Annotated in this window: 43 protein-coding genes and 1 pseudogene (1 of these 44 running past the window's edge); 24 read left to right on the forward strand and 20 right to left on the reverse strand. The window is 70.3% G+C overall.

Going from position 1 to position 57,671, the window contains the following annotated elements; all coding sequences use genetic code 11:
• Together VLK66_RS19065 and VLK66_RS19070 are read left to right on the forward strand one after the other, a co-directional pair.
• The coding region (locus VLK66_RS19065) for a Vms1/Ankzf1 family peptidyl-tRNA hydrolase (protein WP_325311055.1) at positions 1-1,058 on the forward strand (1,058 nt) is incomplete at its 5' end.
• A 138-nt stretch (positions 1,059-1,196) separates the two neighbouring features.
• Positions 1,197-1,838, forward strand: coding sequence for a hypothetical protein (locus VLK66_RS19070; protein WP_325311056.1), 642 nt, complete (start codon positions 1,197-1,199; stop codon positions 1,836-1,838).
• Positions 1,839-2,236: 398 nt separating this feature from the next.
• On the opposite strand, the gene VLK66_RS19075 is transcribed toward VLK66_RS19070, so the two are convergent.
• The 12 genes and pseudogenes from VLK66_RS19075 to VLK66_RS19130 form a co-directional block, all read right to left on the reverse strand.
• On the reverse strand, positions 2,237-2,917 hold the full coding sequence (locus VLK66_RS19075; RefSeq protein ID WP_325311057.1) for a lytic transglycosylase domain-containing protein: 681 nt from the start codon (positions 2,915-2,917) through the stop codon (positions 2,237-2,239).
• A gap of 57 nt (positions 2,918-2,974) precedes the next feature.
• Entirely contained in the window at positions 2,975-3,469 is a 495-nt protein-coding gene (gene moaC / locus VLK66_RS19080; RefSeq protein WP_325311058.1) for a cyclic pyranopterin monophosphate synthase MoaC, read from the reverse strand.
• 635 nt (positions 3,470-4,104) lie between these two features.
• Entirely contained in the window at positions 4,105-5,256 is a 1,152-nt protein-coding gene (locus VLK66_RS19085) for an ATP-binding protein (protein WP_325311059.1), read from the reverse strand.
• Between the two features lie 364 nt (positions 5,257-5,620).
• Positions 5,621-6,904: a murein hydrolase activator EnvC family protein gene (locus VLK66_RS19090; RefSeq protein WP_325311060.1), complete on the reverse strand. Its 1,284-nt coding sequence runs from the start codon at positions 6,902-6,904 to the stop codon at positions 5,621-5,623.
• A gap of 2 nt (positions 6,905-6,906) precedes the next feature.
• Positions 6,907-7,764, reverse strand: a complete 858-nt coding sequence (locus VLK66_RS19095) for a cell division protein FtsX (protein ID WP_325311061.1) — start codon at positions 7,762-7,764, stop codon at positions 6,907-6,909.
• Between the two features lie 153 nt (positions 7,765-7,917).
• Positions 7,918-8,565 (reverse strand): annotated as a pseudogene (gene ftsE / locus VLK66_RS19100) (cell division ATP-binding protein FtsE); the annotation flags it as partial.
• 454 nt (positions 8,566-9,019) lie between these two features.
• Positions 9,020-9,958, reverse strand: coding sequence for a 4-hydroxythreonine-4-phosphate dehydrogenase PdxA (pdxA, locus tag VLK66_RS19105; RefSeq protein WP_349260520.1), 939 nt, complete (start codon positions 9,956-9,958; stop codon positions 9,020-9,022).
• Positions 9,949-10,239, reverse strand: coding sequence for a S4 domain-containing protein (locus VLK66_RS19110; RefSeq protein WP_325311064.1), 291 nt, complete (start codon positions 10,237-10,239; stop codon positions 9,949-9,951). The genes pdxA and VLK66_RS19110 overlap by 10 nt, the downstream gene beginning before the upstream one ends.
• The gene (locus VLK66_RS19115; RefSeq protein WP_325311065.1) at positions 10,236-11,540 is read right to left on the reverse strand and encodes a peptidylprolyl isomerase; all 1,305 of its coding nucleotides are present in this window, start codon (positions 11,538-11,540) and stop codon (positions 10,236-10,238) included. Before VLK66_RS19115 ends, VLK66_RS19110 begins: the two co-directional genes overlap by 4 nt.
• A 157-nt stretch (positions 11,541-11,697) precedes the next feature.
• Complete coding sequence (locus VLK66_RS19120; RefSeq protein WP_325311066.1) at positions 11,698-13,221, reverse strand: peptidylprolyl isomerase; 1,524 nt, start codon at positions 13,219-13,221, stop codon at positions 11,698-11,700.
• Positions 13,222-13,486: 265 nt separating this feature from the next.
• Positions 13,487-16,870, reverse strand: a complete 3,384-nt coding sequence (mfd, locus tag VLK66_RS19125) for a transcription-repair coupling factor (protein WP_325311067.1) — start codon at positions 16,868-16,870, stop codon at positions 13,487-13,489.
• A gap of 282 nt (positions 16,871-17,152) precedes the next feature.
• Positions 17,153-17,455: a hypothetical protein gene (locus VLK66_RS19130; protein ID WP_325311068.1), complete on the reverse strand. Its 303-nt coding sequence runs from the start codon at positions 17,453-17,455 to the stop codon at positions 17,153-17,155.
• Positions 17,456-17,516: 61 nt separating this feature from the next.
• Between VLK66_RS19130 and VLK66_RS19135 the strand changes: the two genes are divergently transcribed.
• The 21 genes from VLK66_RS19135 (at position 17,517) to VLK66_RS19235 (ending at position 50,028) form a co-directional block, all read left to right on the forward strand.
• Positions 17,517-18,020 (forward strand): hypothetical protein, encoded by a 504-nt coding sequence (locus tag VLK66_RS19135; RefSeq protein ID WP_325311069.1) that lies wholly within the window; start codon positions 17,517-17,519, stop codon positions 18,018-18,020.
• A gap of 82 nt (positions 18,021-18,102) precedes the next feature.
• On the forward strand, positions 18,103-18,561 hold the full coding sequence (locus VLK66_RS19140; protein WP_325311070.1) for a hypothetical protein: 459 nt from the start codon (positions 18,103-18,105) through the stop codon (positions 18,559-18,561).
• A gap of 182 nt (positions 18,562-18,743) precedes the next feature.
• Positions 18,744-20,066, forward strand: a complete 1,323-nt coding sequence (locus VLK66_RS19145; RefSeq protein WP_325311071.1) for a DUF4384 domain-containing protein — start codon at positions 18,744-18,746, stop codon at positions 20,064-20,066.
• Positions 20,067-20,109: 43 nt separating this feature from the next.
• On the forward strand, positions 20,110-21,663 hold the full coding sequence (locus VLK66_RS19150; protein WP_325311072.1) for a M20/M25/M40 family metallo-hydrolase: 1,554 nt from the start codon (positions 20,110-20,112) through the stop codon (positions 21,661-21,663).
• 516 nt (positions 21,664-22,179) lie between these two features.
• A complete protein-coding gene (locus VLK66_RS19155; protein ID WP_325311073.1) occupies positions 22,180-24,600 on the forward strand; it encodes a RecQ family ATP-dependent DNA helicase in 2,421 nt (806 codons plus the stop codon).
• 522 nt (positions 24,601-25,122) lie between these two features.
• Complete coding sequence (locus VLK66_RS19160) at positions 25,123-27,393, forward strand: vanadium-dependent haloperoxidase (protein WP_325311074.1); 2,271 nt, start codon at positions 25,123-25,125, stop codon at positions 27,391-27,393.
• Between the two features lie 417 nt (positions 27,394-27,810).
• Positions 27,811-30,108 carry a vanadium-dependent haloperoxidase gene (locus VLK66_RS19165; protein ID WP_325311075.1) on the forward strand — a complete coding sequence of 766 codons (2,298 nt, stop codon included), beginning with the start codon at positions 27,811-27,813 and terminating at the stop codon, positions 30,106-30,108.
• Between the two features lie 357 nt (positions 30,109-30,465).
• A complete protein-coding gene (locus VLK66_RS19170) occupies positions 30,466-31,080 on the forward strand; it encodes a hypothetical protein (RefSeq protein WP_325311076.1) in 615 nt (204 codons plus the stop codon).
• Positions 31,081-31,268: 188 nt separating this feature from the next.
• Complete coding sequence (locus tag VLK66_RS19175) at positions 31,269-31,625, forward strand: hypothetical protein (protein WP_325311077.1); 357 nt, start codon at positions 31,269-31,271, stop codon at positions 31,623-31,625.
• A 282-nt stretch (positions 31,626-31,907) separates the two neighbouring features.
• Positions 31,908-33,125: an acyl-CoA dehydrogenase gene (locus VLK66_RS19180; protein ID WP_325311078.1), complete on the forward strand. Its 1,218-nt coding sequence runs from the start codon at positions 31,908-31,910 to the stop codon at positions 33,123-33,125.
• A gap of 154 nt (positions 33,126-33,279) precedes the next feature.
• Positions 33,280-34,848: an Rne/Rng family ribonuclease gene (locus VLK66_RS19185; protein ID WP_325311079.1), complete on the forward strand. Its 1,569-nt coding sequence runs from the start codon at positions 33,280-33,282 to the stop codon at positions 34,846-34,848.
• A gap of 529 nt (positions 34,849-35,377) precedes the next feature.
• The gene (gene rplU, locus VLK66_RS19190) at positions 35,378-35,692 is read left to right on the forward strand and encodes a 50S ribosomal protein L21 (RefSeq protein ID WP_325311080.1); all 315 of its coding nucleotides are present in this window, start codon (positions 35,378-35,380) and stop codon (positions 35,690-35,692) included.
• Positions 35,693-35,705: 13 nt separating this feature from the next.
• Complete coding sequence (gene rpmA / locus VLK66_RS19195) at positions 35,706-36,008, forward strand: 50S ribosomal protein L27 (RefSeq protein WP_325311081.1); 303 nt, start codon at positions 35,706-35,708, stop codon at positions 36,006-36,008.
• Between the two features lie 299 nt (positions 36,009-36,307).
• The gene (locus VLK66_RS19200) at positions 36,308-37,552 is read left to right on the forward strand and encodes an aminotransferase class I/II-fold pyridoxal phosphate-dependent enzyme (RefSeq protein ID WP_325311082.1); all 1,245 of its coding nucleotides are present in this window, start codon (positions 36,308-36,310) and stop codon (positions 37,550-37,552) included.
• 923 nt (positions 37,553-38,475) lie between these two features.
• A complete protein-coding gene (locus VLK66_RS19205; protein WP_325311083.1) occupies positions 38,476-38,985 on the forward strand; it encodes a hypothetical protein in 510 nt (169 codons plus the stop codon).
• Positions 38,986-39,052: 67 nt separating this feature from the next.
• A complete protein-coding gene (locus VLK66_RS19210) occupies positions 39,053-43,711 on the forward strand; it encodes a dockerin type I domain-containing protein (RefSeq protein WP_325311084.1) in 4,659 nt (1,552 codons plus the stop codon).
• A 108-nt stretch (positions 43,712-43,819) separates the two neighbouring features.
• Positions 43,820-44,317 (forward strand): phage tail protein, encoded by a 498-nt coding sequence (locus VLK66_RS19215; RefSeq protein ID WP_325311085.1) that lies wholly within the window; start codon positions 43,820-43,822, stop codon positions 44,315-44,317.
• A 16-nt stretch (positions 44,318-44,333) separates the two neighbouring features.
• Entirely contained in the window at positions 44,334-44,855 is a 522-nt protein-coding gene (locus tag VLK66_RS19220; protein ID WP_325311086.1) for a phage tail protein, read from the forward strand.
• A gap of 16 nt (positions 44,856-44,871) precedes the next feature.
• Positions 44,872-45,396 carry a phage tail protein gene (locus tag VLK66_RS19225; protein ID WP_325311087.1) on the forward strand — a complete coding sequence of 175 codons (525 nt, stop codon included), beginning with the start codon at positions 44,872-44,874 and terminating at the stop codon, positions 45,394-45,396.
• 115 nt (positions 45,397-45,511) lie between these two features.
• Positions 45,512-46,018, forward strand: coding sequence for a GNAT family N-acetyltransferase (locus tag VLK66_RS19230; protein WP_325311088.1), 507 nt, complete (start codon positions 45,512-45,514; stop codon positions 46,016-46,018).
• Between the two features lie 632 nt (positions 46,019-46,650).
• Positions 46,651-50,028 carry a beta strand repeat-containing protein gene (locus VLK66_RS19235; RefSeq protein ID WP_325311089.1) on the forward strand — a complete coding sequence of 1,126 codons (3,378 nt, stop codon included), beginning with the start codon at positions 46,651-46,653 and terminating at the stop codon, positions 50,026-50,028.
• A 119-nt stretch (positions 50,029-50,147) separates the two neighbouring features.
• Here VLK66_RS19235 and VLK66_RS19240 read toward each other — a convergent pair whose 3' ends face one another.
• The 8 genes from VLK66_RS19240 to VLK66_RS19275 all read right to left on the reverse strand — a co-directional run bounded on the left by VLK66_RS19240 (position 50,148) and on the right by VLK66_RS19275 (position 56,907).
• Positions 50,148-50,447: a DUF6916 family protein gene (locus VLK66_RS19240; RefSeq protein WP_325311090.1), complete on the reverse strand. Its 300-nt coding sequence runs from the start codon at positions 50,445-50,447 to the stop codon at positions 50,148-50,150.
• A gap of 143 nt (positions 50,448-50,590) precedes the next feature.
• The gene (locus tag VLK66_RS19245; protein ID WP_325311091.1) at positions 50,591-52,093 is read right to left on the reverse strand and encodes a PAS domain S-box protein; all 1,503 of its coding nucleotides are present in this window, start codon (positions 52,091-52,093) and stop codon (positions 50,591-50,593) included.
• Between the two features lie 176 nt (positions 52,094-52,269).
• Positions 52,270-53,052, reverse strand: coding sequence for an enoyl-CoA hydratase/isomerase family protein (locus VLK66_RS19250; protein WP_325311092.1), 783 nt, complete (start codon positions 53,050-53,052; stop codon positions 52,270-52,272).
• Between the two features lie 154 nt (positions 53,053-53,206).
• Positions 53,207-54,067, reverse strand: coding sequence for a 3-hydroxyacyl-CoA dehydrogenase family protein (locus tag VLK66_RS19255; protein WP_325311093.1), 861 nt, complete (start codon positions 54,065-54,067; stop codon positions 53,207-53,209).
• A gap of 105 nt (positions 54,068-54,172) precedes the next feature.
• Positions 54,173-54,652 carry a type II toxin-antitoxin system RatA family toxin gene (locus VLK66_RS19260; RefSeq protein WP_325311094.1) on the reverse strand — a complete coding sequence of 160 codons (480 nt, stop codon included), beginning with the start codon at positions 54,650-54,652 and terminating at the stop codon, positions 54,173-54,175.
• A 152-nt stretch (positions 54,653-54,804) separates the two neighbouring features.
• The gene (locus VLK66_RS19265; protein WP_325311095.1) at positions 54,805-55,872 is read right to left on the reverse strand and encodes a M42 family metallopeptidase; all 1,068 of its coding nucleotides are present in this window, start codon (positions 55,870-55,872) and stop codon (positions 54,805-54,807) included.
• Between the two features lie 34 nt (positions 55,873-55,906).
• A complete protein-coding gene (locus tag VLK66_RS19270; RefSeq protein WP_325311096.1) occupies positions 55,907-56,095 on the reverse strand; it encodes a hypothetical protein in 189 nt (62 codons plus the stop codon).
• Between the two features lie 212 nt (positions 56,096-56,307).
• Positions 56,308-56,907, reverse strand: a complete 600-nt coding sequence (locus VLK66_RS19275; protein ID WP_325311097.1) for a CoA pyrophosphatase — start codon at positions 56,905-56,907, stop codon at positions 56,308-56,310.
• A gap of 113 nt (positions 56,908-57,020) precedes the next feature.
• On the opposite strand from VLK66_RS19275, the gene ilvA reads away from it, so the two are divergent.
• Positions 57,021-57,671 carry the 5' portion of a threonine ammonia-lyase gene (gene ilvA / locus VLK66_RS19280; RefSeq protein WP_325311098.1) on the forward strand. The gene runs 558 nt beyond the window's last position, so the window shows 651 of its 1,209 coding nt (coding positions 1-651); it begins with the start codon at positions 57,021-57,023; its stop codon lies off the right edge, out of view.

Genomic DNA, 57,671 nt, shown 5'->3' on the forward strand with positions numbered 1-57,671 from the left:
TCTTCCTCGACATGTCGGTGAACTCCAACAACAAGCGCACGCACCAGGTGTTCCTGAGCCAGAAGCGCGCGCAGTTCCAGGAGCTGCAGTCCGAGTGGATGACCGAGCACGAGGAGGGCGTGGACACCCTCTGGGACCGGGTACAGAGCTGGCTCGACAGCGAGTACGACGAAGCCAAGTGCGGCGTGGTGATCTATGCCGAGGTGGGTGGCGAGTGGTTCCAGGCGCTGCAGACCCGCGCCTCGCTGCAGAACCGGCTGATCGTGGCGCCGCGGCCGGTGGTGGCCCCGCTGGCGCAGGCGCTGGAGGGGTATCGCCACTACGGCGTGGTGCTGATCGACCGCGAGCACGTGCGGCTGCTGAGCGTGTACCAGGGAACGCTGCTGGACGAGGTGGAGCGCCGCGGCGACCCGCTGCCGCCCCCGCACGACGTGCAGGCCGGCGGCTACGCCCAGAGCCGCTACCAGCGCCGCAAGCTCGAGGAGACCAAGCACTTCTTCAAGGACTTCGCCGGCGAGGTGCAGGACTTCGTGGCCCGCTACGGCCCCGACGACCTGGTGCTGCTGGGCACCGAGGAGAACCTCTCCGCCTTCGCCGAGCACCTGCCGGACTCGGTGCTGCAGCGCGTGGTGCACACCGGGCCCATGTGGGTCGACGAGAACGCCGCCGAGGTGGCGCGCCAGCTGGAGCCGCTCCTGCGCGGCGAGCTGGAGCGCGCCCAGCACGAGGTGGTGGAGCAGGTGCGCGACCGCGTGGTGCACGACTACATGGCCACCGCCGGCTTCCAGGGCACGCTCAGCGCGCTGCAGGAAGGCCGCGTGGACACCCTGCTCCTGGCGCGCGACCAGCACCGCGACGGTGTGCGCTGCGCCCAGTGCGGCTTCGTCTTCGCGCGCGAGCTGGAGGCGTGCCCGTACGACGGCTCCACCGCCATGACCGAGGTCGACGTGGTGGAGGAGATGGTGCGCATGGCCGAGGGGCAGGGCATTACCGTGGCCTTCGCCGACCCCGGCGAGGTGGCCGACATGAAGGGAGCGGGCGCGCTGCTCCGCTACTGACGCGCCACGAATCGCACGCAGTGGCCCGCGAGGCCCGGAGACCGGCGGGTTTCCGGGCCTTCGTGCTTGACACGCCGTCGCGTACGCCGTTACCTATGTAAGCATCTCCCATAAACAAACGTCCCGCCCGCCACCGCCATGCCAGCCGTCCTGGATTCCGCGGCGCTCGACAGCGCCCGCGCCGAACTGGAAGGGATCGAAGGCGTCCGCCGCGCCATCATCGACGGCCCGCCGTACACCGTCTGGGTCATCGCCGACGCGGCGCATTCGCCCGCCGAGATGCTGGTGCACACCGTCCTCACCCGCCACGGCCTGACCCCCGCCGACGCCACCGTGCAGGTGTGCCACGCGCACGCCCCCGAGCCGCGCCGCCGCGTGCGCTTCATCTCGGCGAAGATGGATGGGCTGCGCACTGGCCGCGTGACCGCGCGCGTGTCGCTGGAGTGGGCGGGCGAGACGCACGAGGGGCAGGTCGAGGGCGAGAGCGGCTACGCCCTGGAGATGCGCTCGGCCGCGCTGGCCACCATCGCCGCGCTCGACGGGGTGATCGGGAAGCGGGTGAAGTTCCAGCTGGTGGGGATCAAGCCCTTCCGCGCCTTCGATGCCGACGTGGTGGTGGCGCTGATGAAGAGCGACCTCGACGGCAAGTCGCTGATCGGCGCCGCCCTCACCTCCGACGACCCGTACCGCGCCGCGGCCGTCGCCGTGCTGAACGCCACCAACCGCGTTCTCGGCAACTACCTGTCGAACGAGGAAGATCTTTCCGCGACCAGCTCGTAGCGCCGCCGGCGGGCACCTCTGCGGCCGCAGCCGGGCGAATGAATTCGCGGCAACAACGGCCCAAAGTCCGCCTTCGCGGACTCGCGCGTCGCCATCCCCGCGTCGCGCGGAGTTCCGTGTTGCGATGAATTCTCCGGGGGAGGGGGCGAGCCAGGCGGGCAGGGTGCATCCCGCAGCCGCACCGATCTCGTCCAGCTACCTCTCCCGGTACGGGAGAGGTGGACGGCCTCGGCCGGCCGGAGAGGGCGCGATGCTGCCCGGAGCGCGCCGCCGCCAATCTCGCGCCCCTCCAAACATCACCGCGCCCGGACCTCGTCATCGAGATCCGGGCGCGATTCGTCATCCCACCGCCTGCTTGTCGTCTGTCCGCCGCCGCGGACCATCCGCAGACGGCGAATCTACCGCTTGCGCTTGCCCCAGTCGCGGAGGACGAGGCGGGCGTAGCCGTTGTCCGGGTCCTCACCGGCGCGGAGGAGCGAGTCCACGCGGTCGGGGCCGCGGTTGTAGGCCAGCAGCGCCAGCTTCAGGTTCCCGTGGTACTTGTCGATCAGCGTCTTCAGGAAGCGGAAGCCCAGCCGCAGGTTGGTGTCGCGGTCGAACAGCGCCTCGCGCTCCAGGTCCGGGCGGAAGAACCGCGCGGTCGACGGCATCAGCTGCGTGTAGCCGACCGCGCCCACCGGGCTTACCGCGTGGCGGTTGAACTCGCTCTCGGTCGCCACCAGCCCGAACGCCACCTTCGGATCGATCCCCTCCGCGTTCGCGATGTCCTCGATCCGCTCCGCCAGGTCGGCCGGGATCCCGTACAGCGAAGAGTTTGCCTGCACCCGCGTGAGCTTGTCGATCTGCGCCTTCTGCAGGTCCACCAGCCCCATGGGCCGGGCGGGGAGGGCGGCCCCCAGGTGCTGCATCCACGCCCCACCCTCGTCCATCCGCCCCTCGGCGGCCCTAACTCCAAGCAGGAACGCGATCAGCGCGAGGCTGATCCCCAAACTGGCGCTTTTGGCCGTGGCGAGCACGTCCCAGTGCCGACGTTTACGCGCTTCGATATCGGCCTGCAGCTTCAGGAGAAGCGACTGCATTCCGGTTCCTCCGGGTCAAGGTTAGCCGAACCCCAGAGGGCAAGGGCCGTGCCCGGATCACCCCTCCACCGTGCCCCCCGTCCATGTGCCGGAGCGGCCTCCCGCCTTGCCGATCAGCCGGATTCCGGAGATCTCCATCCCCCGGTCGCGGGCCTTGCACATGTCGTAGATCGTGAGCAGCGAAACCGTTACGGCGGTCAGCGCCTCCATCTCCACCCCCGTCTTTCCCTCCACTTTCGCGGTCGCCGAAACGCGGATTCCGGGGAGCGAATCGTCCGCGGAAATTTCGACTTCCACCGAGGTCAGCGGGAGGGGGTGGCAGAGGGGGATGAGGTCGGCGGTGCGCTTGGCGCCGGTGATGCCCGCAAGCTGTGCGACCAGGAGCACGTTCCCCTTCGGCGTCTCGCCGGCGGCGATAGCGGCCAGCGTCTCGGGCGACATGCGGATGCGCCCCTCCGCCACCGCCACGCGGCGGGTGACCTCCTTGCCGCCGACGTCCACCATCCGCGGCCGCCCGCTCTCGTCCAGGTGCGTGAACCCGCCGTCACTCATCGCCATCTCCCGTGGAAGTGTCTCGCGGCAAGATCCGCTGTCCCGCCGCGCGCCACAAGGAAGGGCGATCTCACGCGGAGCCGCGGAGACGCGGAGGCGTCGGCCCAGCACCTCCGTGTCTCCGCGTCTCCGCGTGAGATCCAGCGATGCGGGGAGACGCGGAAACGGCCCGATCCATCGCTGGACCGGGCCCAGGTTGCACGTGTGGTTGACGCTGCTGACTACGTTTGCTACCTTACTAGAGAATTGTCGACCCTGTGAACCATCAGGTCCGCACCCTTTGAGGGGCGGACCTTTTTTCGTCCCGCATCCAGGAGAACTTCGATGCACCGGAACTACCGCGAGATTCGAACAGCGGATGGAAACGTGTGGCGAGTTTCAGAAAGTCGGTACCATCCCGTCGAGAGCTACATCGATCCGGAGGAATTCCGCGGATTTGGACTAGCAAAAACCCGGCTGGTGTGTGTCAGCGAAGCCGGAGAGAAGCGCGCAGTACATCCACGGGGGAGGGGACGGCTTTCAGACGCGGAGCTCGCCATTTCTATCGAAAATGCGCCGGTGGAGGAGAGAAGTTCTTTAACCAAGGAGATTTTCGCAGAGTTACGCGCGTCGTTGAGATGCCGTGCCTGCTCTAACTAAGCCGCGCGGACGAGGTCCTCGCGCATGCCGCGCAGCAGGTCGGTCAGGATGAGCTGCGGGTTCACGTTGCCGGCGGCCATCTCCATCGCCTCCTGCACGCGGAGGATGGCGGAGGCCACGCCTTCGGGGCGGACGCGCGCCTTCTTCGCGATCGAATTCAGCAGCGCGACGTCGTCCGTGTAGGCGATCTGCTCGGGGGCGCCGCTGGCGACCACCATCAGGTCGCGCAGCCAGAGCGACAGCGCCTGGAGGCCCGAGGTGAACTCGCCGCGCGCGCCGGCGGGGGCGATGCCGTTGGCCGCCGCCAGCCGGTCCGCCGCGCTCTGCGCGGTCGCGGCGACCAGCAGGCTGCGCGCCGTCTCGCGCTGGCGCTGCAGGACGCCGGAGCCGCCGCTGGTGGGCAGGAGCCGCAGCGCGCGCCCGATCGCCCCCTCGGAGACGGCGGCCAGCGACTCGGCCTCGGCGGGCTTCATCCCCTTCTCCTTGGCCAGGAACGCGGCGACCTCCGCCTGCGCCAGCCGCAGCACGCGCACCGGCAGCACCCGCGAGCGGATGGTGGGGAGCAGCGCGCCGGGGTTGGACGAGGTGAGGATGAGGGTGGTGTCGGCGGGCGGCTCCTCGAGCAGCTTCAGGAAGGCGTTGGCGGCCTCGGGGCTGGACTCCTGCGGCACCATGGCCTCGGCGTCGCCAACGACGAACACCTTGCGCGTTCCCATCGCCGGGCGGACGGAGGCGAAGCGCTGGAGGTTCTGCACCATCCCCATGAAGTACGCGGGCGCCTTGTCGAACGCGGGGATGTGGAACGGGTCCGCGCGGCGCGCCGCCAGCTCGGCGCCGCGCGACTCCTCGAGCTTCTCGCGAAGCTTCTCGGGCGTGGCCGCGTCGGGGCGGGGGAGGGGGAAGAACCAGTGGAGGTCGGGGTGCTCCAGGCGCTCCACGAAGCGGCAGGCGTGGCACCGCCCGCACGCCTCACCATCCTCCAGCGGCGAGTCGCAGAAGATGAGCTGCGCCAGCCAGAGGGCCAGCCGCTCCTTCCCCACGCCGGCGGGGCCGTGGATGAGCAGCGACTGCGGCAGGTTCCCTCCCCGCAGCGCCGACCGCAGCTTCCGCCGCACGTCGTCGTGGCCGTAAACCGGAGGCAGCGCCATCAGCGCATCCCTCCGATGCCGGGGCAGGGGAGCGACAGGTGGCGGAGGTGCCGCAGAAGGAGGTGCAGAAGGGCGAATGAATTCGCGGCAACAACGGCCCGAAGTCCGCCTTCGCGGACTCGCGCGTCGCCATCTCCGTGATCGACCGGGATCCCCGTTTCCAAGCCGATCCCGGGAGCCAAGCACGCAGTGCTCCCCCTCTCCCGCGGAGCGGGGGAGGGGGTCGGGGGGAGGGGGCCAGCCAGGCGGGCAGGATGCATCTCCCCCCGCACGGCAATCGCCTCGCAAACCATCACCGTCTCTCGATCGATCCCTGTCTGCCGATCCATCACTGTCTCTCGACCCATCGATCCGGCGCGATCCATCACCGCCCGCGCAGCCAGGCCAGCGGGTCCACCGCCTCGCCGCCGGGGGTGCGGATCTGGAACTCCACGTGGGCGCCCTCGGGGGTGCCTTCGCCGCCCACGGTGCCGACCACCTGGCCCTTGGCGACCGTGGCGCCGGGCTGCACCTGGATGTCCTTCAGGTAGAGATAGAGCGAGTAGTAGCCGCCGCCGTGGCTGATGACCACCGTGGGGCCGTATCCCTCGAACGGCGCCGCCATCTCCACCTTGCCGCCCTCCACCGCGCGCACCGGGCTCCCCGCCGCCGCGCCGATGCCGATGCCGTTGTAGCGGATCGCGGTCCCGTTCGTCTGCAGCGCGCGGCCGAAGCGGTACACCACGTTCCCCTGCACGGGCCACCCCAGGTTGCCCATGCTCGACGTGGTCATCGTCGGCGCGGCACGGGGAGCGACGGGCGTCGGAGTCGCGGGCGCGGGGCGGCCGGCGGCGCGCGCGGCCACGCGGTCGCGCTCGGCGGCGGCCAGTCGGTCGCGCTCGCGGCGCTCGTCCTCGCGGCGGCGGGCCTCCAGCGTGGCCATCAGGCTGGTCAGCCGCCGCTCGTCGCGCAGCAGCTCGTCGATGCGCTGCACCGTGGTGCGCTCGTGCGAGCGCAGCGACGACAGCGTGCTGGTGCGCTGCGCCGCCATGTTCCCCAGCTGCGCGTTCTCCGTCTCCCGCTCGTTCTGCAGGTAGGTCAGGTCGGTGTAGCTCCGCCGCAGCTCCTGCTCGCGCAGCTCCAGCTGGTGCTGCAGCTCGCCCACGTCGCCCACCAGCGTGCGGTCGCGCCGGGCGACCAGGTACAGGTACTTGTAGCGGTTCAGCAGGTCGGCGAACGAGTTCGCGGTCAGCAGCGCCTCCTCCGTCTGCATCGGCCCGCGCTTGTAGATGTCGCGCAGGCGCCGGTTCAGCAGCGCCTTCTTCTGCGCCAGCTCGTCCTGCGTGCGCAGCAGCTCCTCGGTCGTCTCCTCGATCTTCCGCTGCGTCTCGCCCATCTGGAAGCTGAGCTCGCGCAGCAGCGCCGCGCTCACCTCGCGCTGGCGCTGGATGTTGCGGATCTCGCTGGTCACGTCGTGCACGCGGCTGCGGATCCCCGACAGCTCGCCGCGCAGCTGCGAGCGCTCGGCGCGGATTTCCTGCAGCCGCCGCTGGCTCTCGGTGAGCTGCTGCGCCGCCGGCCGCGTGCGCCCGCCCTGCTGCGCGATGGCCGCCAGCGGCAGCGCCAGGGCCAGCCCGGCCGCGGCGAAGGTGCGGACCCGCCGGCGCACGGTCAGACCGCCTCCAGGTGGCGGCGCACCGCCACCATGCTGCTCAGGAAGCCGAACACGGTGCCGATCAGCACCACGCCGATCATCCACTGCGCGGGGATGAACTCGATGCGGAACATGGTCGCGCTGAGGATGCGGTAGGCGCCCCAGGTGAGCGCCGCGGCCAGCACGCCGCCCATCAGCCCCGTCATCAGCCCCTCCAGGATGAACGGGCGCTGCACGAAGCCGTCGGTGGCGCCCACCAGCCGCATGATGCTGATCTCCTCGCGCCGCGCGAACACGGCGATGCGCACCGCGGTGGCGATGATGATGGCGGCCACCAGGGCGAAGGCGATGCCGATCACCGACGCGGCGCCGCCCGCCAGGCGGCGGAGGAGGAAGATGCGGTCCAGCCAGTCGCGCCCGTAGCGCACGTCCTCCACGAACCCGTACGCCTGCACGCGGTCGGCGATGCGCTTCACCGCGTCGGGGTTGCGCGAGCCCGGCTTCATCCGGATCTCCAGCGACGCCGGGAGCGGGTTGTTGTCCAGGTCGCTGAAGACGTCCTTGAACTCCTGCATGTCGGCCATGGCGTTGGCCAGCGCCTCGGTCTTGGAGACGTAGCGCAGCTCCATCACCCCCGGCAGCGCGCGGACTTCCTGCTGGGCGAGATCCAGCTGCGCGGGCGTGGTGCTGTCGTCCAGGTACGCCACGATCTCCACCTTCTCCTCCACCTTCTCGATCGCCCGCCCGATGTTCCAGGCGGTCAGTCCGAACAGGCCGATGACGAAGAGGGAGAAGCCGATGGCGACGACGGAAAGGAAGGCCAGCAGCGGGCTGCGGCGGAAGGCGGCCAGCGCCTCGCGAAGGGAGTACGGCATGGGTCAGCTCCCCCGCGGGTCGAAGATGTCGATGGCGATCTGCCCGTCACCCGACGCCGCGGTCGCCGGCGCGGCGGCGGGCGAGGCGGCGATCGGGGGCGGAGCGGCGGTCTCGCGCTGCGGGGCGGGCGCGGCGGCCTTGCTGTCGTACACGACCTGCCCCTGCGCCAGCTCGATCACCCGGTACTCGGGGTGCGCGCGGACCAGGTCCAGGTCGTGGGTGGCCATCAGCACCGTCATCCCCAGCGCGTTGATCTCGCGGAAGAGCTCGAAGATCCCCCGCGCGGCCCACTCGTCCAGGTTCCCGGTGGGCTCGTCGGCCAGCAGCACCAGCGGCTCGTTGGCCAGCGCGCGCGCGACCGCCACGCGCTGCCGCTCGCCGCCCGACAGCTCGTCGGGGAACGACTGCGCCTTGTGGCTCAGCCCCACCTGCGTGAGCACGCGGTTCACGCGCTGCGAGATGGCCGAGCGCTTCACGCCGGTGACCTCCAGCGCGAAGGCCACGTTCTCCTCGGCGGTGCGGTCGCGCAGCAGGCGGAAGTCCTGGAAGACGACGCCCAGCTTGCGGCGCAGGAAGGGGATCTCGCGGCGGCGGATGGTCTTCGACGAGAACCCCGAGACGCGCACCTCGCCCGAGTTGGGGACGTCGGCCATCTGGATCAGCCGCAGGATGGTGCTCTTCCCGGCGCCCGAATGCCCGGTGAGGAACACCAGCTCCCCCTTCTGGACGTGGAACGACACGTCCTTGAGCGCCGCGCCGGAGCGGGGGTACTCCTTGTAGACCGACGTGAGCTTGATCACGCTGTGATACTGCGGGGGAGGGAACGGCCGATGTGGTGGAATGGGCGAAACTTAATGGCGTTCGCGCGGGGTGTCAAAGTGCGCGTGCGATATCACCGCCCAACTGCTACGATCGGATGGCGGAAGCCGGACACTATCGCGGCAAGGTGAGTCTCGCGCCGCCCTCACCCCGCGCCGGAGGGCGCCACCCTCTCCCGTCCCGGGAGAGGGTGGCTTTCCAGCATCCGCGCGCCCTGCAAAGCCAGGTCGCACCGATGCTTTCTTACCGCGCCGATGCCCATCGAGCTACCTCTCCCGGTACGGGAGAGGTGGACGGCCTAAGCCGGCCGGAGAGGGCGCGATGCGGCGGACGAGCGCCGAACCGCGTCTCGCATCAGGAGAAGATGAAGACGGAGATAGAGATGGAGACTCGGAGATGGAGATTCGGAGCTGGAGATGGAAGCGAGGGATCGCCTCAGCCGCCGCCGCGCATCCGCTCCGCGAGGGTGACGGCGAGGAGGATCGCTTCCTTCATCGACCCGGCGTCCGCGATCCCCCTGCCGGCGATGTCGAGCGCGGTGCCGTGGTCGGGCGAGGTGCGGGGGAAAGGAAGCCCCAGCGTCACGTTCACGCCGCTCCCGAAGGCGGCCGTCTTGAACGCCGCCATCCCCACGTCGTGGTACGGCGCGATCACCGCGTCGAACTCGCCGCGGACGGCGCGCGTGAACACGGTATCGGCGGGGATCGGCCCGGCCGCGTCCACCCCGGATTCGCGGAGACGCGCGAGCGCCGGCTCCACGATCCGCGCCTCCTCGTCGCCGAACAGCCCGCCGTCCGACGCATGCGGGTTCACCGCGCAGAGCGCCACGCGCGGCGAGGGGATGCGCCAGAGGTCGCGGAGCGCGCGCCAGGTGAGCGAGGCCTGGTCCACCAGGAGATCGGCGGAGAGGGCGGCGGGGACGTCGCGCAGCGCCAGGTGCGTGGTGGCCAGCACGACGCGGAGCGGGCCGCCCAGCGCGGTGCGCTCCGCCGCCATCATCATCACCACCCGCGGGACGCCGGCCAGGTCCGCCAGCATCTCGGTGTGCCCGGGGTAGCGCCATCCCCCCGCATGGAAGGCGGACTTGTCGATCGGCGCGGTGACGATCGCGTCCACCTCGCCCGCCATCGCCATCTCCACCGCCCGGCGGATGGCCTCGCCCGCGATGCGCCCGGCCGCCGCGGCGCCGTCCTCCGCCGTCCAGTCCCCCACGGAGACGTCGTCCCCGGACCGGAGCAGGGACGCGGTGCCCACGCGGACGAACGAGGCCGCGCCGGCGACCTCGCGGTCGGCCAGCGCGGCCTCGCTCACCTCGGGGCCGATCCCCCGCGGGTCGCCCAGCGTCACGGCGACGCGGACGGGCCTCACGCCCATCCCTCGTCCGCCTGGCGCTCGTCCTTCAGCACGCGGTACAGCTCGCGCGCCTGCTTCTTCGAGGTGCTCTTCCCCGGCGTGGCCAGCAGCTCCACCTCCAGCGAGCGGCCGGGGTAGTCGATCGCGATCCGCCGGCCGGGGGGCACGGCGTCGCTGGGGCGCGCCGGCTTTCCGTCCACCCGCACCGCCCCCGCCTCGCACGCCGCCTTGGCCTCGCTCCGGCTCTTCGTCAGGCAGAGGCGGTGGAGGAGCACGTCCACCCGCAGGACCTCGTCGGTCACTGCATCACGGTGACGGCGGTCACCTGGCGCAGCTCGCCCAGCAGCCGGTCGACCTGGCGCTGCTGGATGATGCGGTCGCGGATCTGCTCGCGCACGTCGGCCAGCGTGTACTCGCCCCCCGTGCGGCGGTCCGTCACCTTGGCCACCACGAACGACGGCCCGCTGGGGTCGCCCAGCTGGAAAGGCCCGACCACCGTCCCCGGCGCCGCGTCGCCGATCGCCTGTCCGTACTCGGGCGGAAGGCGGTCGGGAAGGACGTCGCGCAGCGTGCGCTGGTCCGGCGGCGTGGTGGTGCGTGCCGCCAGCTGGGTGAGCGAGGCGCCGCCCCGCGCCGCGGTGGCGATCGAGTCGGCCAGGGTGCGCGCCCGCGCCACGTCGGCCTCGGTGATCTCGGGGCGGATGAGGATGTGGCGCGCCTGCCGCTCGCCGCCGCGCACCTTCTCCAGCTTGATGATGTGGTAGCCGAACTCGGTCTTCACCACGGGCGAGATGTCGCCCGGACGGAGCGCGAAGGCCATCTGCTCGAACTCGCGCACCATCTGCCCCGCGTGGAACCACCCCAGCATTCCGCCCTGCGGCGCGCTGGGGTCCTGCGAGTCGCGCCGGGCGATGGCCTCGAAGTCGCCGCCGCGGCGCAGCTCGGCCAGGATCGCCTCGGCCTTGCGCCGCGCCGTGGCGTCGGCCGAGTCGCCGGCCACCGGCTTCACCACCGCCTGCTGGAACGAGAGGGTGGCCGGGCGCTGCCCCAGGGACCCGCGCTGCTGCTCGAAGTACTGCTGGATCTCGGCGTCGGTAACCGGCGGCGCCGCCATCTTCGACAGCCGCTCGCGGATGTACCGCTGGATCATGGTCTGGTCGGTGTACTGCTGCGTGAGCGTGGCGCGGTACTGCTCCAGCGTGCGCCCGGTCTGCGCCAGCGCCTGCTCCATGGCCGCCTGCGAGCCGAAGTTCTGCTGCACGCGGTTGATCTGCGTCTCCACCTGCCCCGCGATCTCGGCCGCGTCGACGGTGAGCTTGTCGCGGCGCGCGGCCTCGAGCAGGAGCAGGTCGTCCACGCGGCGCTGCAGCACGTCGCGCTCCATCTGCCTGCGCGCGGTGGGGTCGGTGGGCACCTGCTGCCCCTGCGCCTGCATCGACTCGATCTCGAGGAGCACGTCGGAGTACAGCACCGAGGTGTCGCCCACCACGGCCACCACCCGGTCCCACACGCGGGTCCCGGGCTGGGCGGCGGGCTGCTGCGCCGCCAGGGCGGCGGGCGCGGCCAGGGCGGCGGCAAGGCAGAGCGCGGTCAGAGCACGCATATCCGAACGGCTAGTTGCTGGAGGAAGAAAGAGCGAGCGGCCCGCCGGGCGGGCCGCGTTCCGGCGCGCGCGCACGCGCGTCCGGACCGGCTTATATGCCGCGAGGCGCGGCGGAGTTCCCGCCGCGCCTCGCGTCCTGCCCGTCACCGGGTGACGGTCACTTCTTCCCCGTGTCGGCCGGCGCGGGGGCCGGGGCCGGCTGCGGGGTGGGGGCGGGCTGCTGCCCCTGCTGCGGCGGCGGGCCCTGCGGCATGGGCTGCTGCCCCTGCGGCATCCCCGGCATCTGCGCCGGCGGCGCTACCTGCGGCTGCGTGGCGCGGATCTGCTTCACCTTGTCGACCACGCGCTGGAACGACGCCTCGTTCACGTTGTAGCCGTAGACGTTGCGCAGCTGCGTGCCCAGCACGCCCAGCGGCGGAAGCTGGCGCTGGCCGCTGACGGCCTGGGCCAGCCACTCGCGCACCTGCTGCTCGATCACCGCGTTGCCGGCCGAGCCCTTGGGCGCGTGCAGCTCGGCCACGCCGGTCACGGTCAGCAGCTGGCGGATGGCGGCGCGCGCCTGGTCGCGCATCTGCGCCGTCTCCTGCGCCGAGAGCCCCACGTTGCGGCGGCGGGCCTCGGCCAGCAGCATGCGCTCGGTGGCGGCGCTCTTCACCATCTGCACGATGGAGCTGTCGGGCGCGTCGGTGATCTGCTTCAGCGCCTCGTCGGGGGCGCCCACCATCTGCGCCTGGATGTCGCTGGCCGAGAGCTGGCCGCCGCGGAAGGTGGCCAGGGCGCGCTCGCCGGCGCGGCCGCGCAGCGGCTTGTCGTTGTTCTTGGCCATCTCCTTCACCTGCTGCGCGGCGCCGGTCTCCACGTGCAGGTTGTTGGCCTTGCTCAGCGAGTCGGCGAAGTGCTCCACCGCGGTCTGGCGGTTCTTGCCCACCAGGTACTGGCGGAACTGCTCCTTGCGCTCGCCCAGCGGCTCCTGGCGGCGCTCCTCCACCTTGATCACGTGGAAGCCGAAGGGGCTTTCCACCACCGGGCTCACCTGCCCGGCCTGCAGCCGGAACGCGGCCTCCTCGAAGGTGGGCGTCATCTGCCCGCGCCCGAAGAAGCCCAGGTCGCCGCCCTGGTCCTTGCTGGTGTCCTGGCTGTACTGCCTGGCCAACGCGGCGAAGTCGGCGCCGCCGGCGGCCTGCCGCTGGATGGTCTCGGCCAGCCGCTTCACGCTGTCGCGCTGCGCGGGGGTGGCGTCTGCGGGCGGGCGCAGCAGGATGTGCCGGGCGTGCACCTGCTGCCCGGGGCCCTGTGTCTGCCACGCCTGCTCCAGCTGCGCGTCGGTGAACGCGGTGTCGGTCTTCACGGTGGTCTGGAAGAGCCGGTTCAGCGTTTCCTGGTCGCGCTGCTGCTGCGTCATCTTGTCCAGGTCCAGCACCGCCAGCGAGGTGTCCTCGGCATAGGCGGTGGCCAGCAGGGTGTAGTCCACCCAGCGCTCGGCCACGGCCCGGACCACGTCGGCGGTGGGGGGAACCTGCGGGCTGGCCGCGATGAGGTTGGCGGCCTCGTCGACCTTCAGCTCCTTGCCGGCCGCCGAGGCGACCTCGTCCTTATGGGCGTTCACGGCCTGCTTCAGGCTGTTGCAGCCTGCCGCCATCGGTACGGCGGCCACGAGCAGGGCCCAGCGGGACAGCTTCATCGAGAATCTCCAGCCCGGGTGGATGTGAAACGGCGCGGGACCCCGGGGAGCGTCCCGTCGCGCGGCGAAAAACTTCGACAAACGGAAGTGCGAGGTACGGAGTGCCGGAAGCGCCCGGCCAGACTCCGACAGTCCTAAGTCCTAAGTCCTAAGTCCTAAGTCCTAAGTCCTAAGTAACTGCGTCTCCTGCTCTCCGTGCGCACTCGGCACTCAGCACCCACTTGGGACTTAGGACTTGGCACTTAGGACTTCTTTTCTTCTTTCCCTACGCCGTCAGGCTCGAATCCGCCGCCAGGTCCTTCATCGCCGCCACGATCGTGGTGACGATGGGCTCGGTGCCATGGCGGGTGAGCGTGAGCGACAGCGGCAGCGGGCGGCGCACGTCCACCGCGAACTGGTACTGCGTCAGCGTCTTCTGCAGCGGCGCCATCCGCGGGACCACGCCGGTGCGGAAGTTCACCCGCACGTCCCACGGGCGGACGAGGATGCGCTCGACGCCCAGCTCGCCGCCGATCAGGCGCAGCGCCTGCGTGGCCAGCAGCGTCTCCACCTCGTCGGGGAGCGGGCCGTAGCGGTCACGCAGCTCGCGGCGGATGGCGTCGACCCCGTCGACCTTCTCCTCGCGCGCCAGGCGGCGGTAGAAGTGCAGCTTCTGCGGCTCGTCGGGCACATAGTGGTCGGGGATCAGCGCGGCGCCGTCGACCGACACCTCGGCGAGCCCCTTCTGCGGCCGCTTCCCGTCGCCCTTCAGCTGCTTGATGGTGTCTTCCAGCAGCCGGAGATAGGTGTCGAGCCCCACGGCGTGCACGAATCCGCTCTGCTCGGCGCCCAGGATGTTACCCGCCCCGCGGAGCTCCAGGTCCTTGAGGGCGATGCGGTATCCGCTCCCCAGCTCGGTGTAGTGCTCCAGCACCCTGAGCCGCCGCTCGGCGTCCTCCTGCACCTCGTCGGGGATGAGGAGATAGCAGAAGGCGCGGTGGTGGCTTCGGCCCACGCGGCCGCGGATCTGGTACAGCTGGCTCAGGCCGAACTGGTCCGCGCGGTTCACGATCAGCGTGTTGGCGCGGGGCACGTCCAGCCCGCTCTCGATGATCGCCGTGGCCACCAGGATGTCGAGGTCGCCGTCGAGGAAGCGCGTCATCACCTCCTCCAGCTCCTTCTCGCGCATCTGCCCGTGCGCCACGCCGATCCCCGCTTCGGGGACCAGGCGCTGCACCTTCTGCGCGACGGCGCCGATCGTCTCCACCCGGTTGTGCACGAAGAACACCTGGCCGCCACGGTCCAGCTCGCGCCGGATGGCGTCCTCGATGATCGCGTCGGTCCACGGGAGGACGTGCGTGATCACCGGCTGCCGGTCGCGCGGCGGGGTCTGGATCAGGGTCATGTCCCTGAGCCCCAGCAGCGAGAAGTGCAGCGTCCGCGGGATGGGCGTGGCGGTCAGCGTCAGCACGTCCACCGTTTTCCGCAGCTGCTTCAGGATCTCCTTGTGCTTCACCCCGAAGCGCTGCTCCTCGTCGATCACCAGCATCCCCAGCTCGCGGAACCTCACGTCGGGCGACAGGAGGCGGTGCGTGCCGATGATGATGTCGACCGTGCCCTCTTCCAGCCGCTTCAGCACCTCCAGCTGCTCCTTCGCGGTGCGGAAGCGGCTCAATGCCTCGATGCGCACGGGGAAGTCGGCCAGCCGCTCGCTGAAGGTGTGCAGGTGCTGCTCGGCCAGGATCGTCGTCGGGACGAGCACCGCCACCTGCCGCCCGTCCTGCACCGCCTTGAAGGCACCGCGGATGGCGATCTCCGTCTTCCCGTACCCCACGTCGCCGCAGATCAGGCGGTCCATGGGGCGGGGCGACTCCATGTCGCGCTTGACGTCTTCCGTGGCCTGGCGCTGGTCGGGCGTGTCCTCGAAGAGGAAGGCGCTCTCCATCTCGCGCTGCCAGCGGGTGTCGGCGGAGAAGGCGTAGCCCTTCTCGGCGCTGCGGGCGGCGTACAGCTCCAGCAGCTCGGCCGTCATCTCCTGGATGGCCTTCTGCGTCTTCTGCTTGGCCCGCGACCACTCCTTGCCGCCAATGCGGTGCACCTTGGGCGCGGCGGACTCCTCGTCGGAATCCGATACCCAGCGCTCGATCAGGTCCACCCGGTGCACGGGCACGCGCAGCAGCTCGCCGCCGGCGTACTCGATGACGAGGGTCTCGAACTCCTCCTCGCCCACCCGCACCCGCTCCATCCGCCGGAACTGCCCGATCCCGTGGTCCATGTGCACCACGTAGTCGCCCGGCTTCAGCGCCGCCACGCTCTCCAGCGCCGCCCCGCCGCGGAACCTGCGCCGTCTGCGCAGCCGGCGCGTGCGGCGGAAGATCTCGTGGTCGGTCAGCAGCCTGAGCGGCGGCTGGGCGTCGGCCAGCACGAACCCGCCGGCCAGCGACCCGATCCCCAGCTCGGTGTAGCGCGCGACCTTGAACTCGTCGAGCAGCTCCTGCAGGCGCTCCAGCTGCCCCTGGTTGTCGCAGAGGATCAGCGTCTGCTCGCCGCGCCCGGCCGCCCCGCGCAGGATCTCGCCCAGCCGCGGCATGTCGCGGTCGATGGGCTCGGGCGGGAGGGCGCGGAAGCGGAAGGTGGCCCGCACCGGCGCGCCGGCCGCCTCCTCGATGAAGAGCTGCGGGAGCTTCGCGAGCCGGTTCCCCGCCTCGTGCGCGGGAAGGAAGAGCCGCTCCGGGCGCTCGGGGCGCGTTCCCCGCGTGGCCTCGGCCTCGTGCAGCCGCAGCACCTCGCTCCAGGTGCGCTCCAGCTCCGGCCGCGTCCCGCTTCCCTCCAGGTGGACCACCACCGTCTCGGAGGGGAGGTAGTCGAGCAGCGACTTCCGCTCCGGCTCGCCGCCGTTGGACGACGGCGCCGCTGTCGCCGTGGACGAGGCGGCCGCGGTGTGCGACGAGGTGCCGCCGCCCTCGGCCGCGGGGCGCAGGTCCACCGGGAGCAGCTCCAGCGCGTTGACCGCGCGCACCGAGAGCTGCGTAAGGATGTCGAAGAAGCGGATCGACTCGATCTCGTCGCCCAGGAACTCGATCCGCGCGGGCTCGGGGGCGCCGAAGCCGAACACGTCCACGATGCCGCCGCGCAGCGCGAACTGGCCCACCTCCTCGACCGTGGCCGCGCGGTCGAACCCCATCCCCTCCAGCGTCGCGGCCAGCTCGGCCAGGCGGATGGTCTGGCCCACGCGCAGCTCCAGCCGCAGGTCGTCCAGCCCGTGCACCGCGGGCGAGAGCTCCTGCATGGCCCGCGCGGTGGTCACCAGGATGCTGGCGCGCCCGCTGAGCAGCGCCTCCAGCGCCTCGACCCGCGCGCCGCCGATCTCCAGGTGCGGCTCGGCCTCCTCGTACGGCAGCGACTCGCGCTGCGGGTAGAGGTACACCGAGCCCTCGCCCAGGAGGGCTTCCAGGTCGGCGGTGGCCTGCTCGGCGTCTTCCGGGCGCGTGGCCACCAGCGCCCACAGGCGCTCGCGCCGGGCGCGGTGAAGCGCCGCGGCCAGCACCATGGGCGACGATCCCGCCAGCCCCGCGGCCACCACGCTCTCGCCCGCGCGGGGCAGCGCATCGGCCAGCTCGCGGAAGGCGGGAACGGTCCGGAAGGAGTCGATCAGCAGCGGGTGCGGCACAGCCTTTCAGCTTCGGGAGCCCGCGGGAACGCACGAACGCCCGCCGCCCGGCCGGGGCGGCGGGTCGCGCGCCGGTGGACCGTGGGGAATCCCGGCTCCACGGTCGCGGGAATAATCCTTTAAGCTACCGCCGCATGCGAGCCCGCGTCAACCGGCGGCGGCCGGGTTCATCCACCTCTCATGCGACGCCGACGCGCGCGCGGGATTCGACGCGGCATGAGGAGATCTCGGGAGATGGGGATCACATTCGTAAGATGAGGATTGGCGGGGCGGCGCCAGGCTTCACCGCTCGTACGAAGCGAAGTCATCGAGCGGCGCATCGAAATCTTCCGACATCGTGAAGAGCCCGCGCGCGCTGCCGAAGCGAGGGCGGCTCAGCGGCTCGACCGGCACCAGCCGGACCGCGGTTCCATCCTCGTCGGTGATCACGATGTGCTCGCCTGCGATCGCCGCATGGATCAGCTCCGAGAGGCGCACCTGAGCTTCGGCAACATCCAGTGGTGACATCAGCCGCTCCCGTAATCGTTTTTTCAAGATACATTCATCTGGAGAAATCGCACAAAGTCGCAGCGTCCAGCCGCGCACCACCGCGTTCGAACAGAAGCGCGTATCTGATCGACCTGTACCTGGAGCAGGGAGGCGGGGCATGACGAAACCGACCCTGTATGCGGAGTGGGCGCGGATCGGCGGCGGCTTCCCGGACGAGCCGGCATCCACACCCGTCGATCTGGAGGATCTGATCGTCCGCACGGCGGCCGCGGCGCCGGGCGATGCGCGGCTGTTCTGGGTGGCGGCGAGCTGGCTGGCCGTGCACCACAACCTGGTGAACACCCGCCGCCTCTCCGATCGTCTCCGCGTGGCGCCCGCGCTGGATCTCGCCGTCGCGGGGGCGATGCTGGCGGTGGCGCGTGACGCGGCGGGGTCCGCGACGCAGCTGGATTCTGCGCTGAAGCACTGCCGTCCGCTCGCAGCGCCGCGTCCGCTCTTCGACGTGATCGCTGCGAGCCCATTGTTTACGGCGAAGGCGAGGGATGGAACGCTGGACGTGTTCAGCGCGTGGGGACTCTGGCAGGACGACCTGTCGCTCCGGCTGGACGCGATCCGGCCCGTGCAGTGGGTGCTGGCGCACTGCCCCGAGCTCCAACCGTAGAATCCGCTTGACTTCGCCCGGCGGCGGATTAAGGTGCGGCGGAGGGCCTGGGCCACGCTCACACCCGTACGGGAGGTGCTGGATGTGGGGGATCGACACGCGCTTCGTCTGCGCGCGCCGCGGCGAGCTGTGGTGGGTGACGCTCTACGGAGACTTCGAGCTGGAGGCGGCGAAGCAGGCGTACCGGGGGATCCTGGAGGCGTGCACCGACGGCGGCCCCTGCCGGGCGCTGCTCGACTGCCGCATGATGGACGGCAGCCCCACCACGCTGGAACGCTACGAGTTCGGCGAGTTCGTGGCGCGCGAGAACGCCGCGCTGCAGGAGCGCGGCCGCGCCACCCTGCTGCAGGTGGCGCTGCTCTGCGAGGTTCCGCTGCTCGACGAGCGCAGGTTCGGCCAGACGGTGGCCACCAACCGCGGCGCGTACGTGAAGGCCAGCAGCGAGGTGGACGAGGCGCTGCGCTGGCTGGGCTTCTCGCCGGCCGGCGAGCTCGTGGCGGCCGGCGCGGGATCCGGCGAAGATCTCCCAGTGTCGTCCTGAGACATTCCGCGCTGTCCCCTCGCGTCCGCACGCTCGTCCCCGCGCGGGGACACGGACGGAGGGGGAAGATGCGTCGCCCGCCGGTAAATCCATATCCCCCAATACCTTGCGATCGTATACAGGTTCGGAACGCGGATTGCTCCCGGATCGGGGCAGCTTCCTGCCACACCCGGAGACACACCATGCACAGACACACCGCCGCCGCCCTGCTCCTGCTGACGATGGGGGCAGCCGCGCCCGCCCGCCCGGCGGGGGCGCAGGACGGCGCGCTCTTTCGTACGGATATGGCCGCCGCGCCGCTCTCGCCGTCCGCCGCCTTCCAGGACGGGTACGGCGCCCCCCGCGACGACCGCCGGGGCGGCCTCCAGGAGGACGGCCAGCGCGGCCCCAGCGTGCGCGTGTGGCTGGACGGCGACCGCGACCTGTTCAGCCCCGGCGCCCAGACGCGCGCGGTGGTGCGCGCGAGCGAGGACGCGTACGTGGCGGTGGTCCACATCACCCCCGACGGCGACGTGGACTTCCTGTGGCCGCGCAACTACTACGACGACGGCTTCCTGGACGGCGGCCGCTCGCTGACGCTGGGCACCCGCACGGGCAGCTCCATGCGCGTGGGGTACGGCTACGGCATCGGCTACGTGTTCGCCGTGGCGAGCGACGAGCCGCTGGACCTGCGCCGCGTGCGCGACTACTACTACCGCCGCGGCAGCGCGTGGGACGCGGGGCTGAACGTGGTGGGCGACCCGTTCCACGCCATGGACCGCATCGCCCGGCTGCTGGTGCCGGACTTCGACCAGGGGTACGGGTTCCTGGACTGGTACAGCTACCACGTGGGCAGCAACCGCTACACCTTCCCGCGCTACGCCTGCTACAGCAGCTACGGCTCGTGGTACGGCAGCCGCAGCCCCTACTACGACGGGTGCGACCGGGTGCGGGTGTTGCTGCGCGAGCAGCCGTACTATTATGACACCCGCTACTACCGGGGCGACCGCATCCGCTACTGGGGCCGCTACTACCCGTCGGACCGGTACGTGCGCCGCGAGCCGCAGCACCGCTACAAGGAGTCCGACGGCGCGCGCGGCTACCGCTCGCCCAACAACCGGTCCACCCGCGAGGTGCCGCCGCCGAGCTCGGGAAGCACCCGCCGCGGCAACGACGACGGGCAGGAGGGGCGCGGGGGCGGAGGCACGCAGCAGCCCAGCCGCGAGCGGCCCACGCTGCAGCGCCGCCCCGCCGAGTCCGACCCGGTGCGCGCCCAGCAGCCCCGCGCCGAGCCGCAGCGGCGCCGCGACGAGCCGCGGGACGACGGGTCGCGCGGCGAGAGCCGCCGCGAGGCGCCGCGCAGCGAGCCGCGTTCGGAGCCGCGGCGCGAGTCTCCGCCGCCGCGCTCGGAGCCGCGCAGCGAACAGCCGCGGCGCGAGTCGCCGCCGCCGTCGCGGGAGCCGTCGTCCGGCGGGCGGTCGGCGCCCAGCGGAAATTCGCCGGCCCGGGTGCGGCCCAGCTCCTGAAGCGGGGGCTCCCGGGTCACCCAACCCCCAGGAGCCCAGCCCGATGACCCGAGGTCCGTCCGCATTCCTTCCGGCCGCGCTGGCGATGTTCGCCGGCGCGGCCTCGCTGCGTGCCCAGTCCGCCGCGCCGCTGCCGCCCGAGGTGGCGGCCGCCGCGAACACCATCACCATCACCGACGCGCGGGCGCGGCTGGAGTTCATCTCCAGCGACCTGATGCGCGGCCGCGACACGCCCAGCCCCGAGCTGAACATCGTCGCCAGCTACCTGGCCTCCAACTACCAGGCGATGGGCTTCCAGCCCGGCGGCGAGGGCACGACGTTCTTCCAGTGGTATCCGTACGGGATGCGCCGCCTCGATCCCACCGCGGCGCGGCTGCAGGTGACCGGCGGCGCAGCGCCCGTGGCCTTCACCGCGGGGCGCGACTTCTGGACGGCGGGGGGGACGGCGCAGGACGTCTCGGGGAGCCTGGTCTACATCGGCCGTGCACCGGACGCGCTGACCGCGCCGGGGTCGCTCACCGGCCGCATCGCCGTCGCCGCGATTCCCGGCGGCCCCACGCGCGACTGGCGGCTGGAGCGCAACCGCATCCGCACTGCCGCCCGGCGCGCCGGCGCGGTCGCCGTCGCCTACGTGCTGGGGCCGGAGTGGACGGCGGACTCGGTCGCGAAGTACGCGGCCACCGCGGCGCGCCCCACGCGCTCGGTGGGAACGGAGCCCGCGTACCCGCAGTTCTTCCTGAGCCAGGAGGCGGCCGGGCGCCTCTTCCGCGCGGCGAACCTGGACCTGGCCCAGCAGTGGACGGCGGGCGCGGGGAACAACTTCCACGCGGTGCCGCTGGCCTCGCTGACGGCGACCGGCGCGCTGCCGATGGAGCAGGTGGACCAGGCGCGCGCCCCGAACGTGATCGCCATCTGGCCGGGGAGCGACCCGGTGCTGAAGAACGAGTACGTCGTGCTCTCCGCCCACATGGACCACGTGGGGGTGGGCCAGGCGGTGAACGGCGACTCGATCTACAACGGCGCCGACGACGACGGGTCGGGGACCACGGGGATCCTGGAGGTGGCGCGCGCCTTCCAGTCGATGGGGCTGCGGCCGAAGCGCTCGATCGTGATCCTGCACGTGAGCGGCGAGGAGAAGGGGCTGCTGGGCTCGGAGTGGTTCTCGGAGCACCCCACGCTGCCGCTCGCCCAGATCGTGGCCGACATCAACATCGACATGATCGGGCGCAACAACCCCGACAGCGTGGTGGTGATCGGGAAGAACTACTCCACGCTGGGCGCCACGGTGAACGCGGTGCAGCGCGCGCATGGCGATCTCCATCTCACGCTGGCCGACGACATCTGGCCGCAGGAGCGCTTCTTCTTCCGCAGCGACCACTTCAACTTCGCGCGCAAGGAGATCCCGGCGATCTTCTTCTTCAGCGGCGTGCACGCGGACTACCACCGCCCCAGCGACGAGGTGAGCAAGATCGACTTCGACAAGCTGACGCGGATCGCGCGGATGGCGTTCTTCACCGCGTGGGAGGTGGCCAACGCGCCCCAGCGCCCGCAGTGGGACCCGCGGGGGCTGGCGGAGGTGCGGGGGATGACGCGGTGACGGTACGAAGTACGAGAGTACGTGAGTACGGAAGTACGATAGGTCGCTGAGTGCTGATATGAGTGCTGAAATGCGACGGAATCGCGGGGCTCGCCGGGATGACGGGGCCCCGCGATGCATTCCTGGACCTGCGGGGTGGGGGAGGGGCCAGCCAGGCGGGCAGGGTGCCATCGCGAGCCGCGCTAATCTCGTCCAGCTACCTCTCCCGGTACGGGAGAGGTGGACGGCCTTGGCCGGCCGGAGAGGGCGCGATGCGGCGGACGCGCGGCGGAACCCGATCGCGCGCGCCCGTATCCCGCCACGTCTCGCACACATCTCCGCAACCGTGTGCATCCCGGTGTCGCTGCTCGCGATTCCGTCATCTTTACGCCATACCGCTCTGTACATCTTCCTCTCAGCGTTGTATTCTATCCTCCTCATCAATTGCACGGAGAACACGACGGCGGCAGAACCGTATCCCGGCACGTGGGTACGGGGGCGCGCCGATCCCGATCCACGCACCGCCCATCATCCGCCGTGACCGATACCGCCCTGGACGCCGCGTCCACCGACACCGCCTTCGAGGCCGCGCGCGAGGTGCTGCGCCGGTACTGGGGGTACGCGGATTTTCGCCCCGGGCAGGACCAGGCCATCCGCAACGTCCTTTACGGCGGCGACTGCCTGACGGTGATGCCCACCGGCGGCGGCAAGAGCATCTGCTACCAGGTGCCGGCCATGATGCGCCCGGGGGTGACGCTGGTCGTATCGCCCCTCATCTCCCTGATGAAGGACCAGATCGACGCGCTGGAGGCGCTGGGCGTCCCCGGCACCTTCATCAACTCGTCGCTCTCCGGCTCGGAGATGAACGCGCGGCTGGACGCCGCCGAGCGGGGCGAATACAAGCTCGTCTACGTGGCCCCCGAGCGCTTCGACTCCGACGCCTTCCAGCACCGCCTGGCCCGCCTCGACGTCTCGCTGCTCGCGGTGGACGAGGCGCACTGCGTGTCCGAGTGGGGGCACGACTTCCGCCCGTCGTACCTGCGCCTCGGCCGCGCGCGCAAGCTGCTGGGGAACCCGCCGGTCGCCGCGCTGACGGCCACCGCGACGGAGGAGGTGCGGCGCGACATCGTGCGCCAGCTGGGGCTGCGCGACCCGCACGTGCTGGTGACCGGGTTCGACCGGCGCAACCTGATCTGGCACGTGCTGCGGGCGAAGAACGACTCGGAGAAGGACCGGATCCTCCTCAAGCTCCTGCGCGGGCGCGAGGGGTCGTCCATCGTCTACGCCTCCACGCGCAAGAGCGTGGACGCGCTGACCGGGCTGCTGAACGGGAGCGGCGTGCCGTGCGTGGGCTACCACGCGGGGCTGATGGACCGCGACCGCAAGCAGATCCAGGAGCGCTTCATGACCGGCGACGCGCGGGTCGTGGTGGCGACCAACGCGTTCGGAATGGGGATCGACAAGAGCGACGTCCGCATCGTCGTCCACTACAACATGCCCGGCAACCTGGAGGCGTACTACCAGGAGGCCGGGCGCGCGGGGCGCGACGGCGGCCCGTCGGACTGCGTGCTCCTGCACGCCTATCCCGACCGCTTCATCCACGAGTTCTTCGCCGACGTGGCCAACCCGCCGCGCGAGGCGGTGGAGCAGGTGCTGCGCGTGCTGCGCCGCGATGCCGACGCGCGCGGCATCTGCACCACCCCGGCCGACGAGATCGCGCGGCAGCTGAAGAAGCACCTGAAGGCCGACAAGCAGGTGGCCAGCGCCGTCCGCGTGCTGGAGCAGTTCGGGCTGGCCAAGGCGGCGGCGTCCGGCGGGCAGGCGGTGCGGCTGCGGCTCCTGGCCACCCCCTCCCGCATCTCCGGCGAGCTGGCCGAGCGCCCGGCGGAGCTGGAGTTCCTGCGTGCGCTCTGGAAGGCGGGCGGGGGCGAGAAGGTGTACCGCGGCGCCGAGGTGGAGTGGCGCGTCCTGTCCCGCGCCTCGCCCGGCGAGTCGCCCGTGGACCTGCTGGACCGGCTGCAGGACGAGGGGTTCCTCGAATGGCAGCAGGGCAGTGAAGGCGTGTGGGTGATCGATCGCAAGACGCCCGTCAACCGCCTGCCGATCGACTGGCAGGCGCTGGACGACAAGCGCGAGCGCGACCACCGCAAGCTGCAGAAGATGCAGATCTACGCGTACACCAGGGACTGCCGGCGCGGGTTCGTGCTGCAGTACTTCGGCGACAGCGCGGCGATGAAGCACTGCGGCGCCTGCGACAACTGCCTGCAGGAGGCCGACGGGCTCGCGGCCAGGCACGGGATCGAGACGGATGGCTCCGAGGGCCCGCGCGAGCGCCCGAAGCGGGAGCGGCTCCCGCTCGACTTCCGCCGCGATCGCCGCGCCGCGCGCCGCGAGGGGTACGACCTCTCCACCGACGGCGTGGTCTCGGTCCGCTCCGGCCCCGACCTGCTGCGCGACCATCTCCGCCGCGTGCGCAAGGAGCTGGCGCGCCGCCACGACACGCCGCCGTTCATGGTGATGTCGGAAGAGGTGCTGAACGCCATCGCCGCCGCGCAGCCCGACTCGCCGGAGTCGCTGCTGGCCGTCCAGGGCGTGACCCCCGCGCTCCTGAACCGCTACGGCGCGCCGCTGATGGAGCTCCTGCGCGCCCACGCCGACGGCGCCACGCAGCCCGGCGCGGCGAGCGAGCCGCGCCCCCGCGCGCGCCGCGAGCCCGCGCCGGCCGGCGACCCCACGCCCGAGCAGGCGATCCTCTACGGGAGGCTGAAGAAGCTGCGCTGGGAACTGGCGAAGGAGCTGAGCCAGCCCGCGTTCTGCGTCTTCTCCGACCGCGTGCTGATCGAGATCGCGCGCGAGCACCCGAGGACGGAGCGCGAGATGCTCTCCATCAGCGGCGTGGGCCCCGCGAAGATGGAGAAGTTCGGCGAGGCGTTCCTGCGCGTGCTGAACGACGCGTGAGCGGCGCCCGCGGATGCGCATTGCGGCGGGTTCCGGGTCGGACGCGCGGCGGATCACCCGCGGTTTATGATAAGGCACGTCTATTCCCGCAGTTTGGGCGGAAATGGAAGAGGGAGCAGATCGGCCGATTAGGGGTTGACGGGTCCGGGATGATCTGCTAATCTATGGGCAACATTTGAATACAGGGCTTGAACGCTCCCGCCCGGCACCCGCCGGGAAGGAGCGTTTTTCGTTGGGATGCGGCGCCCCGCCGCCGCGCAGCAAAGATAGAGATCCGGGACCGTGAGGCCCCCGTCCGGCAGAGCGCCGGGCGGGGGCTTTCTCGTTCCGGGCGAGAAGGGAGATGGAGACGGGCCAGCCAGGCCCTTCCCGGCAGAGCGCCGGGCGGGAGGAGCCCGCACGGGCGGGCTCGCAGCAGCGATCCCGGACCACCGACGGCGGATGCCGGTCCGGGCGCGCGGTCGGCTCGCGGCGCGGCAGCGCGCGCCGCGAGGGCAAGGAACCCTGGCAGGAGCTGGAACGATGGCAAGAGCACACACCCTGACCGACGACTTCCGGGACGGGGTCATCGACACCGCCAAGTGGTCCACCTTCGGCGGCGCGCTGGTGGCCGAGCGGAGCGGAACCATCCAGGTGCGCCCGAAGGTGGCCAACGACTACGCGGGCATCACCTCCATCGACGCGTACGACCTCCGCGATTCGGAGGTGAAGGTGCGGCTGCGGCGTACGCTGCGGCAGACGAATGGCACCGACAACTACCTCGACGTGGCCGTGGACTCGGACAACCGCGTGACCATGGGCATCGACTCGGGGCTGCTGTACATCGTCCTCACCGTGGCCGCGGGGAAGACGACGCTCACCGGGCTGGGCGTGCCGTACGACCCCGACGCCCACCGGTGGCTGCGCTTCCGCGAGAAGGGCGGCACGCTCTTCTGCGAGACCTCGGGCGACGACGAGACGTGGACGGTGCAGGCCAGCCTTCCCGACCCGTTCGACCTCTCGGCCATGATCCTGGAGATCGGCGCGGGGATCTGGGACCCGGTGGCCTCGCCCGGCGTGGCCGTCTTCGACTCGTTCAACCTTCGCCAGCAGCCCGCGCGCACCGTGGACGAGCGGCGCCTGGGCGCGCTGGGCACGCGCGAGAAGGCGGCGCGGCTGGCGGCGTCGAAGCCGCACCCCGAGCACCTGAACAACGACGACGAGGTGAGCTACCTCGCCACGCCCTTTGCGGGGAACTTCTCCAAGGGGCTGAAGCACGACTCGGTGGGCGATCCGGACCCGGCGACGTACGCCATCCTCCTGCGCGCGCTGGAGAGCCGCGAGCCCGACGACTTCGAGGAGATCGTCCTCGGCGGGGCCAAGAAGCTCACCAACCCGCAGTCGGGGCTGAGCTTCGACGTGATCGGGCCCGACGCGCAGGCGGTGACCATGCCGCCGGCGCCGCGCTTCGACAGCGTCGTCGCCGCGCACGAGGAGGGCGAGCTGTACTGGATGGCCGTCGCGCGCGACGTGCCGTTCATCAACTACGGCAGCAACGCCATCATCACCGCCGCCGTGAATTCGCTGAACTCCGAGTTCCCGCGCTTCGGCGGCACCACGCCGGTGACCGCGCAGAACGTCTTCCGCGGCGTCTACCCCGGCGAGCAGGTGGGGCCGTACGTCAGCCAGTTCCTGTGGAAGGGGAACGCCGACCCGCGCAAGCCCGACGGCGCCGGGCGCGACGCCGACGAGGGGTACATCACCTACGGCATCCAGTTCATCGACCAGCGGCTGCAGGCGGTGGCGCAGAACGTGGACTACCTGACCGACGTCACCGGCTGGCTGGCGGTGCAGAACGGCGCCGACCGCCGCGGGCAGGACCAGTTCGAGACCACGCGCCGCTTCATCCGAAGCCTGCGCGACGGCACCAACTTTGTGCACTTCGACCAGGTGGTGAACGCCTGGTGGAACGCCGCGTTCATCCTCCTTTCCGAGCCCACCGGGAACCAGCTCACCGGCGTGGGCGCCGGGCGGCCGCAGGTGGACATGGAGTTCCCGTTCGACCAGGGGAACGCCTACGACCGGCCGGGGACGGCGATGGACAGCAAGACGCAGGTCGGCTTCGGCACCTTCGGCCCCCTGCACCTGCTGGAGCTGCTGATCGAGGTCTCCACCCGCGCCGCGCGCGCCGTCTGGTTCCAGAAGTGGTTCGTCCACCGCCGCCTGCGCCCCGAGGAGTACGGCGGGCGGGTGGACAACCAGATCGCCGGGCGGCGCAGCTACGGCGGGGCGATCGACGCCAGCCTCATCACCTCGCTGCAGACCGGCGGGCTGTCGGCCTACTACGGGGCGGGGAAGAAGTTCACCACGCGCCTCCTCCCGCAGGCGTACCCCGAGGGCGCGCCCACGCACCCCGCGTACGGCGCGGGGCACGCGACGATCTCGGGCGCCTGCGCGACCATCCTGAAGGCGTTCTTCGACGAGGGCGCGGCCATCGAGAACCCGGTGCAGGCCGCGGCCGACGGGCTGTCGCTGGTCGCCTACACCGGCCCCGGCGCGGCGCAGATGACGGTGGGCGGCGAGATCAACAAGCTGGCCGGCAACATCGCGCTCTTCCGCAACGCGGCCGGCGTGCACTGGCGCAGCGACTACACCTTCTCGCTCCTGCTGGGCGAGGAGGTGGCCATCCGCATGCTGCAGGAGCTCTCGCTGACGTACAACGAGGACTACGCCTTCTTCCAGCTCACGCGCTTCGACGGCACCACCGTCGTTATCCGCAAGGGCAGGGTCGACCTCTTCCCGCCTGAGGAGTAAGCAGGAGGTGAGATGGCGTCCCTTGACCCCGTAGATCGAAGCGGGGATCGGGGGATTGGGATGAGATAGGAAGATGCGGGGCCGCCGACGCCCCCGCCCGCCACAGCGGCGGGCGGGGGCGTCGTGCGTCCGCGGTTCGGGATGGAGATGGAGATGGAGATGGAGATGGAGATGGAGATGGAGATGGAGATGGAGATGGAGATGGAGGAACCGAGATCGTGGCCGCCGCAGGCCCGCCACCCGGCACAGCGCCCGGGCTCACGGCTCCGTCACCGCGACGGAGCGACACGCGGTCTTCCCCGCGCGAGCGGACGCGCCTCCGGCGCGCCGCCCCGGGGATGTGGGCCGCACGGGAAACGGCCGCCGCGCATTCCGGCGCGGCGGCGGGCAGCCACGCACGCGGATGGAGAGATCACCATGCCGAAAGCCGTGACCCTCGTCGACAACTTCGGCGACAACACGACCGACACCACGAAGTGGAACAGCTTCGGACCGGTCCAGGAGGTGAACCAGCGGCTGGAGATCCGGCCGCCCAGCAGCGGCAGCAACGTGTACGGCGGCTACGTCTCCGCCGGCAGCTACGACCTCACCGGCTCGCAGATCGTAGTGGAGCTGGTGCGGGCGCTGCGCAGCAACCTCGACGGCGCGGAAACCTATCTGCACGTGAAGAACAGCGCGGGGGACCACCTGTTCTTCAAGGTGCAGGACGCACTCTTCTACTGCACGAAGCTGGCGGCGTCCGCCACCTCGTCCACGCACCTGGCCGAGGCGCCGTACGACCCGGCGCGCCACCGCTGGATGCGCATCCGCGAGCAGCTGGGCACGCTGTTCTTCGAGTACTCGGCCGACGGGTGCGAGTGGGAGCTGTTCGTCGCCATTCCCACCCCGTGGAGCCTGACCTCGGTGGTCATCGAGCTGGCCGCCGGCACCTTCACCCCGGGCGCGTCGCCGGGCGTGGCCATCTTCGACAACGTGAACACGCCCGAGACCTCGCGGGCGCGGCGCGTGGAGGAGCGGCGCCTGTCCGCGCGCGACGTGCGCGTCGAGGCCGCCGAGCTGATGGCCGAGCGGCGCCACGACGAGCACCACAACAACAACGACGAGGTGAACTACCCGCAGGCGCCGCTGGTGGGGAGCTTCTCCAAGAGCCTGAAGCACGACGCGGTGGGCGACCCGGACCCGGCGAGCTACGCCACGCTGCTGCGCGCGCTGGAGAGCCGCGACCCGGCGGACTTCGAGGAGATCCAGCTGGCGTCGCCCACCGCGCTGAAGCTCACCAACCCGCAGACCGGGCTCACCTTCGACCTGGAGGGGCCCGACGCGCAGGAGATCACCCAGCCGCCGGCGCCGCGCTTCGACAGCCGCGTCGCCGCGAACGAGGCGGGCGAGCTGTACTGGATGGCGGTGGCGCGCGACATCCCCTTCATCAGCTACGCCTCCGACAGCACCATCAACACCGCGCTCAACTCGCTGAGCGGCGAGTTCCCGGAGTTCGGCGGCACCACGCCGGTGACGACGCAGAACATCTTCCGCGGCATCTACCCGGGCGAGCAGGTGGGGCCGTACGTGAGCCAGTTCCTGCTGAAGGGGAACGTGGACCCGCGCAAGCTGCCGGGCCTGGGCCGCGATGCCAGCGACGGATACGTGTCGTACGGCGCCAAGATCATCGACCAGCGCGTGGTGCCGCAGAAGCCCGGGGTGGACTACCTGACCGTCTTCAGCGACTGGCTGGCCGTGCAGAACGGCACCGACAAGCGCGGCAACGACCAGTTCGGCGCCACGCGCGTGTTCATCCACACGCTGCGCGACGGCGCCACGCTGGTGCACTTCGACCAGGTGCTGAACGCGTACTACGACACCGCCTGGATCCTGATGACGGAGCCGACGGGGAACCAGCTCACGGCCGCGGCCGCCACCGGGCGGCCGCAGATCGACCTGGAGTTCCCCAAGGACCAGGGGAACCCGTACGACCCGCCGGGCACGGCGATGGACAGCCGGACGCAGGTGGGCTTCAACACCTTCGGCCCCACGCACCTGCTGCAGGTGCTGGGCGAGGTGCTGGGCCGCGCGCTGCGGGCGGTGTGGTACCAGAAGTGGTTCGTGCACCGCCGCCTGCGCCCCGAGGAGTACGGCGGGCGCGTGGACAACCACATCACCGGCCGGCGCACGTACCTCACCAGCAGCAGCACGCCGCTGATCCACCCCAGCATCCTGAACTCGCTGCAGACGGGGCTGCTGGCGCCGTACTACGGCGGGCAGGCGGGCGACAAGTTCCCGAGCTACCTGCTGCCGCAGGCATACCCCGAGGGCGCGCCCACGCACCCGGCGTACGGCGCGGGGCACGCCACGGGCTCGGGGGCGATGGCCACGATCCTGAAGGCGTTCTTCGACGAGAGCACGCCCATCGAGAACCCGGTGCAGGCCGATGCGACCGGCACGTCGCTGGTGCCCTACACCGGCGCCGACGCCACCCAGATGACCGTGGGCGGCGAGCTGAACAAGCTGGCCGGCAACATCGCGCTCTTCCGCAACGCGGCGGGCGTGCACTGGCGTACCGACTACTCCGAGTCGCTGGTGCTGGGCGAGGCCATCGCCATCGGCCTGCTGCAGGAGCAGAGCCTGGGCTTCAACGAGGACGACGCATACTTCCAGCTCACCAAGTTCGACGGGACCACGATCCGCATCTTCGACGGGAAGGTAGTCCCCGTCACGTGAGGTGATCGGAAGTCGAAGGGATCGGAAGAGCAGGGTAGGTCGGTAGAACGATCGGGCAGGGAAGATCGATCGGGAAGATGCGGGGCCGCCGACGCCCCCGCCCGTCACAGCGACGGGCGGGGGCGCCGTGCGTCCATGCGGATGGTGATGGAGAGAGATGGTGGCTGCCACAGGCCTCCTCCCGGCAGAGCGCCCGGGCACACGGCTCTGGCAGCACCAGAGCGACAATCGGTAGCCCCGCAGGAGAGCGGACGCGCAGGACGCGCGCGCCGCGGGCGGGGCCGCACCGCGCGGAGACGGGCCGCCGCGCACCCCGGCGCGGCGGCGGCAAGTGACGCATGAAGTGGAGAAACCATCATGGCAAAGGCAATCACCCTCGTCGACAACTTCGGCGACAACGTGACGGACGCCACGAAGTGGAGCGCGTTCGGTCCGGTCCAGGAAGTCAATCAGCGGCTGGAGATCCGGCCCGTCAGCGGGGCGAGCAACAGCTTCGGGGGATACAACTCCGTCTCGGCCTTCGACCTCACCGACTCGCAGGTTTCGGTTGAGGTGGTGCGGGCGCTGCGCGGTGTCAAAGGCTGTGAGATGTACCTGCACGTGCAGAACGCCGCGGGCGACCACCTCTTCTTCAAGGTCGAGGCCGGAACGCTTTCCTGCAGCACGCAGCCGGCGTCGGCCACCGCGGACACGGGCCTGGCCCAGCTCCCGTACGATCCCACGCGCCATCGGTGGATGCGCATCCGCGAGCAGTTTGGAATCGTGTACTTCGAGTACTCGGCCCGCCTACTTCGAGCTCACGAAGTTCGACGGCATCACCATCCGCATCTTCGACGGCAAGGTGGTTCCGGCGCTGTAAAGGATCGAGCGGCGAATGACGGGGGCCGGCGAAAGGAATCCGTCGGCCCTTCTCGCGGCCCACTCTGTTCGGTCGGGCCAGCCGGAGCTTTCAGGAGGGAACCGCCTACGTAAATTAAAGGCATAATAGATGCGGTCCTATTTGCATGCTATTGGATGGTAGGCCCGATGGGCCTGCCGCGTGATGATCACCTGGACGAGGGGAGGCGCTCATGAGGCGAATCACCAGGGGGATTTCCGGCGTGTTGTGCGCGGGGCTGCTGCTCGGCGCGGGTCCTCCCGCACCGCATGCCGCCGCACCCGTGATCATCATGGTCAACCCGTACACCAACGGGCAGGTGGTCACGTCGCTGCGGAACTCCCAGAGCAGTCCGATCCTGGGCTCGGTGAACGCCGTCAGCATGAACCGCTGCGACGTGGAGATCAAGCGTCTGAGCGACGGCTTCTACTGGACCGGAACGACGTGGACGTCCACCGTGCAGAACTTCCCGGCCACCGTATCGAATCGGAACCCGTCGCCCCCGTGGTACGACTTCCGGTACGACGCGGGGCCCGGCTCGGCGAACATGACGTCCGGCACGCAGTACCTGGTCTGGGTCTACTGCGCGGACCTCTCGGGCGGGACCACCATCGCAACGGTCACCGTCACCAAGGCGTAGGCTACGCCCGCGCTTGCGCCGGGCTCACGATGTCCCCGCACCCCCACGACGAGGGTGCGGGGACTCTTCATACCGACACCCGGTACGGCGCGTCTTCAACGATGCTGCACGGGCGGGGACGCGGCATCCGCGAGCGAGCGCACCGTCCCGCTTCCTCCGCATTCTTGTTACTTCTCGTCCCGCTGGCCCGATCCTTTCGGTTTCCTTGCGTGCCGAGTAGATTCCCGCGGTTTCGGGAGATTCCGTACGTGCGCCCCGGGCGCCTGCACTGCATAGCGAGCGATGGACCGGTACTTCGACGAGAACCACCTGATGATCCGCGACATGGTGCGCGATTTCGCCGAAAACGAGATCGCGCCCGTGGCCGGCGAACTCGATCGGAGCGGCGAGTTCCCGTGGGAGAACGTGAAGAAGATGGGCGAGCTGGGCCTGTTCGGCATCCCCTGGCCCGAGGAGCTGGGCGGCGCGGGGATGGACGGCATCGCCTACATGATCGTGATCCACGAGCTGGCCAGGGTCGACGCCAGCCACGCCATCACCGTCTCGGCCCATACCACGCTGGGCTCCTCGCCCATCGTGAACTTCGGCACGCCGGAGCAGAAGGAGCGCTTCATCCCGCTCCTGGCCAGCGGCACGGTGCTGGGCGGCTTCGGGCTCACCGAGCCGGGGGCGGGCTCCGACGCGGGCGGCACGCAGACCACCGCCACGAAGGTGGACGGCGGGTGGATCCTGAACGGGAGCAAGATCTTCATCACCCACGCCGGCGTGGGCGAGATCTTCGTGGTCACCGCACAGACGGACAAGGAAAAGGGTACGAAGGGGATCACCTCGTTCATCGTCTCCAAGCCCACCACGGACCTGGAGAAGGCGCGCGAGATCGGCATCGGCCACGCGCAGGACGGGCAGCTCTGCTACACCGAGGGTGTCCGCGCGGGGAAGAAGGAAGACAAGATGGGGTGGCGCGCCAGCGACACCCGCGAACTGGTGCTGGAGAACGCGTTCGTTCCCGACAAGAACGTGCTGGGCGAGGTGGGGATGGGCTTCGTCAACTTCATGAAGACCCTCGACGCCGGCCGCATCGGCATCGGCGCGCTCTCGCTGGGGCTGGCGGAGGGCGCGTTCGAGCAGGCCCGCGCCTACGCGCTGGAGCGGCAGCAGTTCGGGAAGCCGATCGCCGACTTCCAGGGGATCCAGTTCATGCTGGCCGACATGGCCACCGAGATCGAGGCCGCCAAGCACCTCGTCTACCACGCCGCGTGGCTGAAGGAGCAGGGGAGGCCGTATACCCGGGAAGCGTCGATGGCCAAGCTGTTCGCCAGCGAGACGGCCATGCGCGTGACCACCAGGGCCGTGCAGGTGCACGGCGGCTACGGCTACACCCGCGAATACCCGGTGGAGCGCATGATGCGCGACGCCAAGATCTGCGAGATCGGGGAGGGGACCAGCGAGATCCAGCGCCTGGTGATCGCCCGCAGCCTTCTCCGCGAGCTCGCCCACTGAACGCCGCCGCGCCGCGGGCCACGCTCCGCCGGGCGGCCAACACGGGCAGTCTGAACATGGTTCGATCCGCTTTGCGCGGGGCTTGCGACGCCCCGCGGGGTCGGCCCGTACCCTCCAGGGGCCTCGCCCCGTCTCCCGCACGCCAGGAGGCGGATTGAAGCGCGAGATCCTGATGAACACCACCGCCCGCGAGACGCGCGTCGCCATCCTCGAGGACGACGTGCTGGTCGAGCTCATGGTCGACCGGCCGGACGCGGCGCGGATGGTGGGTGACATCTACAAGGGACGGGTCGAAGCCGTCCTCCCCGGCATCCAGGCCGCCTTCGTGGACATCGGCACCGAGAAGGCGGCCTTCCTGCACGTCAGCGACGTGGCCGTGGATGACGACGACGAGGACGAGGAGCCCGGCGCGGCCTCCGCCGCGGCCGACGACGACGACGCCCCGGCCAACGGCGGGGGCGGGCGCCGCGCCCAGCGCTTTCCCCCCATCCAGGACATCGTCAAGAAGGGGCAGGAGATGCTGGTGCAGGTGAGCAAGGAGCCCATCAGCACCAAGGGCCCCCGCGTCACCGCGCACATCTCCCTCCCCGGCCGCTTCCTGGTGTACATGCCGGGAAGCGACCACGTGGGCGTGTCGCGCAAGATCGAGGACCGCGAGGAGCGCTCCCGTCTCCGCGCCCTCGCCCGCGAGATCCTTCCCGCGAAGGCGGGCGGGGTCATCGTGCGCACCGTGGGCGAGGAGCTCACGCGCGAAACCTTCGAGCGCGAGCTGAAGGCGCTGATGCAGCTCTGGAAGCAGATCCAGAAGAAGGCGTCCAAGTCGCGCGCCCCCGCCGCGGTGCACCGGGAAGCCAAGCTCGTCGCCGGCATCATCCGCGACCTGTTCAGCCAGAAGGTCGACTCGCTGATCGTCGACTCGCAGCCGGTGTTCGACGACGTGAAGGCGTACCTGGAGCAGGTGGACCCGTCGCTCATCGAGCGGGTGCGGATGTACACCGACCCCAGGCCGCTCTTCGACGCCTACGACATCGAGAGCGAGATCCGCGACGCCTTCCAGCGCCGGGTGAACCTCCCGTCGGGCGGCTACATCATCGTGGAGCCCACCGAGGCGCTCGTCTCCATCGACGTGAACACCGGGCGCTACACGGGGAAGAAGGACCCCGAGAAGACGATCCTGAAGACCAACGTCGACGCGGCGCGCGAGATCGCGCGGCAGGTGCGGCTGCGCGACGTGGGCGGGATCATCGTGTGCGACTTCATCGACATGGAGACCAAGCAGAACCGGGAAAAGGTGCTGCAGGAGCTCCGCCAGCACCTGTCCCGCGACCGGGCGCGCACCAAGGCGTTCCAGGTCAGCGAGCTGGGGCTGATCGAGATGACGCGCCAGCGGGTGCGCCCCTCGCTCTACCACACGCAGACGGAAGCCTGCCCCACCTGCTCGGGAACGGGGCGCATCTTCACCCCCGAGACGGTGGTGCGCCGGATCGAGCGCGCCATCCGCCGCGCCTGGGCCGCCGGGACGGAGAAGAACCTGGTCGTGCGCGTGCACCCCGAGGTCGCGCTCTACGTGCTGGAGCAGGAGCCCGCGTGGATCCGGGGGATGGAGAAGAGCCTGGGGATGAAGATCGCCCTGCGCGACGACCCGCTGATCGCGCAGGACGATTTCCGCCTCCTCTCCGCCGTCAGCCACCAGGACGTCTCGGGAAAGTTCAACCTCGGCTGACGAACGGCAGTACGAAAGTACGGAAGTACGAGAGTACGGAACAACGAAGCCCCCGCGCCGGAGACGGTGCGGGGGCTTCGCTGCTGTGGACGGCTTCCTTGCTCATTGTCGATGTCCACGCTATCCATTGCCGCCCGCCCGGTTCGCGGGTGCTGACGATCTGAGCCGATCCGAAACAGAAATACATAAGACGGAGACGCGGACACGCAGGGGCGGCTGCCATGCACCTCCGCGCCTCCGCGTGAGATCCCGCGATGCGTGGAGACGCAGGGATGCGCATCGCACTTCCACACTTCCGCACTCCTCGTACTTCCCGGGGGTACACGGTTCGGGTGCGTGCCGTTACATTGTTCGGCACGACGCCGCCTCTGGAGCCACGGACGGACGCCCGGGAGGCGAGAAATACTTGCGTCGGCGCTGGATTTCGCCGCCCGCCGGGGTTGACTTTCCCGGCTGGCCGGGCGATATTCCGCGTCTTGTTTTCTTTTCGGGCAAGTTCCGTCCGCTATCTCTGGAGTCTCGGAACCACATGTACGCCATCATCCGCATCGGCGGCCACCAGTATCGCGCCGAGCCCGGCAAGACCATCCGCGTCCAGTCCCTCGAGACCGAGGCGGGGCAGACGGTCCAGTTCGGCGAGGTGCTCCTGGGCGCCGACGGCGACACCATCAAGGTGGGCACGCCGGTCCTGAGTGGCGCTTCGGTTTCGGCCGAGGTGGTGCGCCACGGCCGCGGCGAGAAGATCATCATCTTCAAGCACAAGCGCCGCAAGAACTACCGCCGCAAGCAGGGGCACCGGCAGGGGTTCACCGAGGTGCGCGTGAACGACATCAACCTCGGCTGAAGGAGCATCAGCAATGGCACATAAGAAGGGTGGCGGTTCTACCCGCAACGGCCGCGATTCGAACGCCCAGCGCCTGGGCGTGAAGAAGTACGGCGGCGAGCGCGTGCTGGCCGGCAACATCCTGGTCCGCCAGCGCGGCACCAAGTTCCACGCGGGCGAGAACGTCCGCCGCGCGAACGACGACACGCTCTTCGCGATCGTCGACGGCGTGGTCCAGTTCGGCCGCAAGGACAAGACGCGCAAGAAGGTTTCCGTGATCCCGTTCGAGGCGCTCGCCGCGGACGAGGCGCAGGCCCCCGAGGCCAACGCGGACTGACCCGGGCGCGAGCTCGCAAGACAGAACGCCGCCCCGGCACCTGCTGCCGGGGCGGCGTTCTGTCTTCGTGCCCCATCAGTCCGCCGTCGGGGTGGGAACTGCGGGCGAAATCCTGTGCGCCGCGCGTGGCGGAGTAGCATCCGGCCGCGTCTCCTGACGCGCGCGGCGACGCGGGCGGCGGCCGGAATCCTGCAGGACGGCATCCCACGAATCCGACGAGATCGGAACCGCACCGACCCGGCCGACGCGGCATGATCGACCGGGTCGGCCGTTCCTTGCACCCTTGCCAGACCGCTGACATGTCCGACATCTCCCCCGAAGCCCCCTGGCCGCCGCGCAGCGCCGCCGACTTCCCGCGCCTCAGCGGGCTTCCCGCCTACGTCTTCGCGCAGGTGAACGCCGAGAAGGCCGAGCGCATCGCCGCCGGCGAGGACGTGATCGACCTAGGGATGGGAAACCCCGACCTGGGCACCCCCGGCCACATCGTCGACGAGATGGTGGCCCACGCCGCCGACCCCCGGCACCACCGCTACAGCGCCAGCCGCGGCATCCACGGGCTGCGCGAGGCCATGGCCGAGCACTATGCCGAACGCTACGGCGTGACGCTCGATCCGGAGACGCAGGTCGTCGTCACCATCGGCGCCAAGGAGGGGATCGCGCACCTGATGCTGGCGCTGCTGGAGAACGGCGACACCGTCATCGTCCCCTCGCCCGCGTACCCCATCCACTACTACTCCGTGGTCTTCGCCGGCGGGCACGTGCACTCCATCCCCCTGGTGGGCGACGAGGACGGCTACGTGGTGGGCGACGCGCTCCTCTCGGCCGTCGAGGCGGCGTGCGCCTCCACCTGGCCGCGGCCGAAGGCGCTCGTGCTCTCCTTTCCCAACAACCCCACCACGCTCAGCGCCACCCCGGAGCTGCTGGAGCGCGCGGTGGAGCTGTGCAGGCGCGAGCGGCTGCTGCTGATCCACGACTTCGCTTACGCCGACTTCTCGTTCGGCGACAGCGAGCCGCCCAGCCTTCTCCAGGTTCCCGGCGCCATGGACGTGGGCGTGGAGTTCTTCTCCATGTCCAAGAGCTACTGCATGGCCGGGTGGCGCGTGGGCTTCTGCGTGGGCAACACGGCCATGGTGCAGGCGCTCACCAAGATCAAGAGCTACCTGGACTACGGCATCTTCCAGCCCATCCAGATCGCCGCCGCGCACGCGCTGCGCTCGCCGCAGGAGTGCGTGGGCGAGACGCGCGAGGTCTACCGCCGCCGCGCCGAGGCGCTGGTCGGCGCGCTGCACGCCGCGGGGTGGGCCGTCCCCGAGCCGCGCGCCACGATGTTCGTCTGGGCGCCCATCCCCGGCGAGTACGTGCACATGGGAAGCATGGAGTTCGCGCGCCACCTGCTGCGCGAGGCGGGGGTGGTCGTCTCCCCCGGCGTCGGCTTCGGCCGCGAAGGCGAGGGCCACGTGCGCTTCGCCCTCATCGAGCCCGAGGACCGCCTCCGCGAAGCCGGCCAGCGGATCGCGAAGGCGCTGATGCGGAAGGCGGCGTAGCGGTGGAAGTGCGTGAGTGCGTGGAGTGCGTGGGATTCGCGCGGATCCAAAGCACTTCCGCACTCACGCACTTCCGCACTTCCGCACTTCCGTTCTTGGGCGTGTTCCGCGCCCGAGGCGCGGAACCGGGCTGCGCGCGCGGTAGGCAACGTTACCATTGTTGCCAACCGCGCCGGGCCACCGCCGCGCCCGACATTCTCGCGTCTCCCTCGTTTCTGCTCGCGCGCGGCGCCGTCCCGGCCCTTCGGGCGCGCATCCCTCACGCAACCGCGAGGTCGCTCTCCGGGTTGGGACATCCTTGTCCCGATCGCGTCCCGCGGAGCTCGACCCAGGCCCGCGTCGGGGCGCCTCGCGTGCGTCCGAGGCCCGCGGTAGACGAATCTTCCGCCCATGCGAGAATGGCCGAATCCGTTCTGCTACACGAATCTCTCCACGCTGAAACGGCGCAACGGTTGTATCGATTCGTAGCAGGCCGATGCGCCCCGGCTGCACCCGCCCGAGCGATAACCTGCCATGAGGCCGTCAGTTGCGCGGAATCGCCGGGCGTGGCTCGCCCCGTGCCCTGTCCGGCGTGCCGTCAGGAACCGCGCGGGAATAACGAGCGGCAGAGGTGAGCGGCCGCCCCAGCGACTTGCGCCCATTCGTGCGATCTGCACCCGTGACTTGTGGCAGATGACAAACGTAGGTATAATGTTGTGGTCACGTCCCTTGCGGTGCCCGCCCACGGCACCGCGCAGCCCTTCCTTGCGGCTGCGAACAGGGCGAATCGCCACCGGAAAAGGGTGCGCGAGCAGGCCAACCGACTCGCGGGTCCGGGAGAAGTCCTCCGGATCTCGCCCCTTTGTCTTTCCGGCGGTCCCCACACGGCTCCCTTCCCGGTGCGCGCAACCGGGGACGCATCCACTCTTGCAGTGAGAAGTTCAATGGGCAACAAGCGAAGCCGCATCCGCCTGCTGGTGACCGCGGCCGCCGTCGTGGCGTTCGCCGGCGCCTGCAAGGATGCCAAGGATCCCAATGGCGGCGGGCTTCCCACCGACAGCGGCGCGGGGCTGTACCCGTCGATCGCGGTTTCCACCAGCCACGGCACCACGAGCGCCGACCTGTCGCTGCGCCAGGTGCCCGGCGGGCTGAGCTTCGCCAGCTACCAGGGCGAGGTGGTGTTCAACCCCGAGACGCTCACGCTGAAGAGCGCCACGCTCCCCGAGGGGGTCGACGGCGCCGCCAACGAGGTGAGCCCGGGGCACGTGCGCTTCATGGGCACGGCGCTCGACGGCACCGCCGGCGCGTCGATGCTGCGGCTGCAGTTCACCGCCAAGGGGGCGGTCACCCGCGAGGCGTTCAACGTCACCTTCGAGGAAGTCACCGAGGCGGCCGAGTTCGCCGACGTGACCGCGCAGGTGAAGAACGGGACTCTCCTCTTCCAGCAGCGGTAGCTCCTTCGCCTTCCTTCAGCGCGTGGCCTCACGGGCCGCGCGCCACCCATAGCGGACAAGTACTCCCATGCTTCGCAACCTGAGCAGATTCCTGCTGGTCCTGGGCGCGGCCGTTCTGGCCACCGCCCCGGGCCTTTCCGCGCAGACCGGCGGCCAGCCGGTGCGCGGCGACGTGGACGGCGACGGCCGCGTGACCGCGGCCGACGCCCGCATCGTCGCCGACTACCTGGTGGGCCGCACGGTCCCCGCCGGCATCGACGTGGCCGCGCGCGGCGACGTGAACGGCGACGGCCGCGTGACCGCGGCCGACGCCGCGATCATCAACGCCTACGCCGCCGGCCGCGAAAACGCGAAGCGCTTCCCGGTGGGCACGCCCATAACCACGGTGCCGAACCCCGACGGGCTCGCCGCCTTCGTCTGCGGCGCCGACGTCCGCGCCCGCACCGTCACCTGCGAGGCTCCGAAAAACGGCAACGTGCGCGGAGCGACCATCGGCGGCCAGCACGAGAACGTGGAGATCGCCTCGTCGAACATCGCCTCGACGCTCAACGGCTCGACCTACGACTTCAGCTTCGACGTCACGCTGAAGAACCTCGTCCCGCAGAAGCTGGGGACGGAGGACGGGCTGACCGCGGACTCGATCCACGTCTTCTTCTTCACGCCCCCCACCGCCGACGCCGGGACCGGGCAGATCACGGTCGACAGCGCCGGGATCGGCACCTTCACGGCGAGCAACCAGACGTACTACAGCTATCCCGGGCTCCTGGCCGACTCGGCCACCACGCCGGTGCGGCGCTGGTTCTTCAAGATCCCGGATTCGGTCACGCACTTCCAGTTCCTGCTCTACGTAGACGCGAAGCTGCAGTTCCCGTCGGGGTGGGTCGACATCTACCCGCCCACGCACGCGCCGAGCCCCTACCTGGTTCCCACGAACACGCTCGCGGCGGGGGCCACGCTCCAGCTCGAGGACACCGTTCGCAACCACCTCGGGCACGTGGTGACCGGCCAGGCCGTGACCTGGTCCATCACCGGCCACGGCGCCGCCACGGTGAACGCGTCCACCGGGCTGGTGACCGCCGGTGCTCCGGGCGTGGACACCGTCACCGCCACCAGCGGGTCGCGCACGGGCCGCGTGGAGATCGTCGTGACCGCGGGCGCGCCGGCCAGCATGATCAAGAAGCCCGGCCATGACAGCACCACCGTCGTCGCAGGGAACAACGTCCCGGCGGACTCCCTTCCCACTGTCAAGGTCACGGACAGCGGAGGGCACCCCGTACCGAACGTAGCGGTTACCTTCACGCTTTCGCCCGACAGCGGGTCCCTTGCCAATGGATCCAGCACGGGGTCGTTTGTGATCGACAGCACCGATGCCGCGGGCGAAGCGTCGGTTACGGGGTGGACGCTCGTGCATACCGCGGGCGTGTATAATGTGATCGCATCGTCACCCGGGCTCACGGACGTGACCTTCACTTCCACCGTGAAGCATGGTGCGCCGGCCAGCATGGCCAAGGTGCCCGGGCACGACAACGCGAGCGCGGTCGTGAACACCGGCGTGCACGCCGATTCGCTCCCCTCGGTGCTGGTCACCGATACCTACGGCAATCCTGTGCCCGGTGTGGGCGTCACCTTCGCGGTGGCTTCGGGTGGCGGGAGCGTGACGGGCGGCAGCCAGACCACGAACGCCTCCGGTATCGCAACGGTGGGGAGCTGGACCGTCGGCACTACCGCCGGAGCCAACACGGTGAATGCCACGTCGGCGGGCCTCAGCACGCTGACCTTTACGGCAACCGGGCGGCCAGGCGATCCGGCGAACATCGAGAAGACCGCGGGCGACTTGCAGACCGGCACCGCAGGCTCGCCGGTGGCGATTCCGCCGGCGGTGCACGTGACCGACGCATTCAACAACGATGTTCCGGGCGCCACCATCAACTTCACCGTAATCGGCGGAGGTGGAAGCACCACGGTAGCTTCTCCCACGACTGATGCCTTCGGGAAAGCAGCGGTGGGGAGCTGGACGCTGGGCTCCGGGCCCACGACGAACCAGCTCCAGGCCGCTGCGGCGGTGGGCACCGCTGCGCCGGACACCTTCACGGCGTATATCCCGCCGGTTGCCGCCACGGACCTGTCACAGGCGATGGGGAACCAGTTGCTGCCCAGCAGCTTCGTTCCAAACGTTCTTGCGAACGACGTCACGATCAACGGCGGCTCGCTGACGGTCACGACGCTGGACTCACTGACCACTGCCCGTAACGGGCGTGTGATCATCACCGCGGCGGGCGCGGCGACTTTCGTCCCCGCTGCCGGCGTGACCGGCCGCGACAGCGTGCAGTACACGATCAACGACGGGCACGTGTCTGCCAGCGGCTGGCTGAAGTTCGCCTTCATCGGCAAGGTGTGGCACGTCGACCAGTCGTACGCGGGGGCGGCGGGCGCCGCCGACGGCCGCGACTTCCGTCCGTTCACTTCGATCTCGGCCGCCGAGGCGGTGGCGGGGTTGAACGACACGATCCTGGTGCACACCGGCGGCGGCCTGACCACGGGCGGCACGCTCAAGAACGGCCAGACACTGCGTGGCCAAGGGCACACGGCCCCCTTCACGGCCACGATCAACGGCCAGTCGCTGACGCTTCTGCCGATGGGCGTGGCGCCGCAGGTAGGCGGGCTGACGCTCGGGAACGGCAACACGCTGCGTGGCTTCCGCGTGGTGAACGCGTCCGGCTTCGGCCTTACCGGTGCCAGTATCGGCACGCTCTCGCTGGGCGAACTGGCGATCAACGCAACCGGCGGCCCAGCGCTCGACATCACCGGCGGCACCGTGGTGGGAATCGGCGGTACCGGTGCGGCCGTGCTGGACTCGGTGAGATCGACCAACAGCACGAGCAGCGGTATCGCGCTGACGAACGTCGGCGGCACGCTGACGATCAACGGCGGGACGGCGAGCGCGATCACCAACCCGACGGGCGCGGCGGTGAGCATCAGCGGAAGCAACCCGACGTTCAACTTCCCCGGCGCGATCTCGAAGACGAACGGGGCCGGGACGGGGATCAACCTGAGCGGGATGACGGGCGGATCGGCGAGCTTCACGGGCCCGAGCATCGCGCTGACGACGGGGTCGGGGACCGCGATCAACCTGTCGAGCGTGAGCGGGCCGGTGACGTTCAGCAGCCCGAGCGTGGTGCTGAGCACCGGGTCCGGCGCGGGCGTCAACATGTCGAGCGTGACGGGCACGGTGAGCTTCGTGGACTCGGTGAAGGTCACTACCGGCAGCGGCAACGGCATCAGCGCGACTGGCGGCGGGACCCTGACGATCGCCGGGACGCACAACTCGATCAGCTCCACGGGCGGCATCGCGCTGAACGTGAGCGGCACCACGATCGGCGGCACGGGTCTGAACTTCCGCAGCATCAGCGCGAACGGCGGCAGCAACGGGATCGTGCTGAGCAGCACCGGCGCGGGCGGGCTGACGGTGAGCGGGAGCGGCACCACGGGTTCGGGCGGAACGATCTCCAACACCACGGGCGCCGACGGCGCGGTGGCGGGGAACGGGATCTACCTGAGCAACGCGCAGAACGTGAGCCTGAGCTGGATGGCGCTGAACAATCACGGCAACCACGCGATCTATGGTTCGTCGGTGACGGGCTTCACGATGAACAAGACGCGGATCACCGGCACGAACGGGTCGAGCACGGCGACGGACGACGGGAGCGTGTCGTTCGACAACCTGCTGGGCTCGGCCTCGATCACGAACAGCTACGTGGACGGCGGGTTCGAGGACAACGTGCGGGTGGTGAACAACACCGGGACGCTGAACCGCCTTGTCATGACGAGCGACACCGTGGGGTTCAACGGGACGAGCGGTAACGACGGGGTGAACATCGCCGGGTTCAGCTCGGCGGTGGTGAACGCCACGGTGCAGAACAGCCGGTTCACCGGGTCTCGGGCGAACAACATCTCGTACGTGATGAACGAGAGCTCGTCGGGCGACGTGCTGATCAGCGGGAACACGCTGACGAACACGCACCCGAACAAGCTGGGAAGCGACTTCGGGATCTACGTGGCGCACGCGAGCACCGGCGCGGTGACCTACTCGGTGACGGCCAACTCCGTAAACGGCGCTGGCGGGTCGGGGATCGAGGTGGACCGCGGCGCGGGCGGCACGGGCGCGATGACGGGCAGCATCACGAACAATACCGTGGGCACCGCAGGCGTGTCGAACTCGGGCTCATCGGGGGGCTCGGCGATCTTCGTGGGGCTGGTGAGCACCACCGAGACGGCGACGCACACGACGACGATCACCGGGAACACGGTCCGGCAGTTCACGAACTACGGGCTGCGGATCGTGAACCGCGGGGCGACGGCGAGCTACCTGAACGCGTCGGTGAAGAGCAACAATGTGGCGGAGCCGTCGCCGAACGCGGCGACGGGCCTCTTCCCGACGAGCGGGATCCGGTTCGAACTGGGCAACGTGACGGGTGACACCGGGAAGAGCTGCCTGGACGTGGCCTCCAACGTGATCAACCAGACGGGCACCAACGGTGGCGTCGAATTGCGGATCTTCGGACGCTTCCTTACCAAGACGGCGCTTCCGGGCTTGGGGCTCGCCGGCGCGTCGAGCGACCCCAACACCTTCCTGAACAGCAAGAACACGATCACCGTGCCTGCGGGTGGAACCGCGGTGAACGCCACCAGCACCAACGCCTTCCAGAGCACCTGCCCGCCTGCGTGACGCGGGCAGATCCGGACGCCCACTCCCCCCCCCCGGGAGTGGGCGTCCGGTTGCTGGGCCCGCAGGATCTCGATGTAGTACCTCCATCCACCCCACGCAGGAGGCGTCATGTCGGAACCCTTCCTGAGCGAGATCAAGATCGTCTCGTTCAACTTTCCACCCAAGGGATGGGCGCTCTGTAACGGCCAGTTTTTGCCGATCAATCAGAACCAGGCGCTGTTCGCCCTCCTCGGGACCACGTACGGCGGCAACGGACAGACAACGTTCGCGTTGCCCAATCTGCGGGGAAGGCTTCCCATCCACATGGGTAGCGGCCACACGCTGGGAGAAGCCGCGGGGAGCACCAGCGTCACGGTCAACATCCAGCAGCTCGCCACGCACATGCACGCCCTGATGGCCACGGATCAGAACGGGGCGATCGCGAACCCGACGAATGCCTACCTCGGGGCGGTCAACAACATGTACGGCCAAGCCACGAGCCTCACGACCATGAACCAGGGCTCGGTCACCAGCGTGGGCGGGAGCCAGCCCCACAACAACATGATGCCGTACCTGGTGCTGAACTTCATCATCGCGCTCCAGGGCATCTTCCCCTCCCAGAACTGACCGGAGACAAACCCCAATGGCACAGCCTTACGTGGGCGAGATCCGGATGTTCGCCGGAACCTTCGCGCCCGTCGGATGGATGTTCTGCGAGGGCCAGCAGCTGCCCATATCGGAGAACGACGTTCTGTTCCAGTTGATCGGCACTACCTACGGCGGGGATGGCGAGGAGACGTTCAATCTTCCCAACCTGGCCAGCCGCGCGCCCATGCACATGGGTACCGGCCCCGACGGCACGACATACCAGATCGGCGAGATGGCGGGGACCGAGCAGGAGACGCTGACCGTTCAGCAGATCCCCAATCACACGCACCCGCTGACCGCGAGCACCGCTCTCGGCAACCAGCCGAATCCGAGCGGCGCGGTGCTGGCCCAGACCCCCGCCAGCATCAACCCCTATATCGAAGACACGCCGGCGGTGAACATGGCGGCCGGGGCCATCTCACCGGCGGGTGGAAGCCAGCCGCACGAGAACATGCAGCCCTACCTCGGCATGAACTTCATCATCTCCCTGTTCGGGGTCTTCCCGAGCCAGACCTGAGAGGAGCGGAATCCCCATGTCCGACCAGTTCGTTGCGGAGATCCGCATCTTTCCGTTCAACTTCCCGCCGACGGGGTGGGCGTTCTGCGATGGGCAGCTGATGCCCATCTCGCAGAACACCGCGCTCTTCTCCCTCCTTGGCACGGTATACGGGGGCGACGGGAAGTCGACCTTCGCGCTTCCCGACCTGCAGGGCTCTACGCCGGTGCAGCCCGGCCAGGGCCAGGGCCTTTCGGAGCGTATCCTGGGTGAGCAGTCGGGTGTCGAGTCGATCACCCTGCTGGTGTCGGAGATCCCGGTCCACACGCACTCGCTGCGTGCCTCGATCGAGCCGGGCGACAACAGCGTTCCGGGCCCGAACATCGCGCTCTGCACCTCGACGGGTGCGTTCGCCTACGTGGGAGGAAGCCCGGCCACCGCCCCCATGGCGTTCCAGGCGCTGCCGCCCGCGGGCGGGGGGCTGCCGCACAACAACATGCAGCCGTACCTGACGCTGAACTTCTGCATTGCACTGCAGGGAATCTTCCCGCAGCGTCCGTAGCACCCAGGTGCAGGGATCGTGGAGCGGGGCGGCCTCCGGGCCGCCCCCTTCACGCCGCCGCGCGCACACTTTGTCTGCAATTGTAAGTCTCTCCGCCCCACTCCACATCCCCGACATGATGCCAATCGACGTGGGATCGGTGACGCTCCGGCCGATCACCGAAGACGACCTTTCGTTCCTCTTCCTTCTGTACGCCAGCACGCGCGTGGAGGAACTGGCGCAGGTGCCCTGGACGGACGAGCAGAAGGTGGCGTTCCTGCGCCAGCAGTTCGGGGCGCAGCACAGCTGGTGGCAGGAGCATTACTCGGGGGCGCGCTTCGACCTCGTCCTGGTGGACCGGGTTCCCGTCGGGCGCCTGTACGTGGACGTGTGGGAGCGCGAGATCCGCATCGTCGACATCGCCCTGGTGCCGGAGTACCGGGGCGGCGGGATCGGGACAATGCTGCTGCGCCGCGTGTTCGACGAGGGCGATGCGGCGGGGAAGCCGGTGAGCATTCACGTGGAGGTGTTCAACCCCGCGCGGCGCCTGTACGAGCGCCTGGGCTTCGTGGAGAAGGGGAAGCACGGGGACGTGTACGTCCTGATGGAGCGTCCTGCCGCCCCCGCCGCGGCCCCGGCCTGATCCCGGATCCGCTCGAACCTGGGCGGACTCAACATCGGGAAAGATGGAATCACGAAGAGCAGCGGAGGGAGCAGAAAGGCGGACTCCCTGTTTCTCTTCTCTTCTGCGTGATGCAAGTCCTTTCGCGGATTCGTACGGGGGTCCGCCCGTACACGCCCCCCGGATGTGGTGGTGGGCTGCTGGCCTCGAGAGGATGCGGCAGTCACAGGTCGTGGGTGGTGTGTGCGACAGCACAGCGCCGTTCGGGCCGCAAGACAGATGTTTTGTAACGAAGTGCCGCCGTGGTGCAACACTACGTGACATCGAAGCCCCGATTTGAACGCCGGGAACGGCGTGCCCCCCGTGCACGATTCCCGTGCAAGTCGTTGTCGCGAAGGCAACTCCGCGGGCCCTGCCTCCGGTGCGCCGTGAACGGTCTATTTCCTGCCGCGAAGGCGCCGCGCGGAGAACGTCCCCGGTTGTAACTCTTCACGATCCTGCCGCCTCTCTGGCGGCACCGACCGGCCCGCAGCACAACCTCTCCCGGCCACGTCCGGGCATCGTCGCCGCCCCGCCGCGCCTCTCCCGGTGCGGGGTGCGGAAGGGGCGTTCTCGCCCCGGATCCGTCCCATCCAGTGAAGGAGACTCCACCCATGCTACGACTGAAGCGCGCCGCCACCCTGGCGGCGATCCTGGCGGTCGCGGCCTGCACCGCCGATTCCAAGTCGCCCACCGCGCCCGAGGCCGGGCCGCGCAAGACGATCTCGGACGCGGCGCACGCGGGGCAGGTGCCCGGCTTCTACTTCCTTCCCCCGATGGTCTCGCAGCCGTCGTACAGCGGCACCTTCGACGCCGCCCTGCAGCCGCGCGTGGAGATCTGCGAGCTGAGCGGCACGGTATGCGCCACCACCATCGCCACCTTCACCTTCGGCACCGGCTCCGACAACGTGCGGCTGGACGCGGCGGGGCAGAGCTACAACGTCAACTGGCACACCGCGCAGTCCAACCTGGACCCGGCGAAGTTCTACCGCATCAGCGTGTACGTGGGCACCGTGCAGCTGGGCTATGCCGACGTGGACGTGGTGGGCGCGGCCAAGGACCTGCGCAACGTCGACACGGGGCAGTACATCGCGCTGCTGGACGACCGCACGCTGCCGATCAAGTTCCGCATCGAGACGGGGATCGTGGGGCAGGTGGTGGTGTCGCCCGCGTCCGACTCGGTGAACGTGGGCGAGACGAAGCAGTTCACCGCCACGCTCCTGGACCTGCACGGGAACCCGGTGACCGGGCCGACCGTGACCTGGACCAGCTCCAACCCGGCGGTCGCGACGATCGACGCGACCGGCCTGGCAACGGGGGTGGACGCAGGGACGGTGACGATCACCGCCAGCATCGGCTACGCCTCGGGCACGGCCACGCTGAAGGTGATCCAGCCCAACACGCCACCCGTCGCGAACGCCGACACCTTCCAGGCGATCGGAAACGTGACCATCCCCGTCTCCGCGCCGGGCGTGCTGGCGAACGACACCGACACCGAGACCCCGTCCGGGCTGAGCGTGGTCGCGGGGACCGTGGCGACGGCGAACGGCGGGACGGCGACGCTGGCGGCGGACGGCAGCTTCACCTACCTGAGCGCCGCCGGCTTCACGGGCACGGACTCGTTCAGCTACACGGTGACGGACGGGTCGCTCACGGCGACGGGGACGGTCACGATGAGCGTGCCGAACCGCGTGTGGTACGTGAGCGCCGGGGCGGCGGCGGGGGACGGACGCGACGCGTCGCCGTTCGCCACCCTGACGGCGGCCGAGGGTGCCTCCGCCGCGGGCGAGACGATCTTCCTGCTCTACGGTGACGGCTCCGGGCTCGATACGGGCTTCACCTTCAAGAACGGGCAGTCGCTGACCGGGCAGGGCGTCGCCGCGAACGTGACCGCGACGGTGAACGGCGGGACGGTGGTGCTGCTGGCGGCCGGGAGCGCGCCGACGGTGACCAACGCGTCGGCGGGCGCCACGCTGCAGCTCGCGCAGAACAACACCGCGCAGGGGTTCAACGTCAACTCGACGAGCGGGGCGGGGATCGCCGGCAGCGGCTTCGGCACCTTCACGGCCGGGACGATGAACGTCGCGGCGATGGGCGGGCCGTCGCTGGACCTGCAGAACGGGACGGTCGCGGCGTCCTTCGCCACGCTCTCGTCCTCCAACAGCGCGGGTGCCGGGCTCCGGCTAAGCGGCGTCGGCGGGACGCTGGCGGCTCCGGCGGGGGTGGTGTCGAATGCGGCTGGCGCGGGCGTGGACGTAACCGGCGGTAACGCGGACGTGACGTACGGCGGCTCGATCAGCGGGAGCGGCACGCGCGCGGCGTCGGTGACCGGGCGCACGGGCGGCACGCTGGCGCTGTCGGGCGACATCACCGACGCGAGCGGCGGCATCCTGGTGCAGAACAACACCGGGGGGACGATCAGCTTCACCGGCGGCTCCAAGTCGCTGTCGACCGGCGCGAGCAATGGCGTGACGCTGGCGAGCAACACCGGCGCGACGATCGCCTTCGGCGGCGGCGGGCTGGCGATCTCGACCACGTCGGGCACGGGCTTCAGCGCGACCGGCGGCGGGACGGTGACGGTGACCGGCGCGGGGAACACCGTGGCGGCGAGCTCGGGGACGGCGGTTCGCGTGGCGAACACCACCATCGGTGCGAGCGGGATCACCTTCCGCAGCGTGTCGGCCGCGAACGACGCGAACGGCATCGTGCTGGACAACACCGGCTCGAACGGGTTCCAGGTGACGGGCTCCGGCTCGGCGGGCTCGGGCGGGACCATCGCCAACATGACGGGCGCGGACGGCTCGACCGCCGGGATCGGCGTCTACCTCAACGACACGCGCAACGTGACGCTGAGCTGGATGCAGATCAACGACGCGTCGAACTTCGCGATCCGCGGCGTGGATGTGCAGGGCTTCACCCTGGCGAACTCCGTCATCAACGGCGTAAGCGGTAGCAACGCCGTGCTGCACGAGGCGGCGGTCGCGTTCGACGGGCTCACGGGGTCGGCGAGCGTGACGGGGACCAGCGTGGCGGGAGGCGTAGAAGACAACTTCCGCGTCACCAACACCTCGGGTGTGCTGAACCGCATCACGTTCACGAACGCCACCTTCGGGGGGAACGCCGCGGCGACGGGGCGTGATGGGCTGTCGATCAACGCGAGCGGCGGCGCAGTGGTGAACGTAACCGTGCAGAACAGCGCATTCACCTCGTCGCGCGCCGATCACTTCCGCCTCACGCTGGCGGGCGGGGGCTCGGACCTGGTTTTCACCTCCAACACGCTCGGCAACGCACATCCCAACCCGCTGAGCGGCGGCGTGGCGGTGGACGTCAGCGGCGCGGGTGCGGGTACCGGTCTCACCTACTACATCAACGGGAACTCCATCCGCGACGCCTCGGGTACGGCGATCTCGGTGAGCAAGGGCGTGGGTGCGCCGACGTTCACGGGGACGGTCTCCGGGAACACGATCGGCTTGGCCGCCGTCGCTAACTCGGGCTCGGCACAGGGCTCGGGAATCGACGTGCGGTCGCTGGACGGCGGGACGCACACGGTCCTGATCACCGGGAATCAGGTTCGCCAGTACAACAACTTCGGGATCTCGCTGACGGCCGGGAACGCCTCCGTCGGCGGGAGCGGGACGCTGAATGCGACGGTGACGGGGAACACGGTGGCGAATCCGGGCACCTCCGGCTTCCCGATGAACGGCGTCATGCTGAATGCCGGGACGAGCACGGGTGATGCCCACCTGGTGTGTCTTGAGATGAGCGGAAACTCGCTCGTGGGCTCGGGTGCCTTCGGGGGGACGGACTTCCGTCTGCGGCAGCGCATGGCTACCACCGTGAGGCTCCCCGGGTACGCGGGTGCGAACAACGACAACGCGGCAGTCGTTGCCTTCGAGCAGGCGAACAACGCGGGTGGCCCGAGCGGCGGTGCGGCCAACACTGTGCCGACCGGCGGCGGGTTCGTGGGCGGCGCGGGGTGCCCGACTCCGTGACGCGGCGCTTGAGCCCGGTTTCGGCCGGGCTCACGTGAGGGTGGCAGGGTACGAACGAAAGCCGGGCGGCGCTCCACAGCGCCGCCCGGCTTCGTCTCTTCCGCGTCACCGCAGGACGATCAGGTGAACACGGCCTCGTAGCGCATGCCGGCGGCGTCGGGGCCGATGGGAACGAGGAAGCAGTCGAACGCCTCCATGTTCGCGTTCTCGACGCGGTAGATCTGCTGCGGGATCACGGCGTTGGGCGCGGCGTGGAACACGAGCGAGAACGGATGCCGCTTGCGGGTGGCGGCCTCTTCGTGGCCCCACGGGCTGACCTCGGAGAGGCGGGTCTGCATCTCCTGCTTCTCGTCCACGATCACGCGGAAGAGCTCTCCGACGCGCGGCTGGAAGGTCTCGATGGTGAACGGGTCTGACATGTCGGGATTCCGGGGGTGGCGGGGTGGGGCAGGGTGGGCGTGCTCGGCACGTTGGATGGAAGGGCGCCGGCGCGGAAAAGCTCGGCGCTGCGGACCGTCTACGCAAGGCCGGGAATCCGTACCCCGGGTGATCCTCGTCCTGGTCACTCCGCGGGGAGGCGGAGGGTGAAGGTGGTGCCGCGGCCGACGGTGCTCTCGACCGTGACGTCGCCGCCGAGGAGGGCGGAGTAGCGGCGGCTGACGGTGAGCCCCAGGCCGGAGCCGCCCTCGCGCCGCGTGCGCGACTGGTCGACCTGCGTGAACGGGGCGAAGATCGTTTCCCAGTGCTCCGGCGCGATCCCCGGGCCGGTGTCGCTCACGGCGAAGAGCACGGCGCCGTCCTCGCGCCGGGCGCGGAGCGCGACGCGGCCACGGTCGGTGAACTTCACCGCGTTGGAGAGCAGGTTCAGCAGGATCTGGCGCAGCTTGCCGCCGTCGGTGCGCGCGGTGCCGATGCCGGGGCGCACGTCCACCTCCAGCGCCAGCTCCTTCCGCTCGGCCAGCGGGCGCATCAGCGAAACGACGTCGCCCGCGAGCGCGGCCAGGTCCACGTCGCGCGCGGCGATCTCCTCGCGGCCGGACTCGATGCGCGAAAGGGCGAGCACCTGGTCGATCAGCTCCAGCAGGTACCCGGCGCTGGCGGTGATGCGGCCCAGGTGGTGGTGCTGCGTGGGGTTGAGGCCGCCCACCACCTCGCCGTCGAGCAGGTCGCCGTAGCCGATGATGGCGTTCAGCGGGGTGCGCAGCTCGTGCGACATCATGGCCAGGAAGTCGCTCTTGGCGCGGCTGGCGCGCTCGGCCTCGTCCTTCAGCCGCCGCATCTCTTCCTCGGCGCGGCGGCGCTCGGTGACGTCGCGGGTGAGGCAGCGGGTGTGCAGGAAGCGCCCGTCGCCGTCGAAGCGCACGTTGGAGCTGATCACCACGTGGCGGAGCGAGCCGTCGCGGCGCTTCAGCCGCGCCTCGTAGTCCAGCAGCGTCTCGCCGCGGGTGAGGCGCGCCAGGATGTCGGCGATCACCTCGGGGTCGGCGTGGAAGTCGGCGATGGGGCGGCCGATGTACTCTTCCGCCGGATAGCCCAGCATCTCCAGCTCGGCGCGGTTGGCGCGCAGGATGGTGCCGTCGTGGCCCACCCAGTGCATTCCCAGGCTGGCGTTCTCGAAGAAGTCTTCCAGGTCCTCGGCCTGCCGCCGCAGCTCCTCCTCGGCGTCGCGCCGCACGGTGAGGTCGTACGAGACGCCGACGATGCCGCTCAGCTCGCCGGCCGCGTCGAACACCGGGGTATCGGTGACGTGCACCGCGAAGGTGACACCGTCGCGCCGGCGCACGGCGTAGTCGCCGGACCAGGTTTCGCCCGCCCGGAGCCGCGCCATGATCTCGGCGCCCTCCTCGCGCGAGGCGCTGGTGGGGGTCACGTCGAGGATGTTGCGGCCCATCACCTCGGCGGCGCGCCAGCCGTAGAGGGTTTCGGCGTAGCGGTTCCACGAGCGGATGGTGCCGTCGGGGTCGGTGACGATCACCGCCTGCTCCACCACGTCGAGCAGGCGGCGGTCCCACCCCGCCGGGCCGGCCGCGGGAGGCGGGTCCGGCTGGGCGGAAGGGAGAATCACCGTGCGTTCGGCTTCGGTCGCCACGTCGGTTCGCTGCTTCGGTGCGGGCGCGCTCCCACGCGCCAGGGAGGATCTCCGGCGCCTCCAGCGAGGCCAAGTGGATGCGCCGCCCGCATTTTCCACACCCCCGCGTGCGCGGATGTTTCCGCGCCGCGCCCGGGTGACACGCCGGACGGTCAGCGCCCGGTGAAGCTCGCGGGGCGCTTCTCCATGAACGCGGCCACCCCCTCGCGCCTGTCGTCGCTGCCGAAGCAGGTGATGAAGAGCTCGGTTTCGTACGCGTCGCCGGCCGAGAGCGGCATCTCGGCGGCGGCGCGGATGGCGGACTTGGCCATGCGCAGCGCGACCGGCGACTTCTCCGCCATCTTCCGCGCGAACTCCAGCGTGCGCTCGCGCAGCTCCGCGGCGGGGTGGACGACGTCGACCAGGCCGATGCGGAGCGCCTCGGCGGCGTCGATCAGCTCGCCGGAGAGGACCAGGCGCATGGCCTGGCCGGTGCCGACCACGCGCGGGAGCCGCTGCGTGCCGCCGCCGCCGGGGATGATGCCGAGGTTGATCTCCGGCTGGCCGAGCTTCGCCGCGTCCGACGCGATGCGGATGTCGCACGCCAGCGCCAGCTCGCACCCGCCGCCCAGGCAGAAGCCGTTGATCATCGCGATCACCGGCTTGGGATGGGCGGCGATCTCGGCGAAGACGGTCCGCCCCGCCATCGCGGCGCGCTGCTCCAGCGGCGTGCGCTGCGCGAACTCGGCGATGTCGGCGCCGGCGACGAAGGCTTTGTCGCCCGCGCCGGTGATGACGATCACGCGCACGCCGTCGTCGCCGCGCAGCTGGTCGAGCGCGGCGATGAGCTCCGCGCGGACGGCGGAGCTGAGCGCGTTGCGCTTCTCCGGGCGGTCGATGGTCAGGATGGCGACGGCGGCGTCGCGGTCCAGGCGGATGGTTTCGAAGTCGGGCATCGAACGAAGTGCGGAAGTGCGTGAGTGCGAAAGTGCGAAAGTGCGTGCGTTGCCAGGCTCGTCACGCCACGCGACGTCATCGGATGTGGGGGACGGGTTCGGTTCGATGCATCTTCATCCCCCCTTCCCTGTCCCCCATCCCCATCTTCCCGAATCACCAGTCGTAGAAGCCCTGGCCGGACTTCTTGCCCAGCTTGCCCTCGGCGACCATGCGGCGGAGGAGCTCGGGGGGGCGGTACTGCTCGCCGCCGAGCTCGCGGTGCAGGTACTCGGCGATGCCCAGGCGCACGTCCAGGCCCACCACGTCGGTGAGCTTCAGCGGGCCCATGGGGTGGTTGTAGCCCAGCTCCATCGCCCGGTCGATGTCCTGCGGCGTGGCGACGCCCTGCTCGACCATGCGCATGGCCTCGAGGCCCAGGACCACGCCCAGGCGGCTGCTGGCGAACCCCGGCGTGTCGGTGACCACGATCGGCTCCTTGCCGATGCGGCGGGCGTACTCCAGCGCCGCGTCCACCACGGGCTGCGAGGTCTCGCTCCCGCGCACCACCTCCAGCAGCTTCATGATGTGCACGGGGTTGAAGAAGTGCAGCCCGATCACCCGCTCCGGCGCACCCGTGGCCGCGGCGATGCGCGTGACCGAGAGCGACGAGGTGTTGCTGGCCAGGATCGCCCCCTCCGGAGCCAGCCCGTACACGTCGGCGAAGACGCGCTCCTTGATCTCCATCTGCTCCGGCGCGGCCTCGATCACCAGCCACGCATCGGCCACGGCGTCCTTCAGCGCGTCCGCGGGCTTCAGGCGCGCGCGGCAGGCGTCGGCATCGCCCTCGGCGACCTTTCCGCGCTCCACGCCCCTGGCGAGGTTGTCGCCGATCTTCGCCAGCCCCTTCTCCACGGCGAGCGGCTGCGGATCGTAGAGGACCACGTCGTAGCCCGCCATCGCGCTGACCTGCGCGATCCCGTGGCCCATGGTGCCCGCGCCGATGACGGCGACGGTTCCGGTGCGTTCGTCGGACAAGGGGATGTGCTCCCGGGGTTTGATCGGTCTGCGGTGAAGCTCGCCCGGCCGCCGCTCTGGCCGGGCGAATGGATTCGGATTCGCCTTCCCGAGGCGGGCCGCCGGCTAATCCCCGCTCGCCTCCACCGCGCGCTTGATCCCCGCCAGGGTGCGCGAGGCGACGGCGGAGATGAAGACGGGGCCGATCACGAGACTGGCGATCAGGCGGCGCAGGAAGCGGGGAAGGGGCCAGCGCGGGCCGTCCTCCCACTCGTGCACGATGCGCACGAACGTGGTCCCGTCGCCGCGGTCCTCGAAGCTCCAGACGACGTCCATCCCCGTGGTGATCCCCCGCACGTGGCGGTAGAGCACGGCGGGGCGGCGCTCGTCGATCGTCATCTCCGAAACCCACCAGACGGGATACGACAGCGGGCCGAACATCCGCCGCGCCGCCATCTCCACCAGCCCGGTGCCGAAGCCGTCCCTGCGCTGGAAGCGCACCCAGCGGTAGTGGGGCAGCCACTCCGGCCAGCGCTCCACGTCCGCCCCGAAGCGGAAGCAGCGCTCCGGCGGGCCGCGCATCACGATCTCGTCAACCGTTCTCATGGCGCCCGAAGCTAGAGTCGCCGCGCGCCCGCGGCAATCGCGTGCTCCAATCCCAAAGGCTCAGCCACGCGAAAGACGCGGAAACGCGGAGAGCTCACCGAAGTCCTCCGCGCCTCCGCGTCTCCGCGTGAGATCCCGCGATGCTGGGAAAACTACCGGGGGATGAAGTCGTCGCCCTCGCCCAGGCCGCGGCAGAAGGCGGCCAGCAGGCGGATGGTGGCGTCGATGTCTTCGGTCGACACGACCTCGTTGGGCGAGTGCATGTAGCGGTTGGGGATGGAGACCACCGCCGTGGCCACGCCGCTGCGCTGCAGGTAGATGGCGTCGGCGTCGGTGGAGGTGAAGCGCGGGCTGGCCTGGATGGTGTAGGGGATCCCCTCGCGCTCCGCCGTCTCGGCGAGGCGCTCGAACACCAGCGGGTGGATGGCCGAGCCGCGGGAGAGGACGGGGCCGCTCCCCAGCTTGTGCTCGCCCACCTGCTTCTTCTCGATCCCCGGCGCGTCGGAGCTGAAGGTGAGGTCCACCGCGATGCCGATCTGCGGGTCCAGCGCGAAGGCCCGGGCACGCGCGCCGCCGCCGTGATAGCCGATCTCCTCCTGCGTGGTGGCCACCGCGATCACCTCGGCCGCGGGGCGCTCCTGCGACAGCGCGCGCAGCACCTCCAGCACCACGAAGGCGCCGATGCGGTTGTCCACCGCGCGCGAGGCGAAGAGCCCGCCGCCCAGCTCCAGGAAGGCGCAGTCCACCACGCCGGGGTCGCCCACGCGGATGCCGCGCTCCAGCGCCGCCGCGCGGTCGGCCGCGCCCACGTCCACCCACAGGTCCTGCAGCTTGGCCGCCTTCTCCTTCTCTTCCGGCTTCATCAGGTGGATCGGCTTCTTCCCCACGACACCGACGACGTGGCCCTTGCGGGTGAGGAAGCGGATGCGCTGCCCGATCAGCACCTGCGGGTCCCATCCCCCGATGCCGTCCACGTACAGGAAGCCGTCGTCGTCCACGTGCGTGACCATCACGCCGATCTCGTCGATGTGGCCGGCCAGCATCACGCGCGGCGCGCCGCCGCCCAGCGAGGCGGCGCTGTTGCCGGCCACGTCCACGTCCACCGAGTCGGCGAACTGCTCGGCCTCGCCGCGCCAGACGCGGGCGGCCGCGGTCTCGAACCCCGATGGGCCGGGGGCGTCCAGAAGGCGCTTCAGGAACTCGTACGAGCTGGTCTGCATCGGATGAAACGGTGAGGGATGAAGGCCGGGGCGCTCACGCCGGGCCGGCCGGGGGGAGCCCGGCGGCGCGCGCGGCAACCTGTGGAGTGTACGCGTGATAGAGATGCTTCACCAGCACCTCGGCGGCGTAGACTTCGGGCGGCAGCTCCTCGAGCGCCGCCAGCGCGCGCAGCGCCTCGGCCTGGCGCGCGGTGAGCTTCAGGGTAACGGCTTCCGTGGCCATCGGTTCCAGCGGCAAGGCTCAAGGGAGAGGAACGGCGCCCGAACGGTGTCCGGCGCGCGTCCATGCATCATTCCGGCCCGCCGGGGCAACGGGCTGGCGGTGGAGAAGCTGCCATTTACTGCATGTACTTCGCGGCGTCCGCAATGTCCCACCTGGACGTCGTCCGCGCAACCCACCGGCCGAAATACGCCAGCGTCCGCTCGCCTGATGCCTTACGGTGTCACCGCCTGGGCGTACAGCTCCAGAAAACCGGTGAGGATGCGGTGCGTCATCCCCCACACCACGTACCCGCGCGCGTCGAACGCGGGGAAGGCCAGCGTGCTCCCCTCGGCCAGCTCGTGCAGGTACTCCGTGGCCGCGCCCGGGTGCAGCAGCTCGTCCACGGCCACCCACACCGCCTCCTGCACTTCGTGGTTCGGGTGCGCCTGCGCGCCGGAGGGGACGTGGAAGACGAAGGGGGAGACGACGATGCTGGGGATGCGCGCCGAGCGGGGCGCCAGCTCGTCCAGCTCGCCCAGCAGCCGCCCGCCGCCGGCGACGTCGATGGCCACCTCCTCGAGCGTCTCGCGCGCGGCGGTGGCCCGCATGTCGGCGTCGCCGGCCTGGTGGCGGCCGCCGGGGAGCGCCATGTGGCCGGACCAGGGGTCGCCCTCGCGCTCGGCGCGGCGGATGAGCAGCAGCTCCAGCCCGCCGCCTGCGACCCGCAGCAGCAGCGCCACGGCCGCCCGCGACGAGGCCGCGTCCGGCGGCGCGCGGAAGGGCGGGTGCGAGGCCAGGGCGGCTTCCAGCGCCTGGATGCGGGGGTCGGTCACGGCACGTGCGGATGGCGTCGTCCACTCCCGCGGCGGCTTGCCCGCGGCGAGCGGAGAGGTTATCACCTCACGTACGATCCGGCAACTTTCCGCCACCCGTTTTTTCCGCGCCAATGCTGCGACTGGACGACATCCGCGCCGCCCGCGAACGCATCGCGGGGCGCCTGGTGCTGACCCCCTGCACGCCCAGCGAGGCGTTCGGCGAGATGTTCGGGGGGAAGGCGTTCTTCAAGTTCGAGAACCTGCAGCGCACCGGCTCGTTCAAGGAGCGCGGCGCGCTGAACACCATGCTCTCGCTGCCGCCCGACGAGATGCGGCGCGGGGTGATCGCCGCCAGCGCCGGGAACCACGCGCAGGGAGTGGCCTTCCACGCGCGGCGGCTGGGGATCCCCGCCACCATCGTGATGCCCGAGCGCACGCCGCTGATCAAGGTGTCGAACACCGAGCGCTACGGCGCGCGCGTGGTGCTGCACGGCAGCGTGTACGACGAGGCGATGGCCATGGCGATGGAGATCCGCGCGCGCGAGGGGCAGGCGCTGATCCACCCCTTCGACATGGACCCGGTGATCGCGGGGCAGGGAACGATCGGGCTGGAGCTGCTGGAGCAGTGCCCGGAGATGGACGTGGTGGTGGTGCCCGTGGGCGGCGGCGGGCTGATCTCGGGAATCGCGATGGCGATCAAGGAGATGCGCCCCGGGGTGCGCGTGGTGGGCGTGGAGTCGGCCGTGCTCCCGGCGGCGCTCCGGGCGCGCGAGGCGCACGCG

It is taken from the genome of Longimicrobium sp. (genome assembly GCF_035474595.1).
Lineage (GTDB): Bacteria > Gemmatimonadota > Gemmatimonadetes > Longimicrobiales > Longimicrobiaceae > Longimicrobium.

Bases quoted from the DNA above. Each gene is read 5' to 3' on its own strand.
- VLK66_RS19070 (WP_325311056.1), top strand. From the start codon at position 1,197: ATGCCAGCCGTCCTGGATTCCGCGGCGCTCGACAGCGCCCGCGCCGAA.
- VLK66_RS19075 (WP_325311057.1), bottom strand. From the start codon at position 2,917: ATGCAGTCGCTTCTCCTGAAGCTGCAGGCCGATATCGAAGCGCGTAAA.
- moaC (WP_325311058.1), bottom strand. From the start codon at position 3,469: ATGAGTGACGGCGGGTTCACGCACCTGGACGAGAGCGGGCGGCCGCGG.
- VLK66_RS19085 (WP_325311059.1), bottom strand. From the start codon at position 5,256: ATGGCGCTGCCTCCGGTTTACGGCCACGACGACGTGCGGCGGAAGCTG.
- VLK66_RS19095 (WP_325311061.1), bottom strand. From the start codon at position 7,764: ATGCCGTACTCCCTTCGCGAGGCGCTGGCCGCCTTCCGCCGCAGCCCG.
- pdxA (WP_349260520.1), bottom strand. From the start codon at position 9,958: ATGGGCGTGAGGCCCGTCCGCGTCGCCGTGACGCTGGGCGACCCGCGG.
- VLK66_RS19115 (WP_325311065.1), bottom strand. From the start codon at position 11,540: ATGCGTGCTCTGACCGCGCTCTGCCTTGCCGCCGCCCTGGCCGCGCCC.
- VLK66_RS19120 (WP_325311066.1), bottom strand. From the start codon at position 13,221: ATGAAGCTGTCCCGCTGGGCCCTGCTCGTGGCCGCCGTACCGATGGCG.
- VLK66_RS19135 (WP_325311069.1), top strand. From the start codon at position 17,517: ATGACGAAACCGACCCTGTATGCGGAGTGGGCGCGGATCGGCGGCGGC.
- VLK66_RS19140 (WP_325311070.1), top strand. From the start codon at position 18,103: ATGTGGGGGATCGACACGCGCTTCGTCTGCGCGCGCCGCGGCGAGCTG.
- VLK66_RS19145 (WP_325311071.1), top strand. From the start codon at position 18,744: ATGCACAGACACACCGCCGCCGCCCTGCTCCTGCTGACGATGGGGGCA.
- VLK66_RS19150 (WP_325311072.1), top strand. From the start codon at position 20,110: ATGACCCGAGGTCCGTCCGCATTCCTTCCGGCCGCGCTGGCGATGTTC.
- VLK66_RS19160 (WP_325311074.1), top strand. From the start codon at position 25,123: ATGGCAAGAGCACACACCCTGACCGACGACTTCCGGGACGGGGTCATC.
- VLK66_RS19165 (WP_325311075.1), top strand. From the start codon at position 27,811: ATGCCGAAAGCCGTGACCCTCGTCGACAACTTCGGCGACAACACGACC.
- VLK66_RS19170 (WP_325311076.1), top strand. From the start codon at position 30,466: ATGGCAAAGGCAATCACCCTCGTCGACAACTTCGGCGACAACGTGACG.
- VLK66_RS19180 (WP_325311078.1), top strand. From the start codon at position 31,908: ATGGACCGGTACTTCGACGAGAACCACCTGATGATCCGCGACATGGTG.
- rplU (WP_325311080.1), top strand. From the start codon at position 35,378: ATGTACGCCATCATCCGCATCGGCGGCCACCAGTATCGCGCCGAGCCC.
- rpmA (WP_325311081.1), top strand. From the start codon at position 35,706: ATGGCACATAAGAAGGGTGGCGGTTCTACCCGCAACGGCCGCGATTCG.
- VLK66_RS19200 (WP_325311082.1), top strand. From the start codon at position 36,308: ATGTCCGACATCTCCCCCGAAGCCCCCTGGCCGCCGCGCAGCGCCGCC.
- VLK66_RS19205 (WP_325311083.1), top strand. From the start codon at position 38,476: ATGGGCAACAAGCGAAGCCGCATCCGCCTGCTGGTGACCGCGGCCGCC.
- VLK66_RS19210 (WP_325311084.1), top strand. From the start codon at position 39,053: ATGCTTCGCAACCTGAGCAGATTCCTGCTGGTCCTGGGCGCGGCCGTT.
- VLK66_RS19215 (WP_325311085.1), top strand. From the start codon at position 43,820: ATGTCGGAACCCTTCCTGAGCGAGATCAAGATCGTCTCGTTCAACTTT.
- VLK66_RS19220 (WP_325311086.1), top strand. From the start codon at position 44,334: ATGGCACAGCCTTACGTGGGCGAGATCCGGATGTTCGCCGGAACCTTC.
- VLK66_RS19225 (WP_325311087.1), top strand. From the start codon at position 44,872: ATGTCCGACCAGTTCGTTGCGGAGATCCGCATCTTTCCGTTCAACTTC.
- VLK66_RS19230 (WP_325311088.1), top strand. From the start codon at position 45,512: ATGATGCCAATCGACGTGGGATCGGTGACGCTCCGGCCGATCACCGAA.
- VLK66_RS19235 (WP_325311089.1), top strand. From the start codon at position 46,651: ATGCTACGACTGAAGCGCGCCGCCACCCTGGCGGCGATCCTGGCGGTC.
- VLK66_RS19240 (WP_325311090.1), bottom strand. From the start codon at position 50,447: ATGTCAGACCCGTTCACCATCGAGACCTTCCAGCCGCGCGTCGGAGAG.
- VLK66_RS19250 (WP_325311092.1), bottom strand. From the start codon at position 53,052: ATGCCCGACTTCGAAACCATCCGCCTGGACCGCGACGCCGCCGTCGCC.
- VLK66_RS19260 (WP_325311094.1), bottom strand. From the start codon at position 54,652: ATGAGAACGGTTGACGAGATCGTGATGCGCGGCCCGCCGGAGCGCTGC.
- VLK66_RS19265 (WP_325311095.1), bottom strand. From the start codon at position 55,872: ATGCAGACCAGCTCGTACGAGTTCCTGAAGCGCCTTCTGGACGCCCCC.
- VLK66_RS19270 (WP_325311096.1), bottom strand. From the start codon at position 56,095: ATGGCCACGGAAGCCGTTACCCTGAAGCTCACCGCGCGCCAGGCCGAG.